The organism is Kribbella sp. NPDC004138 (genome assembly GCF_053603655.1).
The window spans coordinates 170,491-224,693 of the sequence record NZ_JBSGFZ010000003.1; the positions used below are offsets into that span (position 1 = coordinate 170,491).

Genomic DNA, 54,203 nt, shown 5'->3' on the forward strand with positions numbered 1-54,203 from the left:
AAGAGCTCGAACTCGGGATCCTGCGGCGAACCGGATGCCTTGCACTCGGCGCGGACGATCCGCTCGATCGCGCCGAGCACGGTCGTCCGGGTGTTCTCGTCGTACGTGCGGACGTTGAGTTGGAGGACCGCATGGTCGGGGATGACGTTGCTCTTCGTACCGGCCTGGATGCTGCCCACGGTGAGGACCGCGGTGTCACCTGGCGCGACCTCGCGGGCGACGACGGTCTGCAGCCGGACGACGATCATCGCCGCGAGGACGACCGGGTCGACGGCGGCCTGGGGCATGGAGCCGTGGGCGCCGCGGCCGTGCACGGTGATCTTCATACTGTCAGCGGCGGACAGTGTCGGCCCGGAGCGGGTCATGACGGCGCCGGCGGTGAACGGCAGCACATGCTGGGCCATCGCCACGTCGGCCGTGCCGATGAGTGCCGCCAGTCGGTCCTCGAGCATGCCTCGGGCTCCGTCGGCGGTTTCCTCAGCCGGCTGGAACACCGCGACGAGCGTGCCCGACCAGGTCTCGGGCGCCTGCGCCATCAGGGTCATGGCGCCGAGCAGGCAGGTGACGTGTACGTCGTGCCCGCACGCGTGCATCACCGCGGTGCCGTCTTCCGCGGTCTGTGTACTGGCGTAGGGCAAGCCGGTTTGCTCGCGGACCGGAAGGGCGTCCATGTCGGCGCGGAGCATCACGGTGGGCCCTTCGCCGTGGCGCAGGATGCCGACGACCCCGGTGCCGCCGACGCTCTCGTGCACCTCGCAGCCCGTCTCTCGCAAGCGCGCGGCCACGTTGGCCGCAGTCCGTCGCTCCTGGTGCGACAGCTCGGGATGAGCGTGCAGGTCGCGGTAGAAGTCCTCTAGCCAGGGCCGGACCGAGTCGAGGGCGTTCAGGACTGCGGTCGCGGTGTCACTGTCCATGCGTCCATCATGCTCCGCGCTTGGTGCCCGGCGGCACCGGTGCGTTGAGGTCGTAGCGGACGCCGAGCATGCGGATGACGAAGCACACGCCCGCGGCGACGAGCGCTGCGGGCAGGCCCGCTGCCCCCAATCGGTCCGCGGCGACGACGACGAGCGCGCCCAGAAGCGCCGGGATCGCGTAGAGGCCGCTGGTCAGGACCGATGGGATCTCACGGATGAGGACGTCTCGCAGCGTCCCGCCTCCCACCGCGGTGATCGTGCCGAGGATGACCGCCTGGCTGAAGCCGACCCCGAACTCGAGTCCTTTGAGCGCGCCGCTGACCGCGAACAGGCTCAGACCGGCAGCGTCGAGGATCAGGATCGGTTTGGCGACCCGGTCGAGGTGGCGGCCGAAGACGAACGCCACGAGGCCGCCGACAGCTGCCACCGTCAGGTACCGCCAGTCGCTGAAGGTGGCGGGCGGCAGCGCGTCGAGCAGGATGTCGCGGATGATGCCGCCGCCCAGCGCAGTGCACATGCCGAGCGTGACCACACCGACGATGTCCACGCGGACGACCCGGAGCGCGGTCAGGGCGCCGTTGAGGGCGAACGCGAACGTGCCGGTCAGGTCCACGATCAGAAAGGTCGACGACACAGAACTCACCAACCCTGTCTACCGGAGACCCGCGCGACGAACCAGCCTGGTGGAGGCGTGAGTGAGCACCTTGCCAAACGCGCCGCTCGGTTACTCCCAAAGGTCCGGTCCAGTGATCGCCTTGACGACGTCGAGGTAGCGGTGAACCGCGGCGGATGCTGTGGCGTGCCCTTCAACGCGCGAGAGTACGACGGCCAGCCCGGTGCCGACCCCGACGTCGAAGGGCGCGTTCAGCATCGACGCCATCGCCGCGGCCTTGTCCAGGTCGCCACGCGCGAGGTGTTTCGCCGCCAAAGGCAGCATGGCCAGGGCGAACACACCGAGATCCGGTGCAGGCCCTGGTGTACCTCGGAGTCAGCCAGACTCCCTCGGCCCGCAGGCGCGGCACGGTCTCCGCCAGCCACCGGGCTCGCCCGCGAGCCAGCGCCGCCAGCACGCTCCGTGCCTCGTCCGGCGTCACGCGACGTCAGCAGGCTTCGAGGACGAAGAAGACGAAGCAGATGAAGCGTGCGGGGTGGTTCTGGTGCGGCGGGCGGAGTTCGGGCGGTGTGTCCGGGGAGATCGGCGGTTCGCTGATGACGGAGATGCGGAAGCCGGACGCGGTGAAGGCGTCGTTCATTGCCTGGAGTGGGCGGTGCCAGTTTCTGTAGGTGACCGTGCGGCCGGCGTGCTCGGCGTCGTACGAGAACTCGGCGATGTCGAAGTAGTTGGCATCGGGGTTCAACGCCGTGTACACGATCGGGTGGTTCACCGACAGGATGAGGCGCCCACCAGGTTTCAGCACCCGGCGGAGCTCGGCCAGCGGCCCGGTCCAGTCCTCCAGGTAGTGCAGCACGAGCGACGCCATGGCGTCGTCGAATTGCGCATCGGCGTACGGAAGCGGCTTCGCCAGATCGCCGACCGTCAGGTCAGCGTCCTCCCCCAGCCTCTCACGGGCCAGCTCGAGCATTTCTGCGCTCAGGTCGAAGCCGGCCATGATCGCGCCCCGATCGCGAAGCGCCGCGGCCAGCGGTCCTGAACCGCAGCCGACGTCGAGGATCCGACGGCCGGCGACGTCACCGGCAAGGTTCAGCATGGCCGGCCGCTCGTAGTGGCCGTTGAGCAGATTGAGTTCGTTGTCCGCGGAGTACGCCGCAGCAAACTCGTCGAAGTCGGTCTTCGGCACCTGGCGCTCCTTCGTGCACAGCTGGACGAACACCTGATCCAACATCAACCGCCGGGCGCTGTCGAGGAAGGCGTCAGCAAGGCCCTGTTGTCCGCCACCCATCGCAGCTCGGCCGCTTCTTCGTCGATCATCCCGTCGGCAACCCAGCTGCGTTGGGGCTCGCTGCCTTGTGCAGCCAGGGACAGTACGAGGTCGATCGTTGCCTGACCACGCCTGACGATGGCGTCGACCACGTCGAACGGCTGCGTCGGGCCGTACGCCGCCAGGAATCGACGAATACGTTCGCGACGATCCGGGACGGCCGGGAAGTGATGCCATCCCAGGCAGTGCTCGTCGGCTCGCGTCGGCGCGAACCAGAACAGGGCGTACGCGATGTCGTCGACGGGGTCGCCAGGATGCAGGTAATCCCAGTCGAAGACTCCCCTGGCCTGTCCATCCCTCCACACGAAGTTCCACGGGCCGGGGTCGCCGTGACAGAAGACTTGGCCGGGCCGTGGCGGTGCGGCGAGCACCGGGTGTCCGAAGACCGCGTCGGCCGGCGGCACCCAGGTACGCGACGCGTCGTGAACCCGGCGCAGCAGCCGCGCCGCCGATTCGAGTCCCTCGACGTTGTGCTGGTGGTGCCACGCGTCACCGCCCGCGTCCCCTTCGAGCAGGCGCAGCGTTTCCGTCGTACCGTCGTTCGACAACGGCTCGGGAACCGCGTCCTCCAGCCCCTGGGCGCGCAGGTGCTCGAGGAACGCGTGCACGGTCGCCGTCTGCGCGGACGCGGGACGAGTCACGATCCCGCCAGCAATCCTCACAGGCCGAAGCTCCGCATTCGTGTCGGCTGCCCGAGCGCGCGCGGAGGTCCCGTCCCCTTGAGTCATGCCGGCGACGGGTGTTCGCGGCTGCGGTAGGTCAGGAGGCCTTCCACGCCGCGGAGGAAGGTGTCGCAGACGGGTTTGGGGTCGGTCAGACAGCCGGCGGCCATGGCGCCGTCGCGGAGCATGACGAAGTGGCGGGCAGCGGGTTCCGCGTCGATCTTTCCGAGGTCGGTGAACAGCTCGGTCATCGTGTCCAGGAACCACTGCCGGTGACTCAGCACGGCCTGGTGGACTCCGAACTCGGGGTCGGGATACTCCGCGGCGGCGTTCAGGAACGCGCACCCGCGGAAGCCGTCGCGCTGGATGTCCTCGGCGATGAACCGGCTGACGGCCCGGATGACGTCCTCGGGGCCGGAACTCTCGGCCCGTGCGGTCTCGACCCGTTCACGGATCGCCGCGTCGGCCTGGGTCAGATACGCGACGATCAGGTCGTCTTTGCTCGGGAAATGCCGGTACAACGTCGCCCGTGTCACCTTCGCCTCGGCGACGACCCGGTCGATCCCCACGGCGTGGATGCCGTCGGCATAGAACAGCTCGCCGGCCGTGCCGAGCAGCCGCGCCCGCGCTTCTGACATCCGCTCCCCTTCGATCTCTCGCAGTGCTGCCAAGATTAGCAGACAGAACGATCGGTCTTGACAATACCGTGCGTCATCGGACAACCTCTAGTAGACCGATCGTTCTATCTACCCATACTGCGAGGATTCCGTGTCCACCTCCTATGCCATCAAGCCCGACGCCGGCCTCAAGGCGCTCCGCACGCTGTACTTCGTCCGCTTCGGCTTCGCCGTCGTCTGGGCGGTCCTGATGATGGGGATCGGCAAGACGATCAACCCGGGAACTGTCGTTCTCCTGCTGGTCTATCCCCTGTTCGACGTCGCCGCGGCCGTGGTCGACTTCCGTACGTCGGGTGCCACCCGCCCGAAGGCGCCGCTCTACGCCAACATGGCCCTGAGCCTGCTTACCGCCGTCGGGCTGGGCATCGCGTCCGCGTCCGGCATTCCCGCCGTACTGCGGGTGTGGGGCGCGTGGGCGATCACCGCGGGCGCCGTGCAGCTGATCGTCGCGATCCTGCGGTACCGGCTCGGCGGTCAGTGGGCGATGATCCTGAGCGGCGGCATCTCGGTGCTCGCCGGCGGCAGTTTCGTCGTGATGGCCGGCGGGCCGAAAGCCTCCCTCACCTCCGTCGCGGGCTATGCGATCCTGGGCGGCGTGTTCTTCCTGATCTCCGCGATCCGCCTGCACCGCCTCACCTCGAAGGCGAACTGACATGACGGACAGCACTGTGGACGTGGTCGTCATCGGCGCCGGACCCGTCGGCGAGAACGTGGCCGACCGCGTCGTGCAGGGCGGCCTCACCGCCGCGATCGTGGAGCACGAACTCGTCGGCGGCGAATGCTCGTACTGGGCCTGCATGCCGACCAAGGCCCTCCTCCGCGACGCCGCCGCACTGCGAGCCGCTCGCGCACTCCCGGCCGCAGGCCAGACGGTCAAGGGTGACCTCGACCCGGCCCTCGTGCTGGCCAGGCGCGACCGGTTCACGTCGAACTGGAGCGACGCCGGCCAGGTCGAGTGGCTGAACCAGGCAGGCATCACGCTGGTCCGCGGCCACGGACGTGTCACCGGGCGTCGTACCGTCGCCGTTACCCACTCAGACGGTACGACGACAACGCTGCACGCGAACCAGGCGGTTGTGATCGCCACTGGAAGCAGCGCGTTCCTGCCGCCGATTCAGGGATTGGCGGACGTCAAGCCGTGGACGAGCCGCGACGCGGCCGCCGTACGGTCGGTCCCGGAGCGGTTGGCGATCGTTGGCGGGGGCGTCGTGGCCTCCGAGATGGCGACCGCGTTCATCGCGCTCGGCGCCCAGGTGACGCTCGTGTCGCAAAGCCGGCTCCTGCCGGGTGTCGAGCGGTTCGCCGGTGAGCAGGTGGCCGCCGCTCTGCGCTCGGCCGGAGCGACACTGCACCTGGAGGTCGACGCCACCGAGGTACGCCGGGACGCCGCGGGAGCAGTGCACCTCACGCTCTCCGACGGCACGTCCGTCGAAGCTGACGAGGTTCTCGTCGCCACCGGGCGGACGCCCAACACGAAGGATGTCGGCCTGGACAGCATCAGGCTCACGCCAGGCGACTGGTTGCAGGTCGACGACGCGCTCGCCGTCCTGGATGACACCGGCGAGCCTGTCGGCGACGGCTGGCTGTACGCCGCGGGCGACGTCAACCAGCGGGTCCTGCTGACCCATCACGGCAAATACCAGGCTCGCGCGCTCGGCGACGCGATCGCCGCACGTGCCCGCGGCGATCAGCTGGGCCTGGGCAAGTGGGGACGCCACGCGGTCACCGCCGACGTGGATGCCGCGACCCAGGTGATCTTCACCGATCCCGAGGTCGCCGCCGTCGGGCTCTCTGCGGAGGCCGCGGCGGCCGCCGGCCGGAAGACCCGGGTCGTCGACTACGACCTCGGCGCGGTCTCCGGGGCCGCACTGCACGCCGACGACTATCGCGGACAGGCGCGGATGGTCGTCGACGACGACCGCAACGTCCTGATCGGCTTCACCGCGGTCGGGCCCGATGTCGCCGAGCTTCTGCACGCCGCCACCATCGCGATCGTCGGCGAGGTGCCGCTGGACCGGCTCTGGCACGCGGTGCCGGCGTACCCGACGATCAGCGAGATCTGGCTGCGCCTGCTGGAAACCGATGGGCGCGATCGCTAGCTCGTGAAAAGCTCGGCGTTGTGCGGATCAGTGAAGCGAAGGCGGACGACGTACCGGGGCTCGCGCGGTTGTTGTGGCTGAACGGCTGTGACGAGGAGCCGGAGCAGCAGGCAGTCGATGCGTTCGCGGCCGAGCTCGGGCAGTGGTGGGACGCGCGCGACGGCTCGCATGTCGCGTACGTCGCCCGCGAGGACGCGGCCGGGATTGTCGGTATGGCATGGGTCGCGCTGATCCCTCGCGTACCGCGTCCTGGGATGTTGAGCCGGATGTCGGCGGACATCCAGAGCGTCTTCGTGCTGCCCGAGCAGCGCGGCCGCGGGATCGGGTCGGCGCTGGTGCAAGCCGCCGCCGACCACGCCGTACGGCTCGGGTCTCTGCACGTGACGGTTCACTCGGGGAGCAAGGCTGTGCCGGTGTACGAGCGGTTGGGGTTCGAGTCGTCGCGTCAGCTCCTGCAGCGGTACCCGGACAGCCGCGTTTAGCGGGCCCGGAAGCTGCGTCGGTACGCCATAGGTGAAGTCCTGATGTGCTTGGCGAAGTGCTGGCGCATCGCGACCGAAGTGCCGAATCCGCAGTGCCGGGAGATCTCCTCGACGGACAGGTCGGTGGTCTCCAGCAACTCCTGCGCGTGATGTACGCGCTGCCGCAGCAGCCATTGCAGCGGCGTCGTGCCGGTCTGTTCCCGGAATTTGCGGTTGACGGTGCGCGGGCTGGTCCCCACGTACGCCGCGATGTCCGCCAACGTGACCGGTTCGCCCAGTCGTTGCCGTAGCCACCGCATCGCCGGCTCCAGGGAACCGTGGTCGTCGCCGGGCTCGGGGTGTGCGACGTACGGCGCCTGGCCGCCGTCGCGCTGCAGCGGCACGACCATGTGCCGGGCGACGTCGGCGGCGACCGCGGAGCCGAAGTCCTGCCGGATCATGTGCAGGCACATGTCGATCCCGCTCGCCGCCCCGGCCGAGGTGAGGACGTCGCCGTGGTCGATGAACAGCACGTCGGTGTCGACCTGCACCTGCGGGTACCGCTCGGCGAGGTCGCGCGCACGTGACCAGTGCGTCGCGATCCGGCGTCCGTCCAGCAAGCCGGATTCGGCCATCACCCGTGCACCCCCCGCGCTGATGGAGGCGATCCTGACGCCGCGCCGATGCGCCTCACGCAGCAGACCGAGCATCTGGGCCGACGACGCACGCCCCGACGTGGCGCCGATGACCACGATGGTGTCCGAGTCGAGCGCATCGGCGAGCGTGTACGGCGGCGTGCACCCGAACATCTCGACGCCGCCGACGCCGGCCACCACCACCTGGCGGGCCTCGCCGCACACCCGTAGGTCGTAGAGCCGCGGCCCGAACAGCTCGCCCGGCTTCTTCTCCAGCGAATGCGCCGTACTGAACACCTGGAGCGGCATCGACAGGTCGAAACTGTGGATCCCGTCGACGACGAGGACTGCGATCCGGTGCATGGCGATAATCTATCGGACGACGGCATTCTTGCCACTGTCGTCACGCGGTGATCGCTTCGACGATGGAGCACATGGTTCTCGCGCTTCTCCTGTCAGCCGGCTCCGTCGTCGTTCTCCTCGCGATGGGTCTGATCACCGGCCAACTCCTCGGCGACGACGCCGAAAGCTGGGCGCGGCGCGTCCTGCGGGAGAGGAAGTCACGTCGATGAGCCGGGTCGCCGTCATCGGGACAGGCACCCCAACAACAGCAACGCGGCGGGAGCCGTGCTCAGCCGGCGAGTTGCTGGAGGCGGGTGGCGCTGTCCGGGTTCGCGGGGAGGAAGGTTTCGATGGCCAGGCTGGCGGCGGTGACTTCCAAGGGGGCGCCGATGGTGGCGATGAGGGTGAAGAGGCGGACCGGGCCCAGGCGGGTGTTGAGGTCGAGGGTGACCATGGGTTGCTGGGCGGGTGCCGTCGGGAGCTTGTCCGGCAGGTAGCTCTCGACCTCGTCGAGGAGGTTGGCGAGGGCTTCGTCGGCGGTGTCCCGGCTCTTGCGCTTGAGTTGGTGGATCAGGCCGAGGCTGCACGCGGCGGTCATCGACGAGATGCTGGGGAGGCCACCGGGGTGCACGGACAGGCGGAGCATGTTCATCGGGGGTTTCAGGAGTTCGGGGTCGACGCCTTCCCAGAGCAACGCCGCGGCGTCGTTCGCGTCGACGAGGTTCCAGAGGCCGTCGACGATCAGTGCCGGGTTGGGCATGTGCGCGTCGATCAGTTCGCGCAACGGTTCGCGGAGCGGGAGCATCGCGGCGGAGTCGTACGGCTGGTCCAGGTAGCGCGGTGCGTACCCGCCCGCGAGCAGCAGCCGGTTCTGTTCGGCCAGCGGCAGGTCGAGATGGTTCGCGAGGTGGACCAGCAGCTGCCGGCTCGGTTGCGCACGGCCGGTCTCGACGAAGCTCAGATGTTTGGTCGACACCTCGGCGTCGACCGCCAGGTCCAGCTGGCTCATCCGCCGGTGCGTCCGCCAGAAGCGCAACAGCTCCCCGACAGTCTGTGGCTCCTCCAGCACAGTCACGAGCTCAGCGTACGGCGGCCGCGCGCCGCGCAGCCATTACCCGCGAGGTAACTGCACCAAGGAGGTAATTGAGCCGCTCCCCCGCTGCCGTGGATCGTTGCCGGTGTTCGCACAACGACCTGGAGGCCACCACCATGAACCCCACCACCGTGAACCCCACGTACACCGCCGTCGCCACCGCGTCCGGTCGTGACTCCCGCGCCGTCACCGCCGACGGGCAGCTGGACATCCAGCTCGCCATGCCGAAGGAGATGGGCGGCACCGGCGACGGGCTCAACCCCGAGCAGCTGTTCGCCGCCGGGTGGGCGGCCTGCTTCTCGACCGTGCTGGACATCCTGGCCAAGCGTCAGAACCTCGACGCCAAGGACGTCGCGGTGACCGCCGAGGTCAGCCTCGTCCCCGCCGGCGGGAGGCTCGACCTGGCGGCCGTCCTGCGGGTCGAACTGCCCGACCACCTGCGCGGCGAGGTCGGCGACAAGTTGCTCGAGGCAACCCACGCCACCTGCCCGTACTCCCGCGCCACCCACGGCAACATCTCCGTGGACGTCATCGCCGAGTGAGCTTTCAACCGGTGAGCCGGGCATCCACGCCGTGAGTGGCGAACAGCTCGTGCAGAGCCGCGTGCCCCTGGGTGAAGTCCCACTGTTCGGCGCGCAGACCGGCGGCCCGGGCGCCGGTGATGTTGCGGGGCATGTCGTCGATGAACAGGATCGCGCCGGCGTCCGCCCCGATCCGTTCCGCGGCCAGCGTGAAGAACGCCGGGTCGGGCTTGGCGACGCCGAGGTCGTACGAGTAGCAGCTGACGTCGAACAGGTCGTCGTACCCGAGCGCCGCCCGCATGTGCGCGCCGCGGTAGTTCTCCTGGTTGGTGCCGAGGTGTACGCCGTACCCCTTGCGCTTCAGGGCCCGCACGATGTCGAGGGACTCCTCGATCAGCACGATGTTCTTCCACACCGCGTCGTACACCTCGGTCACCGGCGTGCGCACGCCGTACTTCAGCAGTGACGCCTCGAGCACCGGCAGGTAGTCGCCGCGCCCGGCGAGCATCGGCAGCTCGTCGGACCAGGTCTCGTGCAGGAAGTCCCGCGCCCGGTCGCCGAGGTACGGCTCCATGGCCGCGTACCACCCGCCGGGCAGGTCCTGCAGGACGCCGTCGGCGTCGAACAACACGTGCCGGATGCGCTCATTCATGCAAGACAGGATGCCGGACCGGCTCGTCGGCGCCGACAGATTTCTCGTCCTCCGGTACGTCGCCGGCTGCTTCCTGCCGGACGCCGAACAGAGCCGCGCGGACCTCCCGCGGGACGTTGCACATGGTCAGGACGGGTCTTGCAGGATGCCGAGGACGTTGCCGTCGGGGTCGGTGAGGGTGGCGACGAGGCGGCCCTGACCGACGTCCTTCGGGGCGTCCTTGAGCGTACCGCCGGCGGCGGTGATCTCCTTGATCTTGGCCTCGATGTCGGTCACGTGCCAGTACGCGATCGGCGAGGTCATGTCGCTGTTCGGGACCAGGCCGATCTGCTGCCCTTCGGCCTCGTACCCGACGTAGTACGGCGAGTCCGCCATCGGCTCGACACCGAGCAGGGCGGTGTACACCGGCTTGGCCTTCTCGAGGTCGGTGACGGGGTGCAGGATCGTGTTGACGCCTAGCGTGGTGGTCATTTCGTCGCTCCAGAATCGTGGGCCGCGGCCCCTGACGTTTACTGACTCCAACGCTATTTCGCACCCGCTCCCGGTGCTTCTCGATTCCTGATCAGTTCGGCCCGACGTACTCCGCGAGGTGCTTGCCGGTCAGCGTCTTCGGCTTCTTGATCAGGTCCCCCGGGGTGCCCTCGAACACGACCTTGCCGCCGTCGTGGCCGGCACCCGGGCCGAGGTCGATGATCCAGTCGGCGTGCGCCATCACGGCCTGGTGGTGCTCGATGACGATCACCGACTTGCCGGCGTCGACCAGCCGGTCCAGCAGGCCGAGGAGCTGCTCCACGTCGGCCAGGTGCAGACCGGTGGTCGGCTCGTCGAGGACGTAGATACCGCCCTTCTCCCCCATGTGCGTGGCCAGCTTCAACCGCTGCCGCTCGCCGCCGGACAGCGTCGTGAGCGGCTGCCCGAGCGACAGGTATCCGAGGCCGACGTCGTTCAGCCGCTCGAGGATCTTCTCCGCGGCCGGTACCCGCGCCTCGCCCTCGGCGAAGTACGTCAGCGCCTCCGACACCGGCATCGCGAGCACCTCGGCGATGTTCTTCCCGCCGAACGTGTACTCCAGCACGGCCGCCTGGAACCGCCGGCCCTCGCACTCCTCGCACGGCGCCTCGACGGTCGCCATCACGCCGAGCTCGGTGTAGATCACACCCGCGCCCTTGCACGCCGGGCAGGCGCCCTCGGAGTTCGCGCTGAACAGCGCCGGCTTCACCCCGTTCGCCTTGGCGAACGCCTTCCGGATCGGGTCCAGCAGACCTGTGTACGTCGCCGGGTTGCTCCGCCGCGACCCGCGGATCGCGCCCTGGTCGATCGCGATGACGCCGTCGCGGTCGGCGATCGACCCGTGGATCAGCGAACTCTTCCCGGACCCGGCGACGCCGGTGACGACCACCAGGACCCCGAGCGGTACGTCGACATCCACGTCCTGCAGGTTGTTGGTCGAGGCCCCGCGGATCTCCAGCGCGTCCGAGGACGACCGCACCGACGGCTTCACCGAGGCCTTGTCGTCCAGGTGCCGCCCGGTCAGGGTCCCGCTGGTCCGCAGCTTGGCGAGCGTGCCCTCGAACACCACCTCGCCGCCTCCCGAACCCGCGCCGGGACCGAGGTCGATCACATGGTCGGCGATCGCGATCGTCTCCGGCTTGTGCTCCACGACGAGCACCGTGTTGCCCTTGTTGCGCAGCTGCAGCAGCAGCTCGTTCATCCGCTGGATGTCGTGCGGGTGCAGACCGATCGTCGGCTCGTCGAACACGTACGTGACGTCGGTCAGCGACGACCCGAGGTGGCGGATCATCTTCGTCCGCTGCGCCTCACCGCCGGACAGCGTGCCGGCCGGGCGCTCCAGGGACAGGTACCCGAGGCCGATGTCGACGAACGAGTCGAGGGTGTCGCCGAGCGCCTTCAGCAGCGGCGCGACCGACGGCTCCTTCAGCGCCCGGATCCAGGCGGCCAGGTCGGTGATCTGCATCGCGCAGAGGTCCGCGATGTTCTTGCCGCTGATCTTCGACGCCCGCGCCTCGGCGCCGAGCCGCGTCCCGTCGCAGTCCGGGCAGATCGTGAACGTCACGGCCCGCTCGACGAACGCGCGGATGTGCGGCTGCATCGCGTCCACGTCCTTGGACAGGAACGAGCGCTGGATCGCCGGGATGATCCCGTTGTAGGTGAGATTGATGCCCTCGACCTTGATCTTGGTCGGCTCCCGGTACAGCAGGTCGTGCAGTTCCTTCTTGGTGTACTTCTTGATCGGCTTGTCCGGGTTGAAGAAGCCGGAGCCGCGGAAGATCCGCCCGTACCAGCCGTCCATGCTGTAGCCGGGGATCGTCAGCGCGCCCTCGTTCAGCGACTTGTCCTCGTCGTACAGCGCGGTCAGGTCGAAGTCGGTGACCGAGCCCATGCCCTCGCAGCGCGGGCACATGCCGCCGGCGTACACCTGCTCGCGGACGACCTTCTTCTCGCCGGCGCCCTTGTCGGCCGTCATCGAGCCGGTCGCGGTGCGCTTCGGGACGTTGAACGAGTACGCCGTCGGCGGGCCGGCGTGCGGTTTCGCGATCCGGCTGAACAGGATCCGGAGCATCGCGTTCGCGTCGGTCGCCGTGCCGACCGTGGAGCGCGGGTTGGCGCCCATCCGCTCCTGGTCGACGATGATCGCGGTGGTCAGGCCGTCGAGGACGTCGACCTCGGGGCGGGCCAGGTTCGGCATGAAGCCCTGGACGAACGCGCTGTAGGTCTCGTTGATCAGCCGCTGCGACTCGGCCGCGATGGTGCCGAACACCAGCGAGCTCTTGCCGGAGCCGGACACCCCGGTGAACGCCGTCAGCCGGCGCTTCGGGATCTCGACGCTGACGTCCTTCAGGTTGTTCACCCGAGCGCCGGTCACCCGGATCAAGTCGTGGCTGTCGGCAACATGCTCCTCGCGGGCCATGCGTTCGTCCTCCCCAGAGAGTCGTTTGTGTCAGGATGCCTGGTTGATCCGGATGTGGTTGCCGGCCGGGTCGCGGAACGCGCAGTCGCGGATGCCGTACGGCTGGTCGACGGGCTCCTGGATGACCTCGGCGTCGGTGGCCTGCAGGCGCTCGAACAGGCCGTCCAGGTCGTCGGTCTGCAGCACCAGGGTCGCGTAGGTGCCCTTCGCCATCATCTCGCTGATCGTGCGCCGCTCGTCGTCGGTGACGCCGGGGTCGGCGGCCGGCGGGTAGAGCACGATGCCGGTGTCCGGCTGACCGGCCGGGCCGACGGTGATCCAGCGCATGCCCTCGTACCCGACGTCGGTGCGGACCTCGAAGCCGAGGACGTCGCGGTAGAACTTCACCGACTCCTCGGGGTCGGTGTGCGGCAGGAAGCTGGCGTGAATCTTGATCTCCATGACCGTACGCTACGTGCCGGTCGTGGGAGTTGCTTCTCGATTCCTGATCGGTCGCGTGACCTGTTTCGCGACGCACGACGGGATCCCGAGCGTCGTGTCGCCGGCGTGCTCCTTGTAGACGCTCGGCGGCATCCCGACCAGCTCGGTGAACCGGGTGCTGAACGTGCCCAGCGACTGGCAGCCGACCGCGAAACAGACGTCGGTGACGCTCATCCCGCCGCGGCGCAGCAGCATCATCGCCCGCTCGATCCGCCGGGTCATCAGATACCCGTACGGCGACTCTCCGTAAGCGCGCTTGAACTCGCGGCTCAGGTGTCCCGACGACATGTGCGCGCCGCGCGCGAGCGCCTCGACGTCCAGCGGCTGCGCGTACTCCCGGTCGATCCGGTCCTTCACGCGCCGCAGCCGCGCCAGGTCCTGCAGGCGCTGCTCCTCCGTCGTACCGCTACCCACCGTAGGAATCCTGCCATGTCAGTCAGTGGAAGTCACTCCACCCGGCCGGCACGGCAGGTCCGATCCGCTCGTCAGCCCCGCGGGCCGACGCCGCTGGTCTTGACCTGGCCCGAACTCGTGCCAGTTCCCGCTGCCGCACCATCGGTGCGCTCGGCCGGTGCCGTCGCCCTCGGTGCCGGCTGCGCGTCCAGGGTGTGCCGGACGCTGCGAGCCAACTCCGGGTCCGCCTCCGTGGCGAGGCTCGCATTCATCGCCTTCACGCCGGCGTCCGCGGTGGCGTACCCGAGGCGGTAGGCGAAGTTCTGCTCCTGGTCGCCCACCGCGGGCGCACCTTCGTACCGTCCCTCGAGCAGGCGCTGGCTCATCGCGTTCCGTACCTCGGCGACCTTGTCCGGATCCGGGTGGTGCCACCGCTCGCCGTTCGGACCCGGATCGGCGGAGGTGACGATGCTCCGGGCGGCGTTCTCAAGCGTCCGGTCAACATCGCCGCGGGCCATCTGCGCGCGCACGTTCGGCAACCAGTCGGTGTTGTCGATGTGGAAGCCGATGTTGTCGTCCCGGTTGTATTCCTCGGCGAGCCGCTGGGCGAACCCCTCGCTCAGGTCGCCGAGCGGACCCTTCGGGAGGTCGGCCCAGCGCCCGTTGCTGCTCGCCCGCCAGCGCATCGCCGCGGCTGCGCTCGCGTTCATCACGGCGTCCGACCACGGCACGTCGCGGCCGTCCTGCTCGAAGGCCCGAAGCTGCATGGTCGCACCGGTGGCGTCCAGCGCCCGGCGCCACCAGGCGTCGTCGGAGGGGTTGTGGTAGTTGCCTGGTTCGACGTGCGATTGGGACATCGGCGCCCTTCAGCTGGTTCCGGATCGGCGACGACAAGATGTCACGCCGGCGGGGTCAGCCGCCGGTGCTGCCGTCGAGCTGCGCGATGATCTCGTCGGAGGCGGCGCAGGCGGCCTTGTACTCGGCGCGCAAGGCCTTCAACGAGGTGCTGTGATCCACCTCCATCGAACGCTTGCCCGGGTCGCCTTGCCGCCGGCGCCCACCTCCTTGAACCAGAGCGACTCCACGAAGGTCAGGTGCTGGATCAGGCCTGCGATGTTCGTCCCGGAGCCGACGGCGCTGCGCCGGGCGTCCGCCTCACTGAGGCCGGACGACTTCTTCAGTACGCCGGCCCGGAGGCCGTCGAGGGTCGCTGTGAGTTGCTCGAGTTCGGTCATGCGCACGGTCCGATGGTCGCCGCGAGGCCGTGGTGGTCCGACTTGGGTATGGGGTACCAGTCGTTGTCGTCGGAGCACCAGCCTGGTCTGACGAAGAGTGGTCGATGCGGACCAGGAGCGGAGACCATTTGCCGACCTGCGACGGGCGGCCCCCCGTCCCGCCCCGTTTGACGCTTGTATCTCGCCGGTTAACCGCTGACTTTGTCCCTTCCCCGCTCGTATCCGAGAGGCGAACAGGCAATCTGAAGTGTGAACCACCAAACCCGCAAGCGGCCTGAACCGCGGGGCACCGGAGGCTCCAGATCCCGACGGCGTGACGGGTTGGGGAGGATGTCCTGCTCGATCCGGCACACGATCCTCCCCAGGTCCGTTTAGTCGTGGTCATCGGGCTCCCCAGTTCAGGTAGGCGACGTTGGCCAGTAGCCAGCCGAAGCCGATGGCCTGCCGGCCGTCGCGTTCCGGCGTTGGCTGGTAGCGGTTGTACAGGGCGAGGCAGTGGGCGTGGATCCGGGGATCCCACGGGGCGGCCTGCATCCAGCGCGGGGCCTGGTGCGCGACCGAAGCTGCGCCGGTCGCGCCGCCGGCGACGGTCGTGTGTACGGCGGGGAGCCCGTCCGCGTCGGTGGTCGCGACGTTCTGGGTGAAGGTTCGCGCGATCCGCTCCATGTCCTGCCCGGTGAACGCGAACCGGGCCCGGAACGCCCGGACGGCGAACTCGACGTCGATCGCGCCGTGGCTGATGTCCTCGAACTGGCGCGCCGGCCCACCCGACGGAGTGAAGATCGAGACGTCGGTCGCCGGGTCACCGGTCTTCGTGAACCCCTCGTAGATCCGTCCGCCCATCGGCCAGTAATGCCACTGGTACGCGTCACCGGCATCGACCGCGAGCTGCGCCGCCAGCATCCGCCCCATCGCCGCGACCTTCTGCCGGTAGCTGCTGTCGCCGGTCGCGAGCGCGAGCTCGACGAGTGTCTGCCCGAGGCCTACCGACTGGTTGATCGGCTGCTCGCACCCGTCGTACGCGAGCGGCTGGCCCTTCGGCCAGATCAGATGCCCGCCGTCCCGGTACTCCCAGTCGTGGACGGCGACCGCCTCGCGGCACGCGGTCAGGTACTCGGCCGCCTTCCGCCCGTACCGGCGGCGCAGGACGGGTGAGCCGGCGACGATCCGGACGAAGCTCGCGATCGGGTACGTGATCATCCCGGTGTGGACGGCGAAGATCACCGGCCGGCAGCGCATCTCGTACGTCCCGAGCCGCGGTACGTCGCCGGCCCGCGGCGCCTCCCGCCGATCGGCAGCCGTGAGCTGGAACGGTCCGGGCGCGGCCGCGTAGATCCGGCTGACGGCGTAGTCGGGGCTGGCCGGGTCGAGCGAGAGGTCGGTCAGCGTGACTGTGCGGTTGACGAAGGTGTTGACGAGCCGAACGGTGAACGTGTCCGGCCGGGTCCCGGCGGTGACGGTGACCGTGGTGTCCTCGGCGTACGACAACGCCTCGCGGAGATCGAGCAGCGGCTGCCCGTTGCCGTCGGCAAAGGTTGCGTATCCGGTGGTGTACGGGTGGTCGGCCCGCCACGCCGGGAGCGACAGCCCGCGATAGTCCGTGACGCCGCGCGCGCTGTCGCGGACCGCGAGGACCTGGTCGACGTTGTCGATGAGCCGGTCGAGGTAGTACGTGTCGCGGTACTTCTCGTACATACGGACCAGGCCGAGCAGGACGTACGACTGGCTCCAGGCGAGCATGCCGGATCGGCCGTCGCGGTTGGTGTTGTCGTTCGGCTGGTCCGGCTGACCGGGACCGCCCTCCTGGAAGAGGCGATCCCAGTCGTCGAACGTCTTCCGGGCCGTGTAGTCGATCCCGTCGGCGTACGCCGACGTCGTTCCGATCGTGCCGGCCACGGCCCCGGCCGCGGTGAGTTGGAGGAGCGTACGACGGGACGGGCGGAGGTCGGGCATGGCGGGTCTCCAGCTGTGAGGCGGTCCAGCAGGCGACCACCATTCTCCCGCAGGAAACCGATTTACGGCAGGTCGAGCGTGAGCGGTAAATCCTTGAGGAAGTCGACGGCGTCGAACATCGCACCGGCCGACGCCACGCCGGTCGTCCGCGTCTCGCCGGCCAGGATCCGGCGGACCGCGCCCACGGCCAGCGGCGCCGAGATCGCGTAGATGTCCTGACCGGTCGCCGTCGCGCGCCGCTCCTCGCCGCCGATCTTCACGCGGACGTCCACCACGAACGTCTGGTCGGACCGGCCCTGCTCGTCGACGGCTGTCGGCGCCGGGGTCTCGGTGTCCGCCAGGTCACCGGCGGCCTCGAGCGTCATGTACGTGCGGACCTCGGGGACGGCGACGTGGGTCGGGATCGTGATGACGTCGGCCATCGTGAACTCGGCGATCACGCGGCGCCGGCCGAGCGGACCGGGGAACGTCCAGTCCTGCTGGACCACCTCGTCCTGGTGGTACTGCAGGCTGCCTCCGGAGAAGCGCACCCGGCGACCGTCCCGCCGGTCGTGCGAGACCTGCCCGGCGGCGCGGGTCCCGGGCGTCGGGTGCCAACTGCTCAGCCCGTACGCGACGTGCACCTCGTCGGCGGTCGTCAGCTCTCCGAGTGCTGCCGTCGTCAGCAGGTCGCCGAGTCCGCCGTAGAACGCCATCGCCGGCACGACCGGGATGTCGCTGCGCCGGGCGAAGGTCGAGACGTTCGCCTCGAGTTCGGCCGCCACGTCGACGTACGGGATCCGGGCGCGAACGGCGGCGTCGATGATCGGGTCGGCGGTGGTGGCGAACGGGCCCGCGCAGTTGATGACAGCTGCCGCGCTCTTCAGGGCCTGGTCGAGGGCGTGCGGGTCGTCGACGGCGGCCGGGCGGATGTCGAGGTCGCCCCACTGCGCCGCGAGTGCGGCCTGGTTGCGGCCCGAGACAGCGACGGGAAGGTTCTGCCGGACGAGTTCCTCGACGACGAAGCGGCCGGTGTGACCGGTGGCGCCGTACACCACGATTGCGTTCATGGGGACGAGTCTGGCCGGTCCGGGCCGGATGGCGTGAGAGTCCGGAACGACACCATCCGTACACTTTCGGACATGCACACTGTCGCGCTGGCCACGGCCGGGCACCTGCTCCACTTCGAGCTCGGGATCGCGTACGAGATCTTCGGCAATCCGCCCGTCGGCGCCGACGAGTGGTACGACGTCCGGCTGTGCGGGCCGCGGCCGGTCCAGGTCGGGCCGTTCATGGTCGAGCCGACCGAGCCGCTCGACGCGATCGCGCGGGCCGACACGGTCCTGGTGCCGGCGCTCGCGGACGTCGACGAGCCGATGTCCGGCGAGCTCGTGGACGCGGTACGCACGGCGTACGACGCGGGTGCGCGGATCGCGTCGCTGTGCACCGGCGCGTTCGTGCTCGGTGCGGCCGGCATTCTCGACGGGCGGCGGGCGACCACGCACTGGGCGCACACGGACGTGCTGAGCGCGCGGTATCCGGAGGTCGTGGTGGATCCGGACGTGCTCTACACGGACAACGGGAAGGTGCTGACCGCGGCGGGCAAGGCCGCGGCAGTCGACCTGTGCCTGCACCTCGTCCAGCTCGATCACGGCGCGACGATCGCGAACACGGTCGCCCGGCGTCTCGTCGTACCACCGCACCGCGCGGGCGGACAGGCCCAGTTCGTGGCGACGCCGGTGCAGGTCAGCGGCGACCACTCGCTCGCGCAGTTGCTGGCTTGGGTGCAGGAGCGGCTGGACCAGCCGTTGACCGTGACGGACCTCGCCAAGCGCGCCAACACCAGCCCGCGCCACCTGGGCCGCCAGTTCCGTGCCGTCACCGGCCAGACCCCGCTCCAATGGCTGCTCACCCAACGGGTCCGCCGCGCCCAGCAACTCCTCGAGTCGACCGACGACCCGATCGAGAAGGTCGCCGCCGCCACCGGCCTCGGCACTGCAACCACCCTGCGCCGGCACTTCCAGCGCGTCGTCGGCGTACCCCCGAACACATACCGGCGCTCGTTCCGCAGCGCGTAGGCTCGGTCGGCATGAGCCTCGAGGAGCTGTATCCGCGCCGCATGCACACGGCTCTCGATACGACCGACGCGCGCGGGCTTGCTGAGTTCTACCGGGTTCTGCTCGGCCTGCAGTACCGGACCGGCGACGAGCCGCCGGTCGACGGTACGCCGGATGACGCCGACTGGCTCGTGCTGTTGGACGACGACGGCAACCGGCAGCTCGCGATCCAGCAGGTCGACGCGCTGCCGCCGTCCACCTGGCCGTCGTCCGAGGTGCCGATGCAGTTGCACATCGACTACGCAGTACCGTCGGCTCCGGAGCTCGAGCGGCATCGGCAACGAGCCGAGGAGCTCGGTGCCACGGTTCTGCACGACCGGTCCGACGACGAGGGCGAACCGCTGTACGTCCTCGCCGATCCGGCGGGGCATCCGTTCTGTCTACTGGTGGGAGAACCGTGAGCAAGCAGACTGGGTACGCCGACGTGAACGGCCTGCGCATGTACTACGAAGTGCACGGCGAAGGTGGTACGCCGTTGCTGTTGCTGCACGGCGGCCTGTTCAACATCGACCTGCAGTTCGGGGAACTGATCGACGGGCTGTCGGCCCGGCGGCAGGTGATCGCGACCGACTTCCAGGGGCACGGGTACACCAACGACATCGACCGCCCGCTGGGTACGGCGGAACTGGCGTCCGACGTGGTAGGGCTGCTGGCACGTCTCGACGTACCGAGGGTCGACCTGTTCGGGTTCAGCGTCGGCGGCGCGGTCGCCCTGTACCTCGCGATCGAGTATCCCGAGCTGGTGCGCAAGGCCGTCATCTCGTCGGTCTCCTTCAACCCGTCGGGCGAGCGCGAGGAGAACGCGGCCGCGGTCGACTCGATGAAGGTCGAGATGATCGCCGGTACGCCGATGGAGGCCGACTACCTGGCGAAGTCGCCGCACCCCGATCACGACCACCTGCAGACGCTGCTCGACAAGCTCGGCGCGTACGACCGCGGCACCTCCGGCTGGTCCGACGACGACATCCGCGGCATCGAGGCCCCGACGTTGCTCACCTTCGGCGATGCCGATGCGGTGAAGCTCGAGCATGTCGTCCGTTTCCACCAGCTCCGCGGCGGCGACGTCAACGGGGACTTCGTCGGCGTCCCCGCCTCCCAGCTCGCGATCTTCCCCGGCACCACCCACTTCACCGGCCTCGCCCGCACGCCGCTCGTCCTCGACGCGGTCACCACGTTCCTCGATGCGTGACGGCCATGCCGAGTTTGGCGGAGCTGCGTGAGCTGATCGTCCGGGCATCTGGGCGTGAACAAGTTGTCGAAGGGCTGCTGGTGTCGGTGGTGACGGCAACCACCCCGCCGGCGGCGAGTCTGGCGACGCCGACTTTCGCGCTGGTGGCGCAGGGACGGAAGCGGTTGGCGCTCGGCGAGCAGGTCTTCGAGTACGGCGCCGGTGACTACCTCGTGGTCTCCGTCGACCTGCCGGTGACCGGGCACTTCGTCGAGGCGTCGCCGGACGCGCCGTGCCTCGGGGTCGGGCTCGAGCTTCGTCCCGAGGCGATCGCGGCGCTTCTGCTCGACCAGGCGGACAGACCTGGGCCGGTCCGCGGTCTGACCGTGAGCCGCGCATCGGCCGAAATGATCGACGCGATGATTCGTCTCCTCCGCCTGGTCGACGAGCCGGACGACGCGCCCGTCCTCGCACCGCTCGTACAACGCGAGATCCTGTGGCGCCTGCTCCGCAGCCCGCAGGGAGCCGCCGTCCGCGACATCGGCCTGGCCGACAGCGGCCTGTCGCACGTCGCGCGCGTCATCCGGTGGATCCGCGACCACTACACCGAGCCGTTCCGCGTCGAGGACCTCGCGGCAATGGCCGGTCTGAGTACGTCGGCCTTCCACCGGCACTTCCGGACCGTGACCGAGCTGACCCCGATCCAGTTCCAGAAGAAGATCCGGCTGCAGGAGGCCCGGCTGCGCGTGGTCGGGCTCGGCGAGGACGTGACCAGCGCCGGGTACGCCGTCGGATACGACAGCCCGTCCCAGTTCAGCCGCGAGTACCGGCGGGAGTTCGGGATGCCGCCGAGTCGCGATCGAGCAGGATCAGGCAAGTCGCCGCGAGCATTGGTCTAACACCTCCCCTTGCGTGACGCGTGTACTGGTCAGGTACCTGATCCTGACCATTAGGAGTTGTGCACGATCATGCATGTAGCTGTCATCACCGGCGGAAGTTCCGGGATCGGCCAGGGCGCGGCCTTCGAGCTCGCGAAGCGCGGCACGGCCGTCGTCGTCACCTACCGCGGCGGCCGCGAACGCGCCCTGGAGACGGTCGAGCGGATCGAGAAGGACGGCGGTACGGCGGTGGCGCTGCCGCTCGACGTCGCCCGCCCGGAAACGTTCGACGCGTTCCGCGCCGCGCTCACCGACATACTGCGGGGCTGGGACCGCACCTCGTTCGACGTACTCGTCAGCAACGCCGGTGTCGGACAGCCGCCGGTCATGTTCGACGACACCACCGAGGAGCTGTTCGACCAGATGGTGAACGTCCACCTCAAGGGCCCGTACTTCCTCACTCAGACGCTGTTGCCGTTGATCGCCGACCGCGGCGCGATCGTCTTCACGACCAGTACGTCGGCCCTCGAGTCGGCGCGCCCGACGCCCGGCTACTCGGTCTACGCCAGCGTCAAGGGCGCGCAGATCGTCCTGACCCGCTACCTCGCCAAAGAGCTGAGCGCCCGCGGGATCCGCGTGAACGCGGTCGCGCCCGGCGTGACCAGGACCCGGCTGGGCGACGACGCGTTCGCGCAGCATCCCGAGCTGATCCCGCCGATCGCCGAGCGCACCGCCCTCGGCCGGATCGGCGAGTCCGACGACCTCGGCAAGGTCATCGCGTTCCTCGGCACCCCGGACGCCGGCTGGATCACCGCCCAGACCGTCGAGGCGTCCGGCGGCTACGAGCTCTGATCAGCCGACCCGGAAGACAGGCCAGGCGATACCGGTGCGCCAGGCCGCCGGGTCGGGGTCGTCCTGCGGGCGGACCGCGTACGTCTCCTGCACCGGGCCGGCCACGGCCAGCGCGTGCTCGTGCACCCAGGTCGCGAGCCGACCGTAGGTGACGTCGATGTCGTCGTGAGATCCGTGGTGAACCGCGGCCGCGAGCTCGACGGCGGGTAGCTCGACCGGCCGCACCCGGCCGTACGACGGCGCGTCCGCCACCGGGTAGTAGACCAGGACCCTCCCGCGCCCTTCCGCGAACAGGTCGTTGTCGTAGTGCCCGCCGGGGGGACCGAGCGGCTCGGCGACGGCGGCGTCGAGCTCGGCCATCGCCCCGTCGTACCACTGCAGGACCCCGTCCAGGCTCAGGATGCCGGTGATCCCGGCAACCAATCGCGCGGGCTCCGTGCGGAGCTCGACCTGGAGATCCCCCGCAGCGGGCCGGAGCAGCTGTTGCAGTGAGGTGACGGCCGCCCGGGTCCGCTCGAGCGTCTCCTGCAAGCGGTCGAGATGGACGGCGACGAGATCCGCGCGCCGGTCCGGGTCGTCGGTCGCGATGATCGCGGCGACCTCGGCCAGCGGTACGTCGAGCTCGCGCAGCCGGTGGATGACCTGCGCGGACGGGATCTGGTCGACGGTGTAGTAGCGGTAGCCGCTGGACGCGTCGACCGTCGCCGGCTCGAGCAGCCCGCTCTCGTGGTACCGCCGCAGCGTGCGGACGCTCAGATGGGTCGCCCGCGCGAACTCGCCGATCGTCAACCCGCTGCGCACGTCGTTCAGCCTGCACCCTCCCCCGGGGAGAGAGTCAACTCCTTGCGTCTCCCCCGGCGGGAGACGGCACGGTCGCCGGTATGAATCTCAGCAACCGCACGGCGGTGGTGACCGGGGCGAGCAAAGGCACCGGCGCCGCGATCACCGACCGTCTCCGTGCCGAGGGCGTCACCGTCCTCGGCGTTGCGCGCACCGCACCGGCCGACGCCGGGCTGTTCGTCACCGCCGACCTCACCACGCCCGATGGGACCGCCGCGGTCGCGGAAGCCGTCCGCGCCGGGTTCGGTACGCCGGACATCGTCGTCCACACGCTCGGTGGCTCGAGCAGTCCAGCCGGCGGGTACGCCGTACTCGACGATGACCTGTGGGAGGTCGAGCTCCGGCTCAACCTGCTCGCCGCAGTCCGGCTCGACCGGGCGCTGCTCCCCGGGATGACCGAGCGGGGCGCCGGCGCGATCGTGCACGTGTCGTCGATCCAGCGGCGGATGCCGTTGCACGAGGCAACGCTCGGGTACGCCGCGGCCAAGGCGGCGCTCACGACGTACAGCAAAGGGCTGTCGAACGAGGTCGCCGCGCATGGCATCCGCGTCAACGTCGTCTCGCCCGGCGCGATCCGAACCACGAGCGCCGACCACCTGGCCGACCGCATCGCCGCCGCCCGTGGCCTGACCCGCGACGAGGCCTGGCAGGACATCCTCGCGTCGCTCGGCGGCGTACCGCTGCAGCGCGCCGCCGAGCCCGGAGAGGTCGCCGACCTCGTCGCGTTCCTCGTCTCCGACCGTGCCTCCGCGATCACCGGCGCCGACTTCACCATCGACGCCGGCACCGTACCCACCATCTGAGGAGCACCTGTGTTGCCTGACACCATCACGAAGTACCTGATCGGTCATGTCACCCGGAACGTGCCGGCGGCGATGCGCTGGTACGCCGACGACGCCGAGGTCACCGACGACGGCAAGACCTATCGCGGCCGCGAGGAGATCCGGGCCTGGCTGGCGAGGTCGGCGAGCGAGTACAGCTACACGACCGAGCTCACCAGCACCCGGCAGGTCGACGAGCACACCTACGTCGCGACCCACCACCTCGAGGGCAACTTCCCGGGCGGAACCGTCGACCTCGACTTCACCTTCACCCTCGTCGACGGACTGATCAGCCGGCTCGTCATCGCCTGAGCTCCGCACCCCACGCCGTGTCCCGGGCGCGGCGATACGACGGCGACGACTTCGGTACGACGACGCGCTCCGCCGTACCGTCCGGGGTGCACAGGTCGAGGACGACCTGGCCCTTGCGACGCGTCGGCCGGGTCAGCACCCGCGCCGCGGCCGCGCGCACCGGGCGCCGGGTCGCGACGAGGTACGCGAACTTCTCGTCCTCGTAGTTGCGGGTGCCGTCCTTCAGGATCCGGTGGAGTTCGGTGCGTGGCAGGCGCGCCGCGAAGTGGCACCAGTCGATCGGGCAGGGGCCTTGGTGCGGGCAGGGCGCCGCGATCCTGAACCCCTGAGCGATCAGCAGGTCGCGAGCAGCGAGCGTCCGGCGGTGACCGCCTGGGGTGCCTGGTTCGACCAGGACGATCGTGGTCGCGGATTGCGCCGCGGCCCGGATCAGGTCGTCGCGGCGGTCAGCGGCGAGTTCGTTCAGGACGTATCCGATGGTGACCAGGTCGACCGGCTCCGGCGCGCTCCAGTTCCGGAGGTCGGCCGGTGTCCAGCGCCAGTCCCGCGCGAAGTTGCCCTCGGCAAGATGCTTGCCGAGGGCGATGACGGCTGACTGACGTTCGACGATCTCGGTGGTGATCGTGGGCCACAGTGCGGCGGCAGCCCAGGCGGCGGCGCCTGTCCCGCCGCCGAGGTCCAGCTGCGTGGTGAAGGCCGCGGCGATGTGATGCTCGGCGACCGACAAGGCCGCGTACAGCGCGCGGAACGTCGCCGGCATCCGGACCACGGCGTACGCGAGGGCGTCGAGCGGATCGCTCATTCCGGGGGTCGCGTCGTCGACCTGTTCGGTGCGATAGCGATGTGAGAGAGCGGCTACGCGGCGGCGTAGTTCGTGCTGGGGTACGCCGGCGGCGGCGCGTGCGAGGGCAGCATGAAGTTGGGTGTCCACGGAGGACATGCGGAAGCTCCGGTTCGATCGGCACGGAGTGCGCGGCTGTCTGAGCGCGCACGTGATCCGCGGCCAGACGCCGCGACGCACCGATCGGTCCGGAGAAGAAGCTGTCAGCCCGTCAGCGGGCAGCAGCCGAGGAGGGAACGGCGCGGAACCGGGTAACCTTCCAAGCCATCACACACCTCCTCGATTCAGCTCGACGATAACAGAGGTCAGCGGCCCTCCGACGTGCACAGGCAGACCTTGTTGCCCTGCGGATCGGCGAGCACGATGAACGCGGGCGCCTCCTCGTCGTACACCACCTTGCCGCCGGCGGCGAGCGCTGCCTCGATCCGCCCGGACACGACCTCCGGTGGCAGCCACAGGTCGAGGTGGAACCGTTGGCGCGGCTCCTCGTGCGGCTTCGTCCCCTGGAACCACAGGTTCGCGACCCGTCCCGTCGGGTCGATGATGTCGTTGCCCGTGAAGGCTTCCGTGCTGCCGGTCAGCACCGCCGCCCAAAACGGACCGAGCTCGACCAGGTCCGCCGTGTCCAACGCGACCTCCAGCTGCGACACGGCCGTCGGGTCGGCGGTCAGACCGTGCTCGGCCGCGATCGAGCTGATCCGCATCGCGAGCTCCGCGTCCCTGGTCGCGACATCCACGAACGACGCGCCGAGCCGCACCTCGGGCACGGCGTCCTGGCACGCCTCCCCCACCGCGGCCACGAACCGCGCGCCGTCCACGTAGGCGTCGATCAGGAATCTCGCATGCAACGACTGCGCGAGCCGCCGCCAGTCCGCCACTTCGGTCTCAACCACCATGCCCCGAGGCTACGTCCCGGTACCGACAGTTCGGGCCTGCAGTGTCGCGAGATCGCGCTCGGCGTACCGGCGATGCTCGAACTCCTCGGCGAGGATCGTGCCGGGACACTCGCCGACGACGTAACTCTCCGACGCCGGACAGCCGGGGCCTGGACTCGTTGGGCGAGTCCTTCACTGTGGAGCCATGGACCGCGATCAGGCTGGGGCGGGCGACTGCTCGGAGGCTGCCCAGGACGCCGGGGACTGTCTGGGGTGGGCGGGCACGCGGGGCGCTGATCCGGTCGCGGCGGCGATTGCCAGTGCGCTGCTTCAGGGGAGGTCCGCGGGCGCCCGGGCGTTCTTCGAGAACCATCGGGCCGAGGTCGATCCGGCGACCAGGGACCTGATCCTGGAAGCGTTCGCGGTCGAGTCCGTCCACGGGGCCGGGGCGGCACGGCGCGTCTTAGCGCCGCTCGTCTATCCGCCACCCCCAACCATGTAGGCAACGGCTAAATAGTTTGTCCGGGAGTGGAAGGGGTTGGTGTACTCGGGGCGTACTGAACTACAGGTGTCACGTTAAGGAGTCCGTCATGCGACCTCGCTTCATGTCTGTCGCGGAGACCACTGACACCTGTTCGAAGGACATGAAGCTGCGTGGAAGTACTGAACCTTGGGATTCTGGCGCATGTTGACGCCGGGAAGACCAGCCTGACCGAGCGGCTGCTCTACGCCGCCGGGGTCATCGACGAGGTCGGCAGTGTCGATGACGGGAACACCCAGACCGACTCGCTCGCGCTCGAGCGGCAGCGGGGGATCACGATCAAGACGGCGGTCGCCTCGTTCGCGCTGGGCGATCTCACCGTCAACCTGATCGACACCCCGGGACACCCGGACTTCATCGCCGAGGTGGAGCGTGCTCTGAGCGTGCTCGACGGCGCGGTCCTGGTCGTCTCCGCGGTGGAGGGGGTACAGGCGCAGACCCGCGTCCTCATGCGCACCCTGCAACGCCTGCGCATCTCGACCCTGATCTTCGTGAACAAGCTCGACCGGCCCGGCGCGCAGTACGACGGCGTACTGCGGCAGATCGCCGCCAAGCTCACCTGCGACATCGTCCCGATGGGCGAAGCGGCACACCTCGGCACCCACGAGGCGACGTTCAAGCCCATCGTCCAGGAGGACACGCTCCTGGAGGTCCTCACCCGGCACGACGACGAGCTCCTCGCGCGGTACGTCGACAACGAGCCGCTGTCCCTGGACAAGGCACTCGCCGCACAGACACACCGGGCGATCGTCCACCCGGTGTACTTCGGGTCGGCGATCACCGGCGCCGGCACGGAGGACCTCACCGACGGGATCCGGGAGCTGCTCCCCCGCGCCCGCACCGACGGCGAGCCGCTCGACGGCACCGTGTTCAAGGTCGAGCGCGGACCGGCCGGCGAGAAGATCGCGTACGTGCGGATGTTCTCGGGCGCCGCGCACGTGCGCGAGCGGGTCCGGTACGGCGGCACCGACGGCAAGATCACCGCGCTCGAGGTCGTCGGCGAAGGCCCCGCGAGCACGATCCGCGCCGGCCGGATCGGGCGTTTCTGGGGGCTCGCCGACATCCGGATCGGCGACGCCGTGACCGATCCGCGGACCACGCCCACCACGGAGCGACGCAACGCCCACGCGTTCGCCCCGCCGACGCTCGAAACGGTCGTCACGCCGCGGAAGCCGTCCGACAAGGGCAACCTGCGCGTCGCGCTCACCCAGCTCGCCGAGCAGGACCCGCTGATCAACCTCCGCCAGGACGACCTGCGGCAGGAAACCTACGTCTCGCTGTACGGCGAGGTGCAGAAGGAGGTCATCGAATCCACGCTGGCCACCGACTTCGGCATCGAGGTGGACTTCCGGGAGACGACGACGATCTGCGTCGAGCGGATCGACGGGACGGGCACGGCGGTCGAGTTCAACAAGAAGGACGCGAACCCGTTCCTCGCCACCGTCGGGCTCCGCGTCGAACCGGCGCCCGTGAACGCCGGCGTCAGCTTCGAGCTCGAAGTCGAACTCGGCTCGATGCCGTACGCGTTCATCAAGGCCGTCGAGGAAACCGTCCGCGAAACCCTGCACCAGGGGATCCACGGCTGGCAGATCCCCGACGCCCGCGTCGTGATGACGCACTCGGGATACTCCGCCCGCCAGAGTCACGCCCACGCCGTGTTCGACAAGAGCATGTCCAGCACGGCCGGTGACTTCCGGTTCCTCACGCCGCTGGTGCTGATGACCGCCCTCCAGCAGGCCGGTACGACGGTGCAGGAGCCGATGCACCGCTTCCGGCTGGACATCCCGACCGACACGACCCGCGCCGTACTGGCGGCACTCGCCCGGCTCCGGGCGATCCCCCAGGTGCCGGCGCTGGCCGCGGAAACCTCAACCCTGGAGGGAGAAATCCCCGCGGCCGCGGTGTACGAGCTCGAGCAGCAGTTGCCCGCTCTCACCCGCGGCGAGGGCGTCCTGGAGTCGGCGTTCGAGCGCTACCAGCCGGTGACCGGTCCGATCCCGGAGCGCCCGCGCACCGACCACGACCCGCTCAACCGCCGGGAGTATCTCCTGCACGTCCAGCGGCGGGTCTGATCCCGTGCACGACGTTCGCGCCGAGGTCGTCGTCCGTGACGACCTCGGCGACGAGCCCCGCCGAAACCAGCACCGCACGCGCCGTCGGAGCCTGACTCTCACTCACCTCGACGAAGAGGTGACCGCCGGGCACCAACCACTCCGCGGCGCCGGCAGCCACCCGACGCAAGACAGCCAGACCGTCCGCACCACCGTCCAGCGTCACGTGCGGCTCATACAGCCGCGCTTCCGACGGCAGCAACCGGATCTCGTCCGTCGGCACATACGGAACGTTCGCCAGCAGTACGTCGACCTGCCCGCGCAGCCGCACCGGCAGCGCGTCGAACAGATCACCCTCATAGACGCATTCAGGCGGCAGGTTCCGCCGAGCGCACTGCACCGCGGCCGGCTCGATGTCGGCGGCGTACAACGACACCTCGCGCTCGGCCGCCACCGCTGCGCCCAGTGCCCCGGCACCACAGCACAGGTCCACCACGATCGAACCCGCGACAGTCACCCGCAGCGCCTCACCGACCAGGAACTCGGTCCGCCGGCGCGGGATGAACACGCCGGGATCGACGGCGATGCGCAGCCCGCGGAACGATGCCCAGCCCACGACGTACTCCAACGGCTGTCCGGCGACCCGCTGCTCGACCAGCGCGTGCAGCTCGGCCGCGTCCCGTGCGGACCCGGCGATCAACGCCGCCTCGTCCTCGGCGAACACACACCCGGACGCCCGCAACCGCTCGACGATCCCATCGAGCTCGAATGAAGAAACAGCCACCGATCCCCTTCGACGACCACAGACTAGCCGAACGCGTTCACTCCGGTGAGCTCCGCCGAGACGGTCCAGAGCCGCTCGGCCGACCGGGGATCGATCGCGTACGGCCGCACGCCGGGCGTGTCGTCGGTCGACACCTCGGCGACCTCGCAGTCCTCCAGGAACACGCCGCCGATCCCGTCGAGCTGGGGTGACGTCGCCGCCCACACCTGCGTCGCCGCGCCCTGCTCGGGACTCTTGAAGCCGGGGTTCAACGGGTTGCCGTCCTCGTCGATCCAGCCGTAGCCGACCATCTCCTCACGGGTCAGGTGCCGCTGCAGCGGCGTGAGGATGCCGCCCGGGTGCAGCGCGAACGCCCGCACACCGAAGTCTTTGCCGAGGGCATCGAGCTGGACGGCGAACAGCACGTTCGCGGTCTTCGCCTGCCCGTACGCCTCCCACTTGTCGTACCCGAGCCGGAACTCCAGGTCGTCCCACCGGATGTCCGACCGCCGGTGCCCGGTCGACGACACCGACACGACGCGGCCGCCGCCGTCCGCCGCGATCGCCGGCCACAGCCGGTTCACCAGCGCGAAGTGCCCGAGGTGGTTGGTCGCGAACTGCGCCTCCCAGCCCGGCCCGACCCGGGTCTCCGGGCTGGCCATGATCGCCGCGTTGTCGATCACGATGTCGACCGGACGGCCCGACGCGAGGAACCGCCCGGCGAACGCCTCGACGCTGTCCAGCGAGCCGAGGTCCAGTTCGTCGACTTCGGCGAGGTCGCCGAGAATCTCCCGCGCCGCGTCCGGACGTCGGGCCGGCACGACGACATGGGCGCCCGCGCGGGCGAGCGCCTTGGTGGTTTCCAGGCCGAGGCCGGAATACCCGCCGGTGACGATCGCCAGCTTGCCGGTCAGGTCGATCCCGGCCAGGACCTCGTCCGCGGTGCTGTCGTGCCCGAAACCCGAGCCGATCTTGTGTTGTCCACTCATGGGTTCGAGCCTACGAATTAGAGCTCGCTCTAAGTCAAGTGCGGATCGGCGCGCAACGACTCCGCAAGCCGCTGCAACGCGGGGTTCGGGTTGTCGGGGCTCCAGCAGGCGTGCAACGTCACCGAGTGCGCGTCGGCCGCATCCAGCTCCCGGTACCGGACGCCGTCGACGCCCATCGCCATGATCGAGCGCGGGATCAACGCACACCCCAGGCCGGCGCGGACGAGGGCCAGCATCGTCGGCACCTGCGACGCGAGCTGGCTGACGGCGTACCGGTCCATTCCGATCATCGCCGCGCAGATGTCGTGCAGGTACTGCGATCCCTCCGGGCTGTACCCGATGTAGTCGTCGGTCACGTCCACCAGCGACACCGGACGGTCGCCGCCGGCCAGCGGATGCGCGGCCGGTGCGGCGAGCACCAGGTCCTCGGAGTGCACCAGCAGCGACTCGAACTGCGCCGGGATCGGCGGCCGCACCAGCCCGAGGTCGATCTCCAGGTTCGCCAGCGCCTCGAACTGGGCCGGACTCACCAGCTCGGTCAGCTCCGCCGTCACCCCGGGCGTCCGTTTCCCGACCATGGTCAGGAAATCGGCGAGTACGGCGTACGCGCCGATCGCGGTGAACGCGAGCCGCAGCGTCCCGGTGGTGCCGTCCGCGGCGCGGCGGGTCGCCTCGGGCGCGACTTCCAGCAGCGCCAGCACCCGGCGGGCGTGCTCGAGGAAGACTCCCCCGGCCGCGGTCAGGCGGACGCCGCGGCCGGTGCGGTCGAACAGGCGGACGTCGAGCGTGCGTTCGAGGCCCTGGATCTGCCGGGTCAGCGGCGGCTGGGTCAGGTTGAGGCGCTGCGCGGCACGCCCGTAGTGCAGCTCCTCGGCGACCGCGACGAACCCGCGGAGCTGTTGCAGCGACAAGTCCATGGTCGCCATGCAAGCACGGTATCGGTCCATACGTAAATGGGTTTGGACCTGCATAACGGAAAGCGCCTACCGTCGTGGCTACCTCGAGTTGAAGGAGTACTCACGGTGCCGAATCCTGCGCCCAGACTTGCCGCCCTGATGTCCCCGGACCGTGCGACGGATGTCGTCGACGCGTGCACTCGACAGTTGCTGGAAGAGCGGTTCGAGGTGGTCTGGGCGACTGCCGACCACACCGCCGGGCCCGGGTCGCCCGCGAAGCCTCCGGCGCTCGCCCCGGACGCCGTACCGGGCCTCGCCGAAGGCGCCGACGTACTGCTGACCAGCTGGGGTACGCCGCACCTGAGCAAGGAGCTGTGGGCGGACGGCAACGGCCCGAAGGTGGTGGCGCACGCGGCCGGCACGGTGAAGAACCTCATCGAACCTGTGATCCTCGATCAGGGCGTCGGGGTGTTCTCGGCGGGTCCTCGGATCGCCTGGTCGGTCGGCGAGTACTGCCTGGCGTCGATGCTCACCCTCGCCCGGCGGCTGCCGAGGTTCGACGGAGCGATCCGCAGCGGCGGCTGGAAGCAGACCGCATTCCGCGGTCACGAACTGGCCGGCGCGAAGGTCGGCATCATCGGCGCGAGCAGTACGGCGCGAGCGCTGATCAGCTTGCTCGCGCCGTTCAGCTGCGACGTCGTCGTCTACGACCCGTACCTGAGCGCCGAGCGCGCCGCCGACCTCGGCGTACGCCTGGCCGAACTCCCCGAGGCGGCAGCGAGCACCTTCGTGTCGATCCACGTCCCGAACGTGCCCGAGACACAAGGCATGATCTCCCGCGAATTGATCGAGAACCTGCCCGACGGCGCGGTCGTGGTCAACTCGTCGCGCGGCCCGGCAGCCGACCAGCAGGCCCTGCTCGACCACGCACTCGCCGGGCGGATCTCTGCGGCCCTGGACGTCTACGACCCCGAGCCCCCGTCGTTCGACGCGGAAACGCTGGCGTCCCCCAACCTGCTGCTCACCCCGCATATCGCGGGCGACACCGCCGAAGGCCACCTCGCTCTCGCGGGCTACGTGATCCGCGACGCCCTCAAGTGGCTCGAAGACGGCAGCCGCGGGCCGAGCTTCGTGGACCCCACGCTCTGGTCGATCGCCGCGTGAAAGGACTGCCCATGTCCCGCATCACCCAGGTCGAGGTGTTCCCGGTCGCCGTGCCCTTCGCCCGCCGGTTCGTGCTGGGCAGCGGCGCGGTCGGCGCGCCGGACGCGGCCCCGGACCAGGCCGGCGCGGTGATCTTCGTCAAGCTGACCACCGAGGACGGCGTGGTCGGCTGGGGTGAGCAGCGCGCACTGCCCAGCTGGAGCTACGAGACCGCCGAGACGATGGCGGTCGTCATCCGCCGCCACCTCGCCCCGATCCTGAGCGAGCTCACCCCGTTCGACGTCGAGCTGTTCCACCAGCGTGCCGCCAAGCGCCTCAGCCCCGCCGTCTCGAACGGCTTTCCGTTCGCCCGCGCGGCCGTCGACGTCGCCATGCACGACGCGGCGGGCAAGCTCGCCGGCGTTCCCGTGTACGCGCTGCTCGGCGGCAAGGTGTACGACGAGATCCCGCTCTGCTCGGCGATCGGGGTCGGCGACCAGGACGCGGTCCGCGAACACGCCGTCGAGTCGTCGGACTATGCGGCGTACAAGGTCAAGATCGGTGGTGACCTGGACGCCGACACCGCGGCGATCGAGACCGTGGCGGAGGTTGCCGACGGCAAGCCGCTGTGGCTCGACGCCAACCAGTCGTACCGCCCGAGTGCCCTCAAGCAGCTGCACGACCGGATCAAGCACATCCGGACGATCCACTGCGTCGAGCAGCCCGTGCCGAGCACCGACACACTCGCGATGCAACGCGTCCGTGAGCTGATCGACCTGCCGGTCGCGATCGACGAAGGCAGCTTCTCCGCCCCGGACCTGGCCCGGGCGATCCGCCTGGACGCCGCGGATCTCGTGGTGATCAAGATCTGCAAGTCGGGCGGTCTGCGGAACGCGCTGAAGACCGCCCAGACCGCGCTGGCAGGCGGCGTGGAACTGCTCGCCAGCGGTCTGACCGACTGCGGCGTCGCGTTCGCCGCCGCCCTGCACGTGTTCAGTCAGCTCGAGCTCGCCCTGCCCGCCGAGCTCAACGGGCCGGAGCTGCTGACCGATCTGTACGTCGAGGGGCTGAACATCACCAAGGCCGTCGCGACGGTCCCCACCGCCCCTGGACTGGGCGTCGAGGTCGACGAGGAGCGCATCCGCGCCGAGTCGATCGACCTGCTCTACCGGTGAGGAGAACCATGAACAAGCTGTCCCGCCGCGGCTTCCTGCAAGTCAGCGGCCTGGCCGGCCTCGGGCTCGCGGCCGGCTGCTCGTCCGGCCCGCCGTCCGGCACGGCGACCTGGGCGATGTGGTCGAGCAGCGCCGCCGAGAAGAAGGTGTGGGAGGACTTCGGCAAATACGTCGAGCACCAGCTCGGCGTGCAGTCGGTCGCCACGCTGACCCCGTCCAGCGGCTACCCGACCAAGCTCGACCTGCAACTCGTCAGCGGCACCGCGAGCCTGGTCACCGCGCTCAACGGCACGCTGATCCCGACGTACGCCGCCCGCGGCGCGCACCGGCCGCTCGACGACCTGATCGAGGCCGACTCCGACTTCGAGCTCGACGACTTCTACGACACCAGCCGGAAGATCTCCAGCTTCAACGGCAAGACCTACGCGATCGGCTTCGACGTCGCGCCGACCGTCATGTACTACAACAAGGACCTGCTGAACGAGCAGGGCATCCCGCTACCGTCCAGGACCGAGCCGATGTCCTGGGCCACGTTCCGCGACCTCACCAAGCAGCTGACGAAACCCGGTGAGCAGTACGGCTTCACCTGCGCGCCGGCCATCGACGACCTGGTGTCCTGGATCTACTGTGCCGGCGGCAATGTGATGAGCGCCGACGCGAGCCGCAGCGCTCTCGGCGACGCCGAGGCGATGGAGGCGCTGCAATTCGTCATCGACCTGTTCGTCAAGGACAAGGTGACGCCGCCGATCAAGAACCTGGTCAACGAGAGCTCACTGTCCAACTTCATGCAGGGCAACGTCGCATTCATGCAGAACGGGCCGTGGCAGGTCGTGAACGCCCGGAAGGCGAAGTTCGACTGGGACATCATCCCGTTCCCGGCCGGCGCAGGAGGCAGCACACCGCGGGTCTCGGGTTCCAGCTTCGCGATTCCATCGGGGGTGCGCGAGGGCAGCAGCGAGCTCGACCTCGCGTGGAAGCTGCTCAAGACGCTCACCAGCACCGGCGCGCTCGACATCTATGCGAAGGCCGGCCGCAACAACCCGGCCCGGCTCAGTGCCGGCAGCGCGTTCCAGCCGCCGCCCGACAACCTCGGGATCGTCCAGGACATCCTGGCGGGCAAGGTCGCGGGCGGGCACGCGTTCGACGTCACCACGAACTGGAACCAGGTCAAACAGCTGCTCGGTCAGGATCTTCCACGGACGTTCCTCGGCCAGGTCACCGTCCCGGACGCCATCGCCGGTCTGACGCCGCGGCTCGACGTACTGATGCGTCAGCATCTCGACACCGTCCGCCAAGCCACTGCCAGGAAGGGGTGATCACCATGGCCATCTCCACGGCAGACACCGCACCTGTCACTGCCACTCCGACACCGGCCCGGCAGTCGCCCACGCCGCGATGGCGCAGCCGGGAAGCGCTCACTGCCTGGCTGTTCATCCTGCCCAGCCTGATCGGCTTCCTGATCTTCACCGCCGGGCCGGTCGTCGCCGCCGGCGTCATCTCGCTGCTGAACTGGAACCTGTTCAGCGCACCGACCTGGGCCGGCCTGCACAACTTCGCCCGGCTCGGACCTGACCCGACGTTCTGGTCCGCTCTCGGCAGTACGGCGTACTTCACCCTGGTCAGCGTTCCGTTGACCATCCTCGTCAGCCTGCTGCTCGCACTCCTGCTGAACCAGGGCCTGCAGCGGATCGCTGTCTTCCGGAGCCTCCTGCTCTTGCCGTACGCAACGATCACGGTAGCGGTCGCGTTCGTCTGGATCTGGCTCTACATCCCGCACGACGGCCTGGTGAACGCCGTGCTCGGATGGTTCGGCATCAACGGCCCTGCGTGGCTGATCTCCGACACCTGGGCGATGCCGGCGCTGATCCTGATGAGCGTCTGGAAGAGCTTCGGCTTCGGCATGGTCGTGTTCCTGGCCGGCCTCCAGGCGATCCCGCAACAGCTCTACGAGGCGGGCCGTGTCGACGGTACGTCGCCGTGGAAGAGCTTGCGGCACATCACCCTGCCGATGCTCTCCCCTGCGCTGTTCTTCGTCGTCGTCACGTCCGTCATCGGCTCGTTCCAGGTCTTCGACCAGGCGCTGATCATGACGAACGGCGGCCCGGGCACCCGCACCACCACCCTCGTCATGTACATCTACCGGACCGGCTTCGAGAACTACGACCAGGGGTACGCCGCGGCGCAGTCGCTCGTCCTGTTCGCGTTCATCGTGATCATCACCGCGGGCCAGTTCCTGTTCCAGCGGAGGCTGGTGCATCATGACAACTGAGATCCGGCGTAAGTTGGTCGTCTTCACCTGCTTCCTGGTCACCGGCGTCACGCTGATCCCGGTCGTGATGATGGTGCTCGTCGCGTTCCAGTCCGACGGCGAGTCGATGGCCGCGAAGCCGTCGTTCTGGCCGACCAGCTGGCACCCGGAGAACCTGACCCGCGCGTTCGACCTGGTCCCGCTCGGCAAGTACCTGCTGAACACCATCTACTTCGCCGCCGGTACGACGCTGCTCGAAACCGTCACCGCGGCGCTCGCGGCGTACGCGTTCGCACGCCTCGACTTCCCCGGCCGCAGCTGGCTTTTCGGCATCTATCTCGCGACGCTGATGATCCCGTCGCAGGTGACGCTGATCCCGCAGTTCGTGCTGGTCGCGAAGCTGCACGGCATCGACACCTGGCCGGGCATGATCCTGCCGCACGCGTTCACCGCGATCGGGGTGTTCCTGCTCCGGCAGTTCTTCCTCGGCATCCCGCGCGACTACGAGGAGGCCGCGCGGCTGGACGGCGCGAACCGGTGGCAGGCGTTCGTCCGGGTGATCGTGCCGCTCGCGGTGCCGGCGATCGCGACCCTGGCGGTGTTCAAGTTCATCGGGCAGTGGAACAACCTTCTGTGGCCGTTGGTGATCTCCAACAGCGACGCCACCCGAACCGCGTCGGTCGGCCTGCAGGTGTTCCAGGACACCAACGGGACCCAGTGGAACCTGCTGCTGATGGCCGCCACCGTCACCACCATCCCCCTGATCGTTCTGTTCTTCCTCACCCAACGCTGGTTCGTCCGTGGAATCACCATGAGTGGCCTGGGAGGCCGTTGATGTCGTATCTGTGGTCCGTCTTCACCAAGCCCTGGATCGGGCTGCCGGGTGACGAGCTCGGCCGGCTGGTCTCCGGTCTCGGGTTCGCCGGCGCCGAGGTTCCGGTCCGGGACGCCGCGTACGTCACGCCGGCGAGCGCCGAGGCGGAGCTGCCGAAGTTCACCGCCCAGTTACGGGCCGAGGGCATCGAACCGATCAGCGTCGCGAGCGACCTGTCAGAGCCGGTGTTCGCCGCCTGCGCGGAGGCCGGCGTGCCGATGATCCGGATCCTGGCCGACCTCGGTCCCGACGGGTACGCCGCCTCCGTGCGCCACAACCGCGAGCTGCTCGAGCAGGCCGTCGCCCTGACCGAGCGGTACGACGTACAGGTCGGCGTACAACCGCACCACGGACGGTACGTGTCGTCGACGCTGGGCGTGCTGCAGTTGCTCGACGGGCTGCCCGAACGGTTCAAGCTGGTATGGGACGCAGCGCACGACGCGCTCGCCGGCGACCATCCCGCGGTCACCCTCGAACTCGGTGCGGATCGGCTCGGGATCGTGAACCTGAAGAACGCCCACTACGTCCGCACCGACGGGGCTTGGAAGACGAACTTCGTCGAGGCCGAGGACGGGCTGTCCGACTGGGCGGCCATGTTCGCGACGCTCCGCCAGCTCCGCTACCGCGGACCGATCTGCCTGACAGGTCAGTACTCCGATCCCGCCGTACCGGTGGAGACCCGGCTGGAAAGAGATCTGCGGTTCGCTGTCACATCCGCCGCGCAGCATCCGTCAAGACAGTGAAAGCAACCAACTGATGGAGAAGCGATCATGCACGCACGGATGACCAACCCCGCTATGGTCCTGCCCGACGCCACCAAGGGCATCCAGAACATCTACAAGGCGATCGGGCAGTCCGGCGCCGACGGCAAGACGCTCGAACTCGTGCACCTGCGGGCCAGCCAGATCAACGGCTGCTCGCCCTGCGTGTTCGGCGGCGTCAAGTCGGCGCTGAAGAACGGCGAGACCGACGAGCGGCTGCACCAGGTCGCCGCGTGGCGCGACTCCGACCTGTTCACCGACGCCGAGCGGGCCGCGCTCGAGATGGCCGAGGCCGCGACCCGGCTGGCCGACAACCCGACCGCGGTCACCGACGAGATCTGGAACGCAGCCGCCGACCACTTCGACGAGAAGGAACTGTCGGCGATCATCCTGATGATCGGCCTCACCAACCTTTTCAACCGCCTCAACACCACCGTGCGGGCTCCTGCCGGTGCGACCTGGTAGTCGCTACCGTGGGCCCCGGATGTCGAGATGATGTCCGGGGCTCCGACGTACCCGGGTGAATGGAGGCAAGCAGATGAAATACATGTTGCTGATCTACGGGAACGAACAGACCTGGGACACGTTGCAGGCCGTGGGCATCGACCAGGTGATGCAACAGCACGGCAAGCTCATCGACGAACTGAAGGCGTGCGGTGAGCACATCGACGACCGGCCGCTGACCACCGCGAACTCGCGAGTGGTCCGGGTTCGGGACGGCGTACCGACGGTGACGGACGGGCCGTTCACCGAGGCCAAGGAAGTGCTGGCCGGCTACTACGTCGTGGACTGCAGCCTGGAGCGCGCGACCGAGATCGCCGGGCGGCTGCCGGAGGCGCCCTACTCGCCCATCGAGATCCGGGAGTTCACCGATCCGGCGGACAGCTGACCGTCCCAGGGACTTGCCGGCCTCAGCTGGGCGTTGACACCTGAGACCGGCGAGTCACTGACTCTGACCGTTCACGTCCGACGGGTCACCTCGACGCGAGGATGACCCCACCTGAGGCAGGCTGATCGCCCATGCCCCGGCCACCCTGGACGAGTACGGTCGCGCCGGGCGCCGGCGCCTGTGCACCGTCGCCGAGTCGCAGCGTGGTCGTCATTCCGTTGCTCAGCCTGAGCATCGCCACGCGTCGCGGCCGCACCGACGGGATCGACGAGGTCACCTCGTGGATGCCGGTACACACCGCTGGTTGGACCGCGGCCCGTCCGAGACCTGCGTCGCCGTGACTCCTCACATCACGGCGCTGCTCGGCGAGCCTTTTCATCGCTGACACACTTCCCCCTTCTCATCGTGTACTACCCCCGAGTGACGGCGGATGCGGCCGTGTTCACGTCACACGACCGCACACTCCCCCGTCCTCCCCGCACTCGGAAACGACGCGGAAGTGATCAGGCAACCCTTGCTGAGAGTGACGGCCTTTTCAAGGGATCGTGACCGGAATCCCGAGTGCCGGAATTCCTGTCCAGGAACGTCCTACTGACCACCGAAGCCGGTGGTCGCGATGCCCTTGATGATCTGGCGCTGGAAGAACAGGAACACCACGACCAGCGGCAGCGCGGCCAGGATCGCGGACGCCATGTTCTGCGCGTACTGCAACCCGTAGGCGCTCTTGACGGTCTGCAGGCCGACGGGCAGCGTCATCAGGTCCGCGTCCGTGGTCACGATGAACGGCCAGAGGAAGTTGTTCCACGCACCGATGAACACGAAGATCGCCACCGCCGCGAGGATCGGCCGCGACAACGGCAGTACGACGGACCAGAACACCCGCAGCCTGCCCGCGCCGTCGACCCGGGCCGCATCCTCCAGCTCCACGGGGATCTGGTCGAAGAACCGCTTGAGGATCAGCACCATCGCGGGCGCGAACGCCTGCGGCAGGATGATGCCCCAATAGGTGTCGACCAGGTTGAACGCCAGCATCTGCCGGAACAACGGCACGATCAGCAACTGCGGCGGAATGATGATCGCCGCGATGATCGCGGCGTACAGCAGCCGCTTGCCCTTGAAGTTCACCCGCGAGAACGCGTACCCCGCCAGCGCCGACGTCGCGACCGTGATCAGCGTGATCGCCACCGACGTGATCAGGCTGTTCCACGCCCAGGACGGGATGTCGCCGGCCGACAGCACCTTGCGGTAGGCCTCGAAGCTGAGCCCGTCCGGCGGGTTCAGCGTGATCTGCGACGCCCCGGCGTCCGCCTCGCTCTTCAGCGACGTGAGCACGGCCCAGCCGAACGGGACCAGCCAGGTTACGGCCAGCACCGCAAGCACCAGCAGCGCGGCCATTCTGGACACGCTCCAGGGGTTTTCGCCCGGCTTGTGCGTTTGTTTGATCCCACGACTCAGGGTGTAGGTGCTCACGAGGCGCTCCTGCGGTTGATCAGCTTGTACTGCGCCAGCGACACCAGGACGATGAGCGCGAAGAACAGGTACGAGATGGCCGACGAGTAGCCGAACCGGTAGCCGGTGAAGCCGGACTCGTAGATGTACTGCACGATCGACCGCGTCGTCCCGGCCGGACCGCCGTTGGTCAGCATGTAGATCTGGTCGAACACCTTCAGCGACGCGAGGATCTGCAACGTCACCAGCAAAGCCGTGGTCGGCGCGAGCTGCGGGATCACGATCGAGAAGAGCTGCCGCCACTTGCCCGCACCGTCGAGCGCCGCGGCCTCGAACTGCTGCTCCGGAATGTTCTGCAGCGCCGCCAGGTAGAGCAGGAAGTTGAACCCGATCGTCCACCACAGCGTGGTGACCACGACCGAGATCATCGCCACCTTCGGATCCTGCAGCCACGCCACGGGTCCGGCGCCGAACTTGTCCAGCACGGCGTTGATCAGCCCGAGCTTCGGGTTGTACATCCAGCTCCAGAACATCACCACGACGGTGGACGCGAGCAGGTACGGCAGGAAGAACGACAGCCGCCACAACCAGCGCCCCGGCAGCCCGAGGTTCACGAGCAGTGCGAGCGCGAGTGACAAGACGATGAGTGGGACCGTGCTCAGCACCGTGAACCACACCGTGTTCCCGAGCGACTTCCACATGTCCGGGTCGCGCAACGCGTCGGCGTAGTTGGAGAAGCCGACCAGTCCGCTGCCCGCACCGGTCAGCGTCTCGCCGGTGAAGCTGAGATACAGGCCATAGATCGCCGGCACCACGAGGAAAAGCACGAACAGTACGGCGAACGGCGCCGCGAACGCCCAACCCGTCAGGGTCTCGCCACGTTTCGCGTGGGCCTTGCCCTGAGCGGTGATCTCCTCCGTCGTAACGGGCGGAGTGTCGATTGCAGTAGACATTTGTGCCTCCTCTCTCACACCGGCTGCGGACGGTCGAGCAGCTTGTTCAGCCGGGCGACGAAGCCGTCGAACCCGGCCGCTGGGTCACCACTGCCGAGGAACACGTTCTGCACGTTCTCGGCGAAGTAGTTCTGGAAGTCGCTGCCCGCACCGCTGAACCACACGTCCGGGTCGTAGTTCACGTAGCCCGGGATCCCCGCGTAGTTCGACTGCGGCTTCAGCGCCTGGTACTCCGCGCTGGTCGCGACCGGCTGGTACGCCGGGATGTGGCCGCCGCCGGCCCACTTCACCGACCGCTTCAGCAGTTGGGCGACCATCGTGTACACGTGCTTGCGGCGTTCCGGCGACACCTTAGACTGCCGCGGCAGCACGAACGTGTGCGAGTCGGCGTACGCGGCCTGGGTCCCGAACATCGTCGGGATCGGCACCGCGTCGACGGGCAGCTTCGCCTCCTTCAGCACCGGGAGCTCCCAGACGCCGCCGAAGAACATGCCGCTCTCGCCGTGCAGGAACTCGCTGGTCGCCGTGCCGCCGTCGCCGCTGCGCGAGGCGATCGTGTCGTTGAGCAACGACTGCACGAAGCTGAGCGTCTTGACCGCGGCGTCCTTGTCCACCTTGGCCGGCTGACCGGGCACCAGCGTCATGTCGGCGCCGGTCTGCTTGTAGAGCGTGTACCAGAGCCGCCACATCTGGGCGCCGTCACCGAGGTAGCCGTACGACAGGCCGTGCTTGCCGGTGACGTTTTGCAGCTTGGTCGCGACCTCGGTGAACTCCTCCGGGCTCTTCAGCGTGTGCAGCGCCTCGGTGACACCGGCCTTCTCGGCGTGCTCGGTGTTGTAGTAGAGCACGAACGGGTGGGTGTCGAGCGCGATCGCGTACAGCTTCCCGTCGTACTGGCACTTCTCCCAGACGCGGGCCGGGAAGTCGCTCTCGCGCAGGCCGGCCTCGGCGAGCAGGTCCAGGTCCCACGGCTCGAGCAGGCCGCCCGGCGCGTAACCCGCGATCCGCGACGCGTGCATGATCGCCACGTCCGGGGCGCGGCCGCCGGCGGATGCCATCGCGAGCTTCGTGTAGTACGGCGGTCCCCAGGCCAGCACGGTCTGGGTGGTGTGAAAGCCGAGGTTCGCGGCATTGACGGCGTCCACCAGGCCTGCCATCACCGTGCCGTCACCGCCGGTCAAGAGGTGCCAGTAGTTCAGGTTGGCCGTCGAGCGGGACGCGCCGGGCGCGCAGCCGACGAGCAACCCGCCACCGGCCAGCGCGGCCGCTGTCTTCAGCAGGCTGCGCCGGGAGAAATCTGCAGTCATTCGGTCTCCTTCGGGGGCGGGACCGATGATTACATCGTTAGAATGGCCGGCACAAGACTCCGATGTGCGATTTTGTGGAAACGTATCCGTTATCGTGCGGTACTGGCGCGCTCGACAACGCGGTGCGGGATCATCACCCTGCGTGGCGGTGCGGTCTTGTCCGCCATCCGCTCGGCGAGCAGGTCGAGGGCGGCGGCGACGAACGCCCGCCGGTCGAAGTCGATCGTGGTCAGCGGCGGGATCATGAACTGGCTGTCGAGGATGTTGTCGAACCCGGCGACCAGCGTCTGCCTCGGTACGTCGATGCCCGCGCCCCATAGCGCCGCCAGGGTCCCCGACGCCAAGGTGTCGGTGAAGCAGAAGAACGCGTCGGGCAACTCGTGCTCGGTCAGGTACTTCCCCACCACGGTCGCGGCGCCCTCGGGCCGCCAGCGGTCGAGGCTGATCTCGAGCCCCGGATCGAGCGGTACGCCGGCCTGCTCGAGCGCCTCGCGATAACCCGCGGTCCGCAGCCGCGACGCCGCCGTCCCCGGCGACTCGGCCGATCCGCCCAGCATGCCGGCGCCGCTCGAGCCGCGCGGGATCTCCGGCGTACCGACGGCGACGATCCGCCGGCATCCCTGCGCCAGCAGGTGGTTCGTCATGTCCCGCGCGGCCGCGACGTTGTCGATCGCGACCTGGCTGACGACGTCCTGGTCGACGTCGCCGATCAGGACCAGCGGCGGCAGCGGACCGGCGGACGTCACCGCGCTGTCGTCGAGGTTCACCGGGTTCAGGATCAGGCCGTCCACGAGGTACGCGCGCGCCTTCGACAGCAGCTCGAACTCACGGTTCGGCTCGGCCGCGGTCTGCTCGATCTGCACGCCCCAGCCGCGCTCGTGGGCGAGCTCGACGACCAGGTGGACGATCTCCGCCGAGTACGGCCGGAGCAGGTCGGGCAGCGCGAGCGCGATCATGCCGGAGCGCCCGTTGCGCAGGCCGCGGGCGCTCATGTTCGGCACGTAGTCGAGCTCGGCCAGCGCACTCTCCACCCGCGCCCGGGTCTCGGGGCGCACGAAGACGACGCCGTTGATCACGTTCGACACCGTCTTCGGCGACACCCCGGCCAGCTTGGCGACATCTTTGACGGTGGGACGCATGTCGCCCATTGTCACATCTGGCGCACGTTGTCACTCATCAGCGACTGATCAGTGCTCCGCCGTTGACGTGCAGGACCTGGGCGGTGATGTGCCGGGCGGCGGGTGAGGCCAGGAAGTGGATGGTGCCGGCGATGTCCGCGACCTGGCCCTCGCGCTTGGTCAACGTTGCCTGCAGCAACGTCTCGCGACGCTCGCCGGTCAGCCGGCCCTTGAAGAACTCGGTCCCGGCGGTGAAACCCGGTGCGACGACGTTCGAGGTGACCCCCCGCGGCCCGAGCTCGGCCGCGACGTCGGCGTTCCAGATCGCCAGTGCCGCCTTCGACGCGCCGTACGAACCCGCGCCGCGCGCACCCGCGATCGAACCCAGATGGACGGCGGCGGTGGTCAGTCGCGGCCCGAGCGCGGCCGTCGTGAGCACCGCGCTGATCAGGTTCGCCTCCAGGTTGCCGAGCCAGTCGGCCTTCAGCCGGGCGAGATCGCCGTCGGCGCCGCCGAAGACGGTGTTGCCGCCGGCGTTGTTGACCAGGACGTCGACCCGCTCGGGCAACTCGTCCAGCAGCCGCTGCACCTGGGCCGGATCGGTCGCGTCGCACACCACGGCCCGCGCGCCGAGATCCGCGGCGGTCTTCTCGAGCACGTCGGCCCGCCGGCCGGTGATCACCACGTCGTCGCCGTCGGCCCGGAACCGCTCCGCGGTCGCCCGCCCGATCCCGGTCGCTCCCCCGGTCACCACGATCGTCCTCATCACACAATCCTCACGTTTAGGCCTAAATGTTTAGACCTAAACGTAGCATGGGTCTCGTGGCCGACAACTACCCTCTCGACGCGCCCAGCGCGTATCCCGCCGCCGAGATCGCACGTGCCTGGCAGCGCGAGCGTCCCGGTACGCCGACCGACTCGATCGAGATCGTCACCCCGCTGTGGCGGCTGGCCAAGCTGTTCGCCGACGACCGCCGCCGCGTGCTGTCGGACGCCGGTGTGGACCCGGCGACGCTCGATCTGCTCAGCGTGCTGCGGCGCGCCGGCACGCCGTACGAGCTGAGCACGCGTGAGCTGGCTCGCCGGACGCTCGTCACCGCCGGGGCGATCTCGCAGCGGGTCGCGCGCGCCGAGGACGCCGGCCTGGTCACCCGGCGGACCGCGGACGACGGGAGTCGTGCCGTCGTCGTCACCCTCACCGCAGCCGGCCACGACCTGATCGAGCGGACCGTCGACCAGGTCCTCACGCGGGAGTCCGAACTGGTCGCGTCCCTGTCCCCCACCGCCCGCACGCGGCTCGCGGCCCAGCTCCAGGAACTCCTCGACGAGGTCGCCCGGGTGGCCCGCGAACCTTCCCCGCGACGTTGAGACTTTCTCCAACGCTCCGGCGAGGGGCTCGACTCAAAGTTCGCACGGGCGGTTCAATGGGACCATTGAAGGATGCTGCCTGCTGACAGTCATGACGTCATCCAGGTGCGCGGCGCCCGCGAGAACAACCTCAGCGGCGTCTCGCTCGACATCCCCAAACGCCGGCTCACCGTCTTCACCGGGGTCTCCGGTTCCGGCAAGTCCTCACTCGTCTTCGACACCATCGCCGCCGAGTCCCAGCGGCTGATCAACGAGACCTACACCGCGTTCGTGCAGAACTTCATGCCGAGCCTCGGCCGGCCGGACGTGGACGCGCTGCGGAACCTGTCCGCGGCGATCATCGTCGACCAGGAACGGATCGGCGCCAACGCCCGCTCCACCGTCGGCACGGCGACTGACGCCCACACGATGCTGCGCGTGCTCTTCAGCCGCGCCGGGACGCCGTACGCCGGTCCCCCGTCGGTGTTCAGCTTCAACCGGGCCGAAGGCATGTGCCCGGTCTGTGAAGGGCTCGGCCGGACCACCGAGTTCACCCTCGACGAACTGGTCGACCGCGAGAAGAGCCTCAACCAGGGCCCGATCAAGGCGCCCGGCTTCTCGGTCGACAGTTGGCACTGGCAACTGATGGCGCAGTCGGGTCTGTTCGACCCGGACCTGCCGCTCAAGGACTACCCGCCCGAGGCGTGGCACCGGTTCCTCTACCAGGAGCCGATGAAGATCCGGGTCGGGAAGAGCAATCTGACCTTCGAGGGGCTCGTCACCAAGCTGAAACGGCAGTACCTCAGCAAGGATCCGCAGTCGATGCAGAGCCACGCGCGGGCGTTCGCCGAACGCGCGATCCGGCAGGAGGCGTGCGGCGAGTGCGGCGGCGTCCGGCTGAACGCGGCGGCCCGGAGCGTGACCGTCGACGGGCGGACGATCGGCGAGTGCTCGGCGATGCAGATCAGCGATCTCGCCGATTTCGTTGCCGGCATCAAACATTCCGGGGTCGGCCCGATGCTGGAGGGGCTGCGGGAGTTGCTCGAGTCCTTCGTGACGATCGGCCTGGGGTACCTGAGCCTGAACCGCGAGTCGTCCACGCTGTCGGGCGGCGAGGCGCAGCGGGTGAAGCTGGTCCGGCACCTCGGGTCGAGTCTGAGCGACGTCACGTACGTCTTCGACGAGCCGACGGTCGGCCTGCATCCGCACGACATCCAGCAGATGAACGACCTGCTGCTGCAGTTGCGGGGCAAGGGCAACACGGTGCTGGTCGTCGAGCACAAACCGGAGACGATCCGGATCGCCGACCACGTCGTCGATCTGGGCCCGGGCGCGGGCCTGGCAGGCGGGCGGCTCTGCTACGCGGGTGACGTGGCCGGCCTGACCGCGTCCGGCACGCTGACCGGGCAGTATCTCGACCACCGGGTGAACGTGCGCGACGACGTACGACAGCCGACCGGGAAGCTCTCGATCGCGCACGCGACACTGCACAATCTCCGCGACGTGAGTGTGGATATCCCGCTCGGCGTCCTCACCGTGGTGACCGGTGTCGCGGGATCCGGGAAGAGCTCGCTCGTCCACGGCTCGCTGGCCGGGCGGGACGGTGTGATCATCGCCGGGCAGGAGCCGATCCGCGGGTCGAAGCGGAGCAATCCGGCGACGTACACAGGGTTGCTGGATCCCATCCGCTCGGCCTTCGCCAAGGCGAACAAGGTGAAGCCCGGGCTGTTCAGCGCGAACTCCGTCGGCGCCTGCCCGACGTGCAAAGGCATCGGGCTGGTGTACACCGATCTCGCGATGATGGCCGAGGTCGCGTCGGTGTGCGAGGACTGCAACGGGGCGCGATTCACCGCCGAGGTGCTCGAGTACCGCCTGCGCGGGAAGAACATCAGCGAAGTCCTGCGGATGACGGTCGCCGAGGCGCGGGAGTTCTTCACGACCGGTACGGCGCGGACGATCCTGGACCGGCTCGCCACGGTCGGACTCGGGTACATCGGGCTCGGGCAGCCGTTGACGACACTGTCCGGAGGCGAACGCCAGCGGCTCAAGCTGGCGATCAACATGGGCAAGACTGCGTCGGTGTACATCCTCGACGAGCCGACCACCGGGCTGCATCTTGCGGACGTGGACAAGTTGCTCGGCATGCTCGACACCCTCGTGGACCAGGGCAACACGGTCATCGTCATCGAGCACCACCAGGCGGTGATGGCGCACGCCGACTGGCTGATCGACATCGGCCCGGGCGCCGGACACGACGGCGGCCGGGTGGTCTTCACCGGCACGCCCGCGGACCTGGTCGAGAGCAGCCCGACGACGACTGCGGAACACCTGCGCAGGTACGTGTCAGGTGCCTGAGAACCGGGCGATGTCCGCGAGTTCGTGCGTCAGGTCGGCCGGTTCGAAGAGGTCAGTCCGGAGGGTGGCGTGCTCCCAGGTGCCGATCGGCCGGCCGGCCTTCAGCACGGCCGGGCGGAGCATGCCGCCGCCCGGGAAGATGGACTTCGGCAGGTCGACGTGGCGGTCCTGGTAGCCGAGAAGGTACGCGTCGAACTCTCCCAGCAGCCGTACGTCCTGACAGCCGGGCAGGTCGTCGAGGCCTTTGAGCTGGGTGGTCCCGACCTCGAAAGAGGTCATGGCCACCGCTTCGACGGCTCGCCGGGCAAGCGGCACCGGCAGACCCGACCAGGTCGCGAAGTCGCGTGCCGTGGCTGGGCCGTACGCGGTCAGGTACCGGCGGGCGAGGTCCTCAAGATCACCGTCGAGGACCAGTGGTTTGCCGAGCCAGTCACGGACCGCGACCCAGGTCTCGCCCGGTCCGTAGCAGAGCCGTCCGAGCAGGCCCGTGTAGCGGATCAGGGCATACACCGCCTGCCCTTTCGGCTCCGCGATCAGCCCGGCCCGCAGCAGTACGTCGGCCAGTTCGGCGCGGTTGCCCGGTCCGTGGGCGAGCAGCCACTCCTCCAGGACGTCGGCCGCCTCCGCACGGACGCGCTCCGGCAGCCCGAGTTCGCCGTACCGGCGTTCGGTGTCCTTGATCAGTTTCGGGCCGAGCAGACCGAGCAACGGGCCGGCGTCCTCGATCGCCACGAGCTGGATGGTGCCGCGCATGAACCAGCCGCGCAGCACGGAGCGCTCGGTCTCCTGAGCGTGCACCACATCGGCGAGCGTGGTGGCCGTCGAACGGGCGCGGACGGCGTACGTCGCTCCTCGCCAGGTCTGGGCCTGCAGTCCCCCCGTCCGGCGCACGACGTCGGCCACCCCTCCGGGGCCGGCCTCGTTCACCGGACGCGCAAGGCAGTTGGCCTGCATCCTGGCCGCCAGTAGCCAGTCCACAGACCTCCGCACCACCCCAGCATGACACCACGAACCGGCCGTGTCCGCATCTCGAAAGGCAATTTGCCTGGCTCACCCGCGAAATGCGGGGTTCTGCACCCTGATCCAGGGTGAAGAACCCCGCATTTGCCTGGTCAGCCAGGGAAACGTCGGAGTTGGTCAGAGGGCGGGCTGGACGAGGTCGGCGTAGGCCGCCTGGCCGGTGACGTTCGGGTGGTAGGACTCGCTGACCGGGTTCGACAGGCCGTTGATCCACTCCGGACTGCCGCACACCGAGTGGCCGATGAACTTCGAGGTCGGGTTCACGAACGTGAAACCGGCCGCGCCGGCCGCCGACGAGATCCGCGAGTTCAGCAGATCGGCGGTCGCGTTCAGCTTGGTCATCTCGTCGGGGCTGAACCAGGTCCCGGCGTTGCAGTCGGTGCCGTTGAACAGCCGCGGGTACCCGACCACGACGACCTTGGCCGCTGACGCCCGGCTCCGGATCGACGAGTAGAGCGTGTTCAGCCGGCCGGGCAGGGTGTTGTTGATGATCGACTGCGCGTTCGCCACGGCGCTGTTGCAGTCACCGAGCCAGGAGGGTTTCGCGCATTCGGTGATCACCGACGAGAACCCGGCATCGTTGCCACCGACCTGGACGGAGACGATGTCGGTCGAGCTGGTGACCGACGGCAACTGGCTCGAGGTGACGTTGGCGACCTTGGCGCCGGAGCAGGCGACGAACGTCAGGTTCGCGCCGAGCCGGCCGGCGTCGATGTAGGCGTACGCCTTCGTCGAGCGCTGGCAAGAGCCGCTGCTCTCGATATAGGTGCGGGTCCCGACACCGGAGGCGTACGAGTCGCCGAGCGCGACGTAGTTCGGCGCCGCGGCGTGCGCGACACCCGGGCTGAGGAGCATCGCCGCGCCGAGGGCCGCGGCGGACAGCAGACTGACGACTGACTTCATGGGGGCGGACCGCCTTTGCATGAGCGGGAAGTGGCGACAGTAGTACTCAACGTCACTGTTACTGACCCGCGAGTAACACACAAGGGCTTGGTAACAAATTCACCGTGGATTCCCGGTGACCGTCACCAGCTCGACAGGCCCGCTCCGGCCGGCAGTGGGTAGCACCCGTCGACCAGCTGCACCTCTGGAGGCAGCAGCCCGCTCTCCACATAGATCGTGTTCGGCAGCGCCGCCAGGACATGGATGTGCGCTCCGCCGCCGTGCGACGCGTACGGCACTCCGAAGCCGGCCGCCAGCAACCCGATCTCGAGACAGTCCGTCAGCCCGCCGGCTCGCCGCAGATCGGGCTGGACGACGCCGACGCCGCCGCGCGCGATCAGGTCCCTGAACGCGGCTTGCCCGTACCGGTTCTCGCCCGTCGCGATCGGGATGTCGAGCTTCTCGGCCAGCCGGACATGACCGTCGGTGTCCCCGGCCGGCAGCGGTTCCTCGAACCACCGGCAGTCCAGCTCCTCGTAGACCCGGCCGCGCCGCAGCGCCTCGGCGTACCCGAAGGCCTGGTTCGCGTCGACCATCAGCGGCGCGTCCGGGCCGATCACGTTCCGGACCGCGCTGATCCGCCGCACGTCCTCGGTCAGCGGGCCGCCGCCGACCTTCATCTTCACGCCCTGGAACCCCTGCTCCATCGCCTGTGCGGACACCCGCTCGAGACCGGCGACGTCGAGCTCGAGCCAGCCGACCATCGCGTACGCCGGGATCGCGGTCCGCTGCGCGCCGAGCAACTTCCACACCGGGACGTCGAGCGACTTGCCGAGCAGGTCCCACAACGCCTGGTCGATCGCCGAGATCCCGTACGACGACAGGCCCGCTGTGCCCTGGTACTCGGTCAGCGTCTGCAGCGTCTGCCGGATGCCCCGGATCACGGTCGGGTCCGCTCCGATGATCGCCGGCGCCAGCTGCTCGGTGACGATCTTTGCGAGCACGGCCGGTGAGCTCTCGACGCGACCGAAGTACGTCGTACTCACGCCGCTGACCCCCTCGTCGGTGTCGATCCGGACCCGGGTGAGACCGTCGCGGTCGAGCAGCTGGATCGCGTCGCGGACCGGATGCGCCTTCGGCTCGGACGTGACCTCGACGGTGACCGCGGTGATCTTCATGAACGCTCCGGACCGGGGACGGAGAGGGGGTTGAAACCGTACGGCAGCTCGAGCCGGTGCGCGGCCATCAGGCCGGCGTCGCCGAGCAGGTCGCGGGTCTTGCCGTCCGCGACGATCCGGCCGCCGTCCATCAGCAGGCTTCGCTCGCACAGCTGGAGCGCGTACGGGAGGTCGTGCGTGATCATCAGCAAGGTGACGTCGAGCCCGGCGAGGATGTCGGCGAGCTCGCGCCGGGCCGCCGGATCGAGGTTGCTCGACGGCTCGTCCAGCACCAGTACTTCGGGACGCATCGCGAGCACCGTCGCAACCGCGACCCGGCGACGCTGACCGAACGACAGGTGGTGCGGAGCAAGATCGGCGTGGTCCTGCATGCCGACCTGGACCAGAGCTTCCTGGACGCGATCGTCGAGCTCGGAACCGCGCAGGCCCAGATTCGCAGGGCCGAAGGCGACGTCGTCGCGGACCGTCGGCATGAACAACTGGTCGTCCGGGTCCTGGAAGACCAGACCGACCTTGCGCCGGATCGCGGTCAGGTGCTCGCGATGGATGCCGGTGCCGCCGATCCGGATGCGGCCGCTGCCGGTGCCGCCGGCGACCGACCCGAGGATGCCGTTGAGATGCAGCACGAGCGTGGTCTTGCCGGCGCCGTTCGGGCCGAGCAGCGCGACCCGCTCGCCAGGCTCCACGGTGAAGTCGACGCCGAACAGCGCCTGCCGCCCGTCGGGATAGGCGAAGACCAGCTGCTCGACCTGGATCGCTGGACCGCTCACAAGGCCACCACCCTAGCCGCGACCGCGATCGCCACCGCGGCCAGGGAGATCGTCAGACCCTCGAGCCACTGGCTCCTGGTCGCGCCCTCGACGCTCAGCAGCGGCATCCGTCCGGTGTAGCCGCGCGACCGCATCGCCAGATGGACGCGCTCGCCGCGCTCGAAGCTCCGGACGAACAGGGCGCCCACTCCCCCGGCGACCGCCTTCAGGTGCCCGGCGCGGCCGCCCGTGTAACCGCGGGATTCCCGGGCGACCCGCATCCGGTGCAGGTCGTCGGACACGACGCTCAGGTAGCGGACCATGAACGACAGGATCGCCACCAGCGTCGCCGGCAGTCGCAGGCGCTCGAGCCCGGCGAGCAGGTCGCGCGGCGCTGTCGTCGCGGACAGCAGGATCGCCGCGATCACGCCGAGCGTGCCCTTCGCCAGCACGTTCCAAGCGCCGAGCACACCCGACTGCGACAGGTGCAGCCCGAGGATGTCGATCCGCGGGCCGGTGGCGACGAACGGCAGCAGCAACGCGAACATGATGAACGGCGTCTCCACCGCGAGCCGCCGCGACACGACCGGGGCCGGCAGCTTCGCCACCACCACGGCCGCCACGAGCATCGCGGCGTACAGGCCGAACGCCCAGAAGATCGCCGCCGGGGTGGAGACGACCGCGAGCACGAAGACGAACAGCGCGACCAGCTTCACCTGCGCGGGGATACGGTGGATCGGGCTGTCCACCGCGACGAGCAGGCCGTCTCCGCTCATGACGCCTTGTTCGCTCGCAGCGACGCCAGTTTCGCGATCGCCAGGCCGACGACGATCGTCACCAGCACGCCGATGATGCCGGCCAGCGCCCCGGAGACCTGGGCGTTGCCGATCCCGTGGACGCCGTAATCGGCCAGCGGGCTGCTCGCGGCTGCCGAGTTCTTGGCCGCGCTGTCGAACCCGAGCTTCGCCCCGACGAACTCCAGGCCGTCCGGGTGCGCGCTCGCGAACAGACTCAGACCGCCGGCGACCATCAGGGTCACCGCGATGCCGACGCCGAGCGACCGGCCCGCGGGCCTCGCCGCGATCGGACGGTCCGGGGAGACGGTCGACGTGTTGCCGTCGGCATCGACGAGCACGAGGTCCTGCTGCAGGTGCCGGGCGGCGTACACCAGGTCCGGCCGGGTCGCGACGACAGCGCTGAGCACGGCGGCGGTGATCACCGCCTCGCCGATCCCGACCAGGATGTGCCACCCGACCATCGCGGTCGCGAGCTTGCCGAGCGGGATGTCGACCGCACCGCCGATCGCGTACAGCCCGGTGAACGCCAGCGCCGCGACGGGCACCGACACCAACGCGCCGACGGTCGCCGCGGGGACGACGCTGCCGGCCCGGCGCGGCATCACCTTCAGCAGCGCCTTCGTCAGGAAGTACCCGACCAGGACCGTGATCAGCCCCATCAACGTGATGTTCGTACCCAACGCGGTCAGCCCGCCGTCCGCGAACAACAGCCCCTGGACGAGCAGGACCGTGGACATCACCAGTACGGCGGTCCACGGCCCGACCAGCGCGGCGGCCAGCGCTCCCCCGAGCAAGTGACCGCTGGTGCCGGCGCCGACCGGGAAGTTCACCATCTGCACCGCGAACACGAACGCCGCAGTCAGCCCGGCCAGCGCCGGACCGGTCTCCCGGAGCTCGCGGTTCGCGCGCTGAAGGCTGAAACCGACCGCCCCGGCAGCGATCAGGCCGGTGGCGACGGACGTTGGCGCGTCGAAGAACCCGTCAGGTACATGCACTCCGACATTCTTGATCCAGTTGCGACCGATTCGCAACTAGAACTTGAGAGCTTCCCCGATCGCACGGTGGAACGTCGGGTACGCAAGGATCATCTGACGCAGCGTGCTCACCGGTACGGCGGCGTGCACCGCGACCGCGAGCGCGCTCAGCACCTCGCCGCCCGTCGGGCCCGCGCTCGTCGCGCCGACCAGCACGCCCCGGTCCGCGTCCATGACGACCTTGATGAAGCCCTCGTTGCCGGCCTTGTGGATCCAGCCGCGGGTCGAGGCCGGGATCGGCGTCGACCCGGTGCGCACGTTCAGCCCAGCGTCGCGGGCCTGCTTCTCGGTCATCCCGACCGCGCCGATCTCCGGGTCGGTGAAGGTCACCCGCGGCATCGCGTGGTAGCTCGCGGTCGGCGCGTTCTCCTCCTGCAGGATGTCGCGGACCGCGATGTCGGCCTGGTACATCGCGTTGTGGGTGAAGACGCCGACACCGGTGACGTCGCCGATCGCCCAGACCTTGTCGCCCGCGCGGACGTGCTCGTCGACCTCGATCCGGCGGGCCGCCGGGTCCAGACCGAGCTTGTCCAGCCCGAGCCCAGCGGTCGCCACCCGCCGGCCGGTTGCCACCAGCAACTTCTCGCCCGACGCCGTCCTGCCGTCCGCTAGCGTCACGGTGAACGTGCCGTCGGCGTACGCGACCTGCTGGGCCTGCGCGCCGAGCAGGAACGTCACGCCGTCGCGCTCCAGCGCCTCGCGGGCCAGCACACCCGACTCCGGCTCCTCCATCGACAGCACCTCGGGCGCGCCCTCCACGACCGTCATCCGGACGCCGAACCGGGCGAACACCTGGGTGAGCTCCATGCCGATCGCGCCGCCGCCCAGGACGACCATCGACTCCGGCAGCGTCTCGACCTCGATCGCCTCGCGGTTCGTCCAGTACGGCGTGCCGGCGAGCCCCTCGATCGGCGGGACGGACGGCACCGTCCCGGTCGCGATCACGATGCCGCGGGACGCCTCGTACTCGGTGCCGCCGGCGCTGACCGTGGTCGGGCCGGTGATCGTGGCGACGTCCTTGATCACGGTCGCGCCCTTGTTCACCAGGCGGTCGACCGCGACCTGGTCGTTCCAGGTGTCGGTCGCCTCCTCGCGGATCCGCTTGGCCACCGGCGTCCAGTCCGGCGTCACGCTCGACGTACCGGCCATGCCGTCGACGCGCCGGGTCTCGGCGATCAGGTTCGCGGCCCGGATCATCATCTTGCTCGGGATGCAGCCGTAGTACGGGCACTCACCGCCGACCAGCCGGGACTCGATGCCCACCACCCGCAGCCCCGCCTGCGCCAGCCGCCCGGCCGTCTCCTCGCCGCCGACCCCGAGCCCCACCACCACGACATCAACCTGTTCAGCCATGCGCCCCAATCTCCCAGACCGGCCTTGACCGGCCAAGTCGCCACCCGGCACGTCATCGCAGCGTAAGGACCCGTTCACCACCGGCCACCGGCGTCCCGACCGCGGCAGAACCGCGCGCCGGGGTTCTGCCGCTACTGTGCTGCCATGTTTGTGATCGCGCACCTCAGTGACCCGCATCTCGACGGCTCCGAGGAGCCTCGGTCGAGACTGCGCCGGGTGACGTCATACGTCCGGTCCTCGTCGGTGGACGTCGTGCTGGTGACCGGGGATCTGGCCGATCACGGGCTGGAGGCCGAGTACGCCGAACTCGCCGGCGAGCTGGACTTCGACGTGCCGGTGCTGGTGCTGCCCGGCAACCACGACGTCAGTGCGCCGCTGCGGGCCGGACTCGCCGCGTTCGTGTCGTCGGCGGGCGAAGGGCATCCGGTTCATCAGGTGCGCGACATCGGTGGTGCCCGTTTCGTCCTCGTCGACAGCAGCGTCCCGGGCGCGGACCACGGTCTGCTCTCCGCGGACTCACTCGCGTGGCTGGACGGCGTACTGCGGGAACCGTTCGACGGGCCGCTCTTCGTCGCGATGCATCACCCGCCGCTCGAGCTGCATCATCCGGTCATGGACCAGTGGAAGCTCATGGAGTCCGACGCCCTCGCCGAGGTTCTCAG

General features: G+C 69.2%; 61 protein-coding genes (2 of these 61 only partly in view). 25 read left to right on the forward strand and 36 right to left on the reverse strand.

Features of this window, described 5'->3' with window-relative positions; all coding sequences use genetic code 11:
* The 6 genes from ACWEOO_RS04985 to ACWEOO_RS05010 all read right to left on the reverse strand — a co-directional run.
* Positions 1-914, reverse strand: the 5' portion of a protein-coding gene (locus ACWEOO_RS04985; protein WP_452141846.1) for an amidohydrolase. It extends 364 nt beyond the left edge of the window; 914 of the gene's 1,278 nt are visible here — the first part of the coding sequence; it begins with the start codon at positions 912-914; its stop codon lies off the left edge, out of view.
* 7 nt (positions 915-921) lie between these two features.
* Positions 922-1,557, reverse strand: coding sequence for a trimeric intracellular cation channel family protein (locus ACWEOO_RS04990; protein WP_452141847.1), 636 nt, complete (start codon positions 1,555-1,557; stop codon positions 922-924).
* 81 nt (positions 1,558-1,638) lie between these two features.
* Positions 1,639-1,866 (reverse strand): hypothetical protein, encoded by a 228-nt coding sequence (locus ACWEOO_RS04995; RefSeq protein ID WP_452141848.1) that lies wholly within the window; start codon positions 1,864-1,866, stop codon positions 1,639-1,641.
* 148 nt (positions 1,867-2,014) lie between these two features.
* A complete protein-coding gene (locus ACWEOO_RS05000) occupies positions 2,015-2,713 on the reverse strand; it encodes a class I SAM-dependent methyltransferase (protein ID WP_452141849.1) in 699 nt (232 codons plus the stop codon).
* A gap of 44 nt (positions 2,714-2,757) precedes the next feature.
* A complete protein-coding gene (locus ACWEOO_RS05005) occupies positions 2,758-3,516 on the reverse strand; it encodes a phosphotransferase (RefSeq protein ID WP_452141850.1) in 759 nt (252 codons plus the stop codon).
* Positions 3,517-3,578: 62 nt separating this feature from the next.
* The gene (locus tag ACWEOO_RS05010) at positions 3,579-4,154 is read right to left on the reverse strand and encodes a TetR/AcrR family transcriptional regulator (RefSeq protein ID WP_452141851.1); all 576 of its coding nucleotides are present in this window, start codon (positions 4,152-4,154) and stop codon (positions 3,579-3,581) included.
* Between the two features lie 130 nt (positions 4,155-4,284).
* On the opposite strand from ACWEOO_RS05010, the gene ACWEOO_RS05015 reads away from it, so the two are divergent.
* Genes ACWEOO_RS05015 through ACWEOO_RS05025 form a run of 3 tightly spaced genes read left to right on the forward strand, consistent with a single transcriptional unit; the run spans position 4,285 to position 6,774 of the window.
* Positions 4,285-4,845, forward strand: coding sequence for a hypothetical protein (locus ACWEOO_RS05015; protein WP_452141852.1), 561 nt, complete (start codon positions 4,285-4,287; stop codon positions 4,843-4,845).
* A gap of 1 nt (position 4,846) precedes the next feature.
* Positions 4,847-6,292: a dihydrolipoyl dehydrogenase family protein gene (locus tag ACWEOO_RS05020; protein ID WP_452141853.1), complete on the forward strand. Its 1,446-nt coding sequence runs from the start codon at positions 4,847-4,849 to the stop codon at positions 6,290-6,292.
* A 20-nt stretch (positions 6,293-6,312) separates the two neighbouring features.
* A complete protein-coding gene (locus ACWEOO_RS05025; RefSeq protein ID WP_452141854.1) occupies positions 6,313-6,774 on the forward strand; it encodes a GNAT family N-acetyltransferase in 462 nt (153 codons plus the stop codon).
* Here ACWEOO_RS05025 and ACWEOO_RS05030 read toward each other — a convergent pair.
* Positions 6,771-7,751 (reverse strand): GlxA family transcriptional regulator, encoded by a 981-nt coding sequence (locus ACWEOO_RS05030; protein ID WP_363716050.1) that lies wholly within the window; start codon positions 7,749-7,751, stop codon positions 6,771-6,773. The two genes, ACWEOO_RS05025 and ACWEOO_RS05030, sit on opposite strands and share 4 nt — an antisense overlap.
* A gap of 71 nt (positions 7,752-7,822) precedes the next feature.
* Here ACWEOO_RS05030 and ACWEOO_RS05035 point away from each other — a divergent pair, with 71 nt between their 5' ends.
* Positions 7,823-7,960, forward strand: a complete 138-nt coding sequence (locus ACWEOO_RS05035) for a hypothetical protein (RefSeq protein WP_452141855.1) — start codon at positions 7,823-7,825, stop codon at positions 7,958-7,960.
* A 59-nt stretch (positions 7,961-8,019) separates the two neighbouring features.
* Here ACWEOO_RS05035 and ACWEOO_RS05040 read toward each other — a convergent pair whose 3' ends face one another.
* Positions 8,020-8,805 carry a helix-turn-helix domain-containing protein gene (locus ACWEOO_RS05040; RefSeq protein ID WP_452141856.1) on the reverse strand — a complete coding sequence of 262 codons (786 nt, stop codon included), beginning with the start codon at positions 8,803-8,805 and terminating at the stop codon, positions 8,020-8,022.
* Between the two features lie 134 nt (positions 8,806-8,939).
* Between ACWEOO_RS05040 and ACWEOO_RS05045 the strand changes: the two genes are divergently transcribed.
* The gene (locus ACWEOO_RS05045; protein WP_452141857.1) at positions 8,940-9,365 is read left to right on the forward strand and encodes an Ohr family peroxiredoxin; all 426 of its coding nucleotides are present in this window, start codon (positions 8,940-8,942) and stop codon (positions 9,363-9,365) included.
* A gap of 4 nt (positions 9,366-9,369) precedes the next feature.
* On the opposite strand, the gene ACWEOO_RS05050 is transcribed toward ACWEOO_RS05045, so the two are convergent.
* The 9 genes from ACWEOO_RS05050 to ACWEOO_RS05090 form a co-directional block, all read right to left on the reverse strand.
* Complete coding sequence (locus ACWEOO_RS05050; protein WP_452141858.1) at positions 9,370-9,996, reverse strand: HAD family hydrolase; 627 nt, start codon at positions 9,994-9,996, stop codon at positions 9,370-9,372.
* 126 nt (positions 9,997-10,122) lie between these two features.
* Positions 10,123-10,467, reverse strand: coding sequence for a VOC family protein (locus ACWEOO_RS05055; RefSeq protein ID WP_452141859.1), 345 nt, complete (start codon positions 10,465-10,467; stop codon positions 10,123-10,125).
* Between the two features lie 91 nt (positions 10,468-10,558).
* Entirely contained in the window at positions 10,559-12,925 is a 2,367-nt protein-coding gene (locus tag ACWEOO_RS05060) for an ATP-binding cassette domain-containing protein (RefSeq protein WP_452141860.1), read from the reverse strand.
* A 30-nt stretch (positions 12,926-12,955) separates the two neighbouring features.
* Positions 12,956-13,366 carry a VOC family protein gene (locus tag ACWEOO_RS05065; RefSeq protein ID WP_452141861.1) on the reverse strand — a complete coding sequence of 137 codons (411 nt, stop codon included), beginning with the start codon at positions 13,364-13,366 and terminating at the stop codon, positions 12,956-12,958.
* Positions 13,367-13,375: 9 nt separating this feature from the next.
* Positions 13,376-13,819 carry a helix-turn-helix transcriptional regulator gene (locus ACWEOO_RS05070; RefSeq protein ID WP_452141862.1) on the reverse strand — a complete coding sequence of 148 codons (444 nt, stop codon included), beginning with the start codon at positions 13,817-13,819 and terminating at the stop codon, positions 13,376-13,378.
* A 71-nt stretch (positions 13,820-13,890) separates the two neighbouring features.
* Positions 13,891-14,655, reverse strand: a complete 765-nt coding sequence (locus ACWEOO_RS05075; protein WP_452141863.1) for a hypothetical protein — start codon at positions 14,653-14,655, stop codon at positions 13,891-13,893.
* A gap of 138 nt (positions 14,656-14,793) precedes the next feature.
* Positions 14,794-15,033, reverse strand: a complete 240-nt coding sequence (locus tag ACWEOO_RS05080) for a mycothiol transferase (protein WP_452142045.1) — start codon at positions 15,031-15,033, stop codon at positions 14,794-14,796.
* Positions 15,034-15,414: 381 nt separating this feature from the next.
* A complete protein-coding gene (locus ACWEOO_RS05085) occupies positions 15,415-16,986 on the reverse strand; it encodes a hypothetical protein (protein ID WP_452141864.1) in 1,572 nt (523 codons plus the stop codon).
* Between the two features lie 62 nt (positions 16,987-17,048).
* Positions 17,049-18,035, reverse strand: coding sequence for a saccharopine dehydrogenase NADP-binding domain-containing protein (locus tag ACWEOO_RS05090; protein ID WP_452141865.1), 987 nt, complete (start codon positions 18,033-18,035; stop codon positions 17,049-17,051).
* A gap of 72 nt (positions 18,036-18,107) precedes the next feature.
* Here ACWEOO_RS05090 and ACWEOO_RS05095 point away from each other — a divergent pair, with 72 nt between their 5' ends.
* From ACWEOO_RS05095 to ACWEOO_RS05115, 5 genes are all read left to right on the forward strand, one after another.
* Entirely contained in the window at positions 18,108-19,043 is a 936-nt protein-coding gene (locus tag ACWEOO_RS05095) for a helix-turn-helix domain-containing protein (protein WP_452141866.1), read from the forward strand.
* 11 nt (positions 19,044-19,054) lie between these two features.
* Positions 19,055-19,483 carry a VOC family protein gene (locus ACWEOO_RS05100; protein WP_452141867.1) on the forward strand — a complete coding sequence of 143 codons (429 nt, stop codon included), beginning with the start codon at positions 19,055-19,057 and terminating at the stop codon, positions 19,481-19,483.
* Entirely contained in the window at positions 19,480-20,271 is a 792-nt protein-coding gene (locus ACWEOO_RS05105; protein WP_452141868.1) for an alpha/beta fold hydrolase, read from the forward strand. The genes ACWEOO_RS05100 and ACWEOO_RS05105 overlap by 4 nt, the downstream gene beginning before the upstream one ends.
* 5 nt (positions 20,272-20,276) lie before the next feature.
* A complete protein-coding gene (locus ACWEOO_RS05110; protein WP_452141869.1) occupies positions 20,277-21,149 on the forward strand; it encodes an AraC family transcriptional regulator N-terminal domain-containing protein in 873 nt (290 codons plus the stop codon).
* Positions 21,150-21,218: 69 nt separating this feature from the next.
* Entirely contained in the window at positions 21,219-21,980 is a 762-nt protein-coding gene (locus ACWEOO_RS05115; RefSeq protein WP_452141870.1) for an SDR family NAD(P)-dependent oxidoreductase, read from the forward strand.
* Here the strand turns inward: ACWEOO_RS05115 and ACWEOO_RS05120 are convergent, their stop codons facing one another.
* Complete coding sequence (locus tag ACWEOO_RS05120) at positions 21,981-22,781, reverse strand: MerR family transcriptional regulator (protein ID WP_452141871.1); 801 nt, start codon at positions 22,779-22,781, stop codon at positions 21,981-21,983. It lies immediately after the preceding gene.
* 80 nt (positions 22,782-22,861) lie between these two features.
* Here ACWEOO_RS05120 and ACWEOO_RS05125 point away from each other — a divergent pair, with 80 nt between their 5' ends.
* Both ACWEOO_RS05125 and ACWEOO_RS05130 read left to right on the forward strand, forming a co-directional pair.
* Positions 22,862-23,623, forward strand: coding sequence for an SDR family oxidoreductase (locus tag ACWEOO_RS05125; protein ID WP_452141872.1), 762 nt, complete (start codon positions 22,862-22,864; stop codon positions 23,621-23,623).
* 9 nt (positions 23,624-23,632) lie between these two features.
* Entirely contained in the window at positions 23,633-23,953 is a 321-nt protein-coding gene (locus tag ACWEOO_RS05130) for a nuclear transport factor 2 family protein (RefSeq protein WP_452141873.1), read from the forward strand.
* Here the strand turns inward: ACWEOO_RS05130 and ACWEOO_RS05135 are convergent.
* Positions 23,943-24,893 (reverse strand): small ribosomal subunit Rsm22 family protein, encoded by a 951-nt coding sequence (locus tag ACWEOO_RS05135; protein WP_452141874.1) that lies wholly within the window; start codon positions 24,891-24,893, stop codon positions 23,943-23,945. The genes ACWEOO_RS05130 and ACWEOO_RS05135 overlap by 11 nt on opposite strands.
* 206 nt (positions 24,894-25,099) lie before the next feature.
* Positions 25,100-25,690: a VOC family protein gene (locus tag ACWEOO_RS05140; protein ID WP_452141875.1), complete on the reverse strand. Its 591-nt coding sequence runs from the start codon at positions 25,688-25,690 to the stop codon at positions 25,100-25,102.
* 184 nt (positions 25,691-25,874) lie between these two features.
* Between ACWEOO_RS05140 and ACWEOO_RS05145 the strand changes: the two genes are divergently transcribed.
* Together ACWEOO_RS05145 and ACWEOO_RS05150 are read left to right on the forward strand one after the other, a co-directional pair.
* On the forward strand, positions 25,875-26,171 hold the full coding sequence (locus ACWEOO_RS05145; RefSeq protein WP_355692760.1) for a hypothetical protein: 297 nt from the start codon (positions 25,875-25,877) through the stop codon (positions 26,169-26,171).
* A 152-nt stretch (positions 26,172-26,323) separates the two neighbouring features.
* Entirely contained in the window at positions 26,324-28,282 is a 1,959-nt protein-coding gene (locus ACWEOO_RS05150; protein WP_452141876.1) for a GTP-binding protein, read from the forward strand.
* On the opposite strand, the gene ACWEOO_RS05155 is transcribed toward ACWEOO_RS05150, so the two are convergent.
* Genes ACWEOO_RS05155 through ACWEOO_RS05165 form a run of 3 tightly spaced genes read right to left on the reverse strand, consistent with a single transcriptional unit; the run spans position 28,239 to position 30,939 of the window.
* Entirely contained in the window at positions 28,239-29,045 is an 807-nt protein-coding gene (locus tag ACWEOO_RS05155; RefSeq protein ID WP_452141877.1) for a putative protein N(5)-glutamine methyltransferase, read from the reverse strand. The genes ACWEOO_RS05150 and ACWEOO_RS05155 overlap by 44 nt on opposite strands.
* A gap of 23 nt (positions 29,046-29,068) precedes the next feature.
* The gene (locus tag ACWEOO_RS05160; protein WP_452141878.1) at positions 29,069-30,013 is read right to left on the reverse strand and encodes an SDR family NAD(P)-dependent oxidoreductase; all 945 of its coding nucleotides are present in this window, start codon (positions 30,011-30,013) and stop codon (positions 29,069-29,071) included.
* Positions 30,014-30,042: 29 nt separating this feature from the next.
* Entirely contained in the window at positions 30,043-30,939 is an 897-nt protein-coding gene (locus tag ACWEOO_RS05165) for a LysR family transcriptional regulator (RefSeq protein ID WP_452141879.1), read from the reverse strand.
* Between the two features lie 96 nt (positions 30,940-31,035).
* Here ACWEOO_RS05165 and ACWEOO_RS05170 point away from each other — a divergent pair, with 96 nt between their 5' ends.
* The 8 genes from ACWEOO_RS05170 to ACWEOO_RS05205 all read left to right on the forward strand — a co-directional run bounded on the left by ACWEOO_RS05170 (position 31,036) and on the right by ACWEOO_RS05205 (position 37,999).
* Complete coding sequence (locus ACWEOO_RS05170) at positions 31,036-32,073, forward strand: hydroxyacid dehydrogenase (RefSeq protein ID WP_452141880.1); 1,038 nt, start codon at positions 31,036-31,038, stop codon at positions 32,071-32,073.
* A gap of 11 nt (positions 32,074-32,084) precedes the next feature.
* The gene (locus ACWEOO_RS05175; RefSeq protein WP_452141881.1) at positions 32,085-33,227 is read left to right on the forward strand and encodes a mandelate racemase/muconate lactonizing enzyme family protein; all 1,143 of its coding nucleotides are present in this window, start codon (positions 32,085-32,087) and stop codon (positions 33,225-33,227) included.
* Positions 33,228-33,235: 8 nt separating this feature from the next.
* Positions 33,236-34,543, forward strand: a complete 1,308-nt coding sequence (locus ACWEOO_RS05180; RefSeq protein ID WP_452141882.1) for an ABC transporter substrate-binding protein — start codon at positions 33,236-33,238, stop codon at positions 34,541-34,543.
* 5 nt (positions 34,544-34,548) lie between these two features.
* A complete protein-coding gene (locus tag ACWEOO_RS05185) occupies positions 34,549-35,496 on the forward strand; it encodes a carbohydrate ABC transporter permease (protein WP_452141883.1) in 948 nt (315 codons plus the stop codon).
* Positions 35,486-36,310 carry a carbohydrate ABC transporter permease gene (locus tag ACWEOO_RS05190; RefSeq protein ID WP_452141884.1) on the forward strand — a complete coding sequence of 275 codons (825 nt, stop codon included), beginning with the start codon at positions 35,486-35,488 and terminating at the stop codon, positions 36,308-36,310. The genes ACWEOO_RS05185 and ACWEOO_RS05190 overlap by 11 nt, the downstream gene beginning before the upstream one ends.
* Positions 36,310-37,092: a sugar phosphate isomerase/epimerase family protein gene (locus ACWEOO_RS05195; protein WP_452141885.1), complete on the forward strand. Its 783-nt coding sequence runs from the start codon at positions 36,310-36,312 to the stop codon at positions 37,090-37,092. Before ACWEOO_RS05190 ends, ACWEOO_RS05195 begins: the two co-directional genes overlap by 1 nt.
* A gap of 39 nt (positions 37,093-37,131) precedes the next feature.
* Positions 37,132-37,575: a carboxymuconolactone decarboxylase family protein gene (locus ACWEOO_RS05200; RefSeq protein WP_363716107.1), complete on the forward strand. Its 444-nt coding sequence runs from the start codon at positions 37,132-37,134 to the stop codon at positions 37,573-37,575.
* A gap of 73 nt (positions 37,576-37,648) precedes the next feature.
* Positions 37,649-37,999, forward strand: coding sequence for a YciI family protein (locus ACWEOO_RS05205; RefSeq protein ID WP_452141886.1), 351 nt, complete (start codon positions 37,649-37,651; stop codon positions 37,997-37,999).
* An 85-nt stretch (positions 38,000-38,084) separates the two neighbouring features.
* Here the strand turns inward: ACWEOO_RS05205 and ACWEOO_RS05210 are convergent, their stop codons facing one another.
* The 6 genes from ACWEOO_RS05210 to ACWEOO_RS05235 all read right to left on the reverse strand — a co-directional run bounded on the left by ACWEOO_RS05210 (position 38,085) and on the right by ACWEOO_RS05235 (position 43,592).
* Complete coding sequence (locus ACWEOO_RS05210; RefSeq protein WP_452141887.1) at positions 38,085-38,378, reverse strand: hypothetical protein; 294 nt, start codon at positions 38,376-38,378, stop codon at positions 38,085-38,087.
* Positions 38,379-38,587: 209 nt separating this feature from the next.
* Positions 38,588-39,394, reverse strand: a complete 807-nt coding sequence (locus ACWEOO_RS05215) for a carbohydrate ABC transporter permease (RefSeq protein WP_452141888.1) — start codon at positions 39,392-39,394, stop codon at positions 38,588-38,590.
* Positions 39,395-39,465: 71 nt separating this feature from the next.
* Positions 39,466-40,401, reverse strand: a complete 936-nt coding sequence (locus ACWEOO_RS05220; protein ID WP_452141889.1) for a carbohydrate ABC transporter permease — start codon at positions 40,399-40,401, stop codon at positions 39,466-39,468.
* A gap of 14 nt (positions 40,402-40,415) precedes the next feature.
* Entirely contained in the window at positions 40,416-41,708 is a 1,293-nt protein-coding gene (locus ACWEOO_RS05225) for an extracellular solute-binding protein (protein WP_452141890.1), read from the reverse strand.
* A gap of 89 nt (positions 41,709-41,797) precedes the next feature.
* Positions 41,798-42,847, reverse strand: coding sequence for a LacI family DNA-binding transcriptional regulator (locus tag ACWEOO_RS05230; protein WP_452141891.1), 1,050 nt, complete (start codon positions 42,845-42,847; stop codon positions 41,798-41,800).
* Between the two features lie 37 nt (positions 42,848-42,884).
* Positions 42,885-43,592 carry an SDR family NAD(P)-dependent oxidoreductase gene (locus tag ACWEOO_RS05235; RefSeq protein WP_452141892.1) on the reverse strand — a complete coding sequence of 236 codons (708 nt, stop codon included), beginning with the start codon at positions 43,590-43,592 and terminating at the stop codon, positions 42,885-42,887.
* Positions 43,593-43,648: 56 nt separating this feature from the next.
* On the opposite strand from ACWEOO_RS05235, the gene ACWEOO_RS05240 reads away from it, so the two are divergent.
* Together ACWEOO_RS05240 and ACWEOO_RS05245 are read left to right on the forward strand one after the other, a co-directional pair.
* Positions 43,649-44,194 carry a MarR family winged helix-turn-helix transcriptional regulator gene (locus tag ACWEOO_RS05240; protein ID WP_452141893.1) on the forward strand — a complete coding sequence of 182 codons (546 nt, stop codon included), beginning with the start codon at positions 43,649-43,651 and terminating at the stop codon, positions 44,192-44,194.
* A 72-nt stretch (positions 44,195-44,266) separates the two neighbouring features.
* On the forward strand, positions 44,267-46,528 hold the full coding sequence (locus tag ACWEOO_RS05245) for an ATP-binding cassette domain-containing protein (RefSeq protein WP_452141894.1): 2,262 nt from the start codon (positions 44,267-44,269) through the stop codon (positions 46,526-46,528).
* On the opposite strand, the gene ACWEOO_RS05250 is transcribed toward ACWEOO_RS05245, so the two are convergent.
* The 7 genes from ACWEOO_RS05250 to ACWEOO_RS05280 form a co-directional block, all read right to left on the reverse strand.
* The gene (locus ACWEOO_RS05250; protein ID WP_452141895.1) at positions 46,517-47,518 is read right to left on the reverse strand and encodes a winged helix DNA-binding domain-containing protein; all 1,002 of its coding nucleotides are present in this window, start codon (positions 47,516-47,518) and stop codon (positions 46,517-46,519) included. The two genes, ACWEOO_RS05245 and ACWEOO_RS05250, sit on opposite strands and share 12 nt — an antisense overlap.
* Positions 47,519-47,665: 147 nt before the next feature.
* Positions 47,666-48,451 (reverse strand): SGNH/GDSL hydrolase family protein, encoded by a 786-nt coding sequence (locus ACWEOO_RS05255; RefSeq protein ID WP_359928047.1) that lies wholly within the window; start codon positions 48,449-48,451, stop codon positions 47,666-47,668.
* Positions 48,452-48,573: 122 nt separating this feature from the next.
* Positions 48,574-49,608 carry a mandelate racemase/muconate lactonizing enzyme family protein gene (locus tag ACWEOO_RS05260; RefSeq protein ID WP_452141896.1) on the reverse strand — a complete coding sequence of 345 codons (1,035 nt, stop codon included), beginning with the start codon at positions 49,606-49,608 and terminating at the stop codon, positions 48,574-48,576.
* Positions 49,605-50,378, reverse strand: a complete 774-nt coding sequence (locus ACWEOO_RS05265) for an energy-coupling factor ABC transporter ATP-binding protein (RefSeq protein ID WP_452141897.1) — start codon at positions 50,376-50,378, stop codon at positions 49,605-49,607. Before ACWEOO_RS05265 ends, ACWEOO_RS05260 begins: the two co-directional genes overlap by 4 nt.
* A complete protein-coding gene (cbiQ, locus tag ACWEOO_RS05270) occupies positions 50,375-51,133 on the reverse strand; it encodes a cobalt ECF transporter T component CbiQ (RefSeq protein WP_452141898.1) in 759 nt (252 codons plus the stop codon). The genes ACWEOO_RS05265 and cbiQ overlap by 4 nt, the downstream gene beginning before the upstream one ends.
* Positions 51,130-52,149: an energy-coupling factor ABC transporter permease gene (locus ACWEOO_RS05275; RefSeq protein WP_452141899.1), complete on the reverse strand. Its 1,020-nt coding sequence runs from the start codon at positions 52,147-52,149 to the stop codon at positions 51,130-51,132. Before ACWEOO_RS05275 ends, cbiQ begins: the two co-directional genes overlap by 4 nt.
* A gap of 36 nt (positions 52,150-52,185) precedes the next feature.
* Entirely contained in the window at positions 52,186-53,541 is a 1,356-nt protein-coding gene (locus tag ACWEOO_RS05280) for a dihydrolipoyl dehydrogenase family protein (protein ID WP_452141900.1), read from the reverse strand.
* A gap of 144 nt (positions 53,542-53,685) precedes the next feature.
* Here ACWEOO_RS05280 and ACWEOO_RS05285 point away from each other — a divergent pair, with 144 nt between their 5' ends.
* Positions 53,686-54,203, forward strand: the 5' portion of a protein-coding gene (locus ACWEOO_RS05285; RefSeq protein ID WP_452141901.1) for a metallophosphoesterase. Its footprint extends 226 nt past the window's final position; 518 of the gene's 744 nt are visible here — the first part of the coding sequence; it begins with the start codon at positions 53,686-53,688; its stop codon lies beyond the right edge, outside the window.

What these genes read in the sequence shown, in the direction of transcription:
- ACWEOO_RS05010 (WP_452141851.1), bottom strand. Translation starts at nt 4,154, where the DNA reads ATGTCAGAAGCGCGGGCGCGGCTGCTCGGCACGGCCGGCGAGCTGTTC.
- ACWEOO_RS05020 (WP_452141853.1), top strand. Translation starts at nt 4,847, where the DNA reads ATGACGGACAGCACTGTGGACGTGGTCGTCATCGGCGCCGGACCCGTC.
- ACWEOO_RS05030 (WP_363716050.1), bottom strand. Translation starts at nt 7,751, where the DNA reads ATGCACCGGATCGCAGTCCTCGTCGTCGACGGGATCCACAGTTTCGAC.
- ACWEOO_RS05035 (WP_452141855.1), top strand. Translation starts at nt 7,823, where the DNA reads ATGGTTCTCGCGCTTCTCCTGTCAGCCGGCTCCGTCGTCGTTCTCCTC.
- ACWEOO_RS05045 (WP_452141857.1), top strand. Translation starts at nt 8,940, where the DNA reads ATGAACCCCACCACCGTGAACCCCACGTACACCGCCGTCGCCACCGCG.
- ACWEOO_RS05050 (WP_452141858.1), bottom strand. Translation starts at nt 9,996, where the DNA reads ATGAATGAGCGCATCCGGCACGTGTTGTTCGACGCCGACGGCGTCCTG.
- ACWEOO_RS05055 (WP_452141859.1), bottom strand. Translation starts at nt 10,467, where the DNA reads ATGACCACCACGCTAGGCGTCAACACGATCCTGCACCCCGTCACCGAC.
- ACWEOO_RS05060 (WP_452141860.1), bottom strand. Translation starts at nt 12,925, where the DNA reads ATGGCCCGCGAGGAGCATGTTGCCGACAGCCACGACTTGATCCGGGTG.
- ACWEOO_RS05065 (WP_452141861.1), bottom strand. Translation starts at nt 13,366, where the DNA reads ATGGAGATCAAGATTCACGCCAGCTTCCTGCCGCACACCGACCCCGAG.
- ACWEOO_RS05075 (WP_452141863.1), bottom strand. Translation starts at nt 14,655, where the DNA reads ATGTCCCAATCGCACGTCGAACCAGGCAACTACCACAACCCCTCCGAC.
- ACWEOO_RS05080 (WP_452142045.1), bottom strand. Translation starts at nt 15,033, where the DNA reads ATGACCGAACTCGAGCAACTCACAGCGACCCTCGACGGCCTCCGGGCC.
- ACWEOO_RS05085 (WP_452141864.1), bottom strand. Translation starts at nt 16,986, where the DNA reads ATGCCCGACCTCCGCCCGTCCCGTCGTACGCTCCTCCAACTCACCGCG.
- ACWEOO_RS05090 (WP_452141865.1), bottom strand. Translation starts at nt 18,035, where the DNA reads ATGAACGCAATCGTGGTGTACGGCGCCACCGGTCACACCGGCCGCTTC.
- ACWEOO_RS05095 (WP_452141866.1), top strand. Translation starts at nt 18,108, where the DNA reads ATGCACACTGTCGCGCTGGCCACGGCCGGGCACCTGCTCCACTTCGAG.
- ACWEOO_RS05100 (WP_452141867.1), top strand. Translation starts at nt 19,055, where the DNA reads ATGAGCCTCGAGGAGCTGTATCCGCGCCGCATGCACACGGCTCTCGAT.
- ACWEOO_RS05110 (WP_452141869.1), top strand. Translation starts at nt 20,277, where the DNA reads ATGCCGAGTTTGGCGGAGCTGCGTGAGCTGATCGTCCGGGCATCTGGG.
- ACWEOO_RS05115 (WP_452141870.1), top strand. Translation starts at nt 21,219, where the DNA reads ATGCATGTAGCTGTCATCACCGGCGGAAGTTCCGGGATCGGCCAGGGC.
- ACWEOO_RS05125 (WP_452141872.1), top strand. Translation starts at nt 22,862, where the DNA reads ATGAATCTCAGCAACCGCACGGCGGTGGTGACCGGGGCGAGCAAAGGC.
- ACWEOO_RS05135 (WP_452141874.1), bottom strand. Translation starts at nt 24,893, where the DNA reads ATGTCCTCCGTGGACACCCAACTTCATGCTGCCCTCGCACGCGCCGCC.
- ACWEOO_RS05140 (WP_452141875.1), bottom strand. Translation starts at nt 25,690, where the DNA reads ATGGTGGTTGAGACCGAAGTGGCGGACTGGCGGCGGCTCGCGCAGTCG.
- ACWEOO_RS05145 (WP_355692760.1), top strand. Translation starts at nt 25,875, where the DNA reads ATGGACCGCGATCAGGCTGGGGCGGGCGACTGCTCGGAGGCTGCCCAG.
- ACWEOO_RS05160 (WP_452141878.1), bottom strand. Translation starts at nt 30,013, where the DNA reads ATGAGTGGACAACACAAGATCGGCTCGGGTTTCGGGCACGACAGCACC.
- ACWEOO_RS05165 (WP_452141879.1), bottom strand. Translation starts at nt 30,939, where the DNA reads ATGGCGACCATGGACTTGTCGCTGCAACAGCTCCGCGGGTTCGTCGCG.
- ACWEOO_RS05175 (WP_452141881.1), top strand. Translation starts at nt 32,085, where the DNA reads ATGTCCCGCATCACCCAGGTCGAGGTGTTCCCGGTCGCCGTGCCCTTC.
- ACWEOO_RS05180 (WP_452141882.1), top strand. Translation starts at nt 33,236, where the DNA reads ATGAACAAGCTGTCCCGCCGCGGCTTCCTGCAAGTCAGCGGCCTGGCC.
- ACWEOO_RS05185 (WP_452141883.1), top strand. Translation starts at nt 34,549, where the DNA reads ATGGCCATCTCCACGGCAGACACCGCACCTGTCACTGCCACTCCGACA.
- ACWEOO_RS05190 (WP_452141884.1), top strand. Translation starts at nt 35,486, where the DNA reads ATGACAACTGAGATCCGGCGTAAGTTGGTCGTCTTCACCTGCTTCCTG.
- ACWEOO_RS05195 (WP_452141885.1), top strand. Translation starts at nt 36,310, where the DNA reads ATGTCGTATCTGTGGTCCGTCTTCACCAAGCCCTGGATCGGGCTGCCG.
- ACWEOO_RS05200 (WP_363716107.1), top strand. Translation starts at nt 37,132, where the DNA reads ATGACCAACCCCGCTATGGTCCTGCCCGACGCCACCAAGGGCATCCAG.
- ACWEOO_RS05205 (WP_452141886.1), top strand. Translation starts at nt 37,649, where the DNA reads ATGAAATACATGTTGCTGATCTACGGGAACGAACAGACCTGGGACACG.
- ACWEOO_RS05210 (WP_452141887.1), bottom strand. Translation starts at nt 38,378, where the DNA reads ATGAAAAGGCTCGCCGAGCAGCGCCGTGATGTGAGGAGTCACGGCGAC.
- ACWEOO_RS05215 (WP_452141888.1), bottom strand. Translation starts at nt 39,394, where the DNA reads ATGGCCGCGCTGCTGGTGCTTGCGGTGCTGGCCGTAACCTGGCTGGTC.
- ACWEOO_RS05220 (WP_452141889.1), bottom strand. Translation starts at nt 40,401, where the DNA reads ATGTCTACTGCAATCGACACTCCGCCCGTTACGACGGAGGAGATCACC.
- ACWEOO_RS05225 (WP_452141890.1), bottom strand. Translation starts at nt 41,708, where the DNA reads ATGACTGCAGATTTCTCCCGGCGCAGCCTGCTGAAGACAGCGGCCGCG.
- ACWEOO_RS05230 (WP_452141891.1), bottom strand. Translation starts at nt 42,847, where the DNA reads ATGCGTCCCACCGTCAAAGATGTCGCCAAGCTGGCCGGGGTGTCGCCG.
- ACWEOO_RS05235 (WP_452141892.1), bottom strand. Translation starts at nt 43,592, where the DNA reads ATGAGGACGATCGTGGTGACCGGGGGAGCGACCGGGATCGGGCGGGCG.
- ACWEOO_RS05245 (WP_452141894.1), top strand. Translation starts at nt 44,267, where the DNA reads ATGCTGCCTGCTGACAGTCATGACGTCATCCAGGTGCGCGGCGCCCGC.
- ACWEOO_RS05255 (WP_359928047.1), bottom strand. Translation starts at nt 48,451, where the DNA reads ATGAAGTCAGTCGTCAGTCTGCTGTCCGCCGCGGCCCTCGGCGCGGCG.
- ACWEOO_RS05260 (WP_452141896.1), bottom strand. Translation starts at nt 49,608, where the DNA reads ATGAAGATCACCGCGGTCACCGTCGAGGTCACGTCCGAGCCGAAGGCG.
- cbiQ (WP_452141898.1), bottom strand. Translation starts at nt 51,133, where the DNA reads ATGAGCGGAGACGGCCTGCTCGTCGCGGTGGACAGCCCGATCCACCGT.
- ACWEOO_RS05280 (WP_452141900.1), bottom strand. Translation starts at nt 53,541, where the DNA reads ATGGCTGAACAGGTTGATGTCGTGGTGGTGGGGCTCGGGGTCGGCGGC.